Source organism: Alcaligenes sp. DN25 (assembly GCF_023674485.1).
Classification (GTDB): domain Bacteria; phylum Pseudomonadota; class Gammaproteobacteria; order Burkholderiales; family Burkholderiaceae_B; genus Alcaligenes; species Alcaligenes phenolicus.
Genome location: NZ_CP098408.1, coordinates 1,082,194 through 1,138,916 on the forward strand (window position 1 = coordinate 1,082,194; position 56,723 = coordinate 1,138,916).

48 protein-coding genes and 4 tRNA genes (1 of these 52 running past the window's edge) are annotated in these 56,723 nt (G+C 56.3%); 30 read left to right on the top strand and 22 right to left on the bottom strand.

What is annotated here, in order from left to right; all coding sequences use genetic code 11:
- Positions 1 to 124 precede the first annotated feature (124 nt).
- Both NBV64_RS04975 and greA read left to right on the top strand, forming a co-directional pair.
- On the top strand, positions 125 to 1,450 hold the full coding sequence (locus NBV64_RS04975; protein ID WP_250756796.1) for a solute carrier family 23 protein: 1,326 nt from the start codon (positions 125 to 127) through the stop codon (positions 1,448 to 1,450).
- Between the two features lie 407 nt (positions 1,451 to 1,857).
- The gene (gene greA, locus NBV64_RS04980; protein ID WP_022983494.1) at positions 1,858 to 2,334 is read left to right on the top strand and encodes a transcription elongation factor GreA; all 477 of its coding nucleotides are present in this window, start codon (positions 1,858 to 1,860) and stop codon (positions 2,332 to 2,334) included.
- A 96-nt stretch (positions 2,335 to 2,430) separates the two neighbouring features.
- Here the strand turns inward: greA and NBV64_RS04985 are convergent, their stop codons facing one another.
- Entirely contained in the window at positions 2,431 to 3,027 is a 597-nt protein-coding gene (locus NBV64_RS04985; RefSeq protein WP_026485246.1) for a YhbY family RNA-binding protein, read from the bottom strand.
- A 17-nt stretch (positions 3,028 to 3,044) separates the two neighbouring features.
- Between NBV64_RS04985 and NBV64_RS04990 the strand changes: the two genes are divergently transcribed.
- From NBV64_RS04990 to NBV64_RS05010, 5 genes are all read left to right on the top strand, one after another.
- The gene (locus tag NBV64_RS04990; protein ID WP_009463090.1) at positions 3,045 to 3,683 is read left to right on the top strand and encodes an RlmE family RNA methyltransferase; all 639 of its coding nucleotides are present in this window, start codon (positions 3,045 to 3,047) and stop codon (positions 3,681 to 3,683) included.
- A 107-nt stretch (positions 3,684 to 3,790) separates the two neighbouring features.
- Positions 3,791 to 5,704 carry an ATP-dependent zinc metalloprotease FtsH gene (gene ftsH, locus NBV64_RS04995; protein WP_009463092.1) on the top strand — a complete coding sequence of 638 codons (1,914 nt, stop codon included), beginning with the start codon at positions 3,791 to 3,793 and terminating at the stop codon, positions 5,702 to 5,704.
- A gap of 26 nt (positions 5,705 to 5,730) precedes the next feature.
- The gene (gene folP / locus NBV64_RS05000; RefSeq protein WP_250756797.1) at positions 5,731 to 6,573 is read left to right on the top strand and encodes a dihydropteroate synthase; all 843 of its coding nucleotides are present in this window, start codon (positions 5,731 to 5,733) and stop codon (positions 6,571 to 6,573) included.
- Positions 6,570 to 7,913 (top strand): phosphoglucosamine mutase, encoded by a 1,344-nt coding sequence (glmM, locus tag NBV64_RS05005; protein WP_250756798.1) that lies wholly within the window; start codon positions 6,570 to 6,572, stop codon positions 7,911 to 7,913. Before folP ends, glmM begins: the two co-directional genes overlap by 4 nt.
- Before the next feature lie 68 nt (positions 7,914 to 7,981).
- Positions 7,982 to 8,764, top strand: a complete 783-nt coding sequence (locus NBV64_RS05010; protein WP_009463097.1) for a GNAT family N-acetyltransferase — start codon at positions 7,982 to 7,984, stop codon at positions 8,762 to 8,764.
- Between the two features lie 283 nt (positions 8,765 to 9,047).
- On the opposite strand, the gene NBV64_RS05015 is transcribed toward NBV64_RS05010, so the two are convergent.
- The gene (locus NBV64_RS05015) at positions 9,048 to 10,538 is read right to left on the bottom strand and encodes a Ppx/GppA phosphatase family protein (protein WP_009463099.1); all 1,491 of its coding nucleotides are present in this window, start codon (positions 10,536 to 10,538) and stop codon (positions 9,048 to 9,050) included.
- A 239-nt stretch (positions 10,539 to 10,777) separates the two neighbouring features.
- On the opposite strand from NBV64_RS05015, the gene ppk1 reads away from it, so the two are divergent.
- The 5 genes from ppk1 (at position 10,778) to pstB (ending at position 16,838) form a co-directional block, all read left to right on the top strand.
- On the top strand, positions 10,778 to 12,850 hold the full coding sequence (ppk1, locus tag NBV64_RS05020) for a polyphosphate kinase 1 (RefSeq protein ID WP_009463101.1): 2,073 nt from the start codon (positions 10,778 to 10,780) through the stop codon (positions 12,848 to 12,850).
- A 96-nt stretch (positions 12,851 to 12,946) separates the two neighbouring features.
- Entirely contained in the window at positions 12,947 to 13,990 is a 1,044-nt protein-coding gene (gene pstS, locus NBV64_RS05025) for a phosphate ABC transporter substrate-binding protein PstS (RefSeq protein WP_026485252.1), read from the top strand.
- Positions 13,991 to 14,210: 220 nt separating this feature from the next.
- Complete coding sequence (gene pstC, locus NBV64_RS05030) at positions 14,211 to 15,149, top strand: phosphate ABC transporter permease subunit PstC (RefSeq protein WP_026485253.1); 939 nt, start codon at positions 14,211 to 14,213, stop codon at positions 15,147 to 15,149.
- A 12-nt stretch (positions 15,150 to 15,161) separates the two neighbouring features.
- Complete coding sequence (gene pstA, locus NBV64_RS05035; protein WP_022983498.1) at positions 15,162 to 16,025, top strand: phosphate ABC transporter permease PstA; 864 nt, start codon at positions 15,162 to 15,164, stop codon at positions 16,023 to 16,025.
- A gap of 33 nt (positions 16,026 to 16,058) precedes the next feature.
- The gene (gene pstB, locus NBV64_RS05040) at positions 16,059 to 16,838 is read left to right on the top strand and encodes a phosphate ABC transporter ATP-binding protein PstB (protein ID WP_009463840.1); all 780 of its coding nucleotides are present in this window, start codon (positions 16,059 to 16,061) and stop codon (positions 16,836 to 16,838) included.
- A 222-nt stretch (positions 16,839 to 17,060) separates the two neighbouring features.
- On the opposite strand, the gene NBV64_RS05045 is transcribed toward pstB, so the two are convergent.
- Positions 17,061 to 18,686 carry an acyl-CoA synthetase gene (locus NBV64_RS05045; RefSeq protein WP_250756799.1) on the bottom strand — a complete coding sequence of 542 codons (1,626 nt, stop codon included), beginning with the start codon at positions 18,684 to 18,686 and terminating at the stop codon, positions 17,061 to 17,063.
- A gap of 209 nt (positions 18,687 to 18,895) precedes the next feature.
- A complete protein-coding gene (locus NBV64_RS05050) occupies positions 18,896 to 19,312 on the bottom strand; it encodes a hypothetical protein (RefSeq protein WP_009463842.1) in 417 nt (138 codons plus the stop codon).
- A gap of 222 nt (positions 19,313 to 19,534) precedes the next feature.
- On the opposite strand from NBV64_RS05050, the gene NBV64_RS05055 reads away from it, so the two are divergent.
- From NBV64_RS05055 to NBV64_RS05065, 3 genes are read left to right on the top strand one after another with little or no spacing between them, the layout of a single operon-like run.
- Positions 19,535 to 20,083 (top strand): PepSY domain-containing protein, encoded by a 549-nt coding sequence (locus NBV64_RS05055; protein ID WP_250756800.1) that lies wholly within the window; start codon positions 19,535 to 19,537, stop codon positions 20,081 to 20,083.
- A gap of 1 nt (position 20,084) precedes the next feature.
- Positions 20,085 to 20,750 (top strand): response regulator transcription factor, encoded by a 666-nt coding sequence (locus NBV64_RS05060; RefSeq protein ID WP_009457946.1) that lies wholly within the window; start codon positions 20,085 to 20,087, stop codon positions 20,748 to 20,750.
- Entirely contained in the window at positions 20,747 to 22,108 is a 1,362-nt protein-coding gene (locus NBV64_RS05065; protein ID WP_250756801.1) for a sensor histidine kinase, read from the top strand. The genes NBV64_RS05060 and NBV64_RS05065 overlap by 4 nt, the downstream gene beginning before the upstream one ends.
- Before the next feature lie 209 nt (positions 22,109 to 22,317).
- On the opposite strand, the gene NBV64_RS05070 is transcribed toward NBV64_RS05065, so the two are convergent.
- Entirely contained in the window at positions 22,318 to 22,719 is a 402-nt protein-coding gene (locus tag NBV64_RS05070; protein WP_009457944.1) for a DoxX family protein, read from the bottom strand.
- 82 nt (positions 22,720 to 22,801) lie between these two features.
- Here NBV64_RS05070 and NBV64_RS05075 point away from each other — a divergent pair, with 82 nt between their 5' ends.
- The gene (locus tag NBV64_RS05075) at positions 22,802 to 23,527 is read left to right on the top strand and encodes a transporter substrate-binding domain-containing protein (protein ID WP_009457942.1); all 726 of its coding nucleotides are present in this window, start codon (positions 22,802 to 22,804) and stop codon (positions 23,525 to 23,527) included.
- Here the strand turns inward: NBV64_RS05075 and NBV64_RS05080 are convergent.
- The gene (locus NBV64_RS05080) at positions 23,511 to 24,416 is read right to left on the bottom strand and encodes a LysR family transcriptional regulator (protein ID WP_009457940.1); all 906 of its coding nucleotides are present in this window, start codon (positions 24,414 to 24,416) and stop codon (positions 23,511 to 23,513) included. The two genes, NBV64_RS05075 and NBV64_RS05080, sit on opposite strands and share 17 nt — an antisense overlap.
- 97 nt (positions 24,417 to 24,513) lie before the next feature.
- Here NBV64_RS05080 and NBV64_RS05085 point away from each other — a divergent pair, with 97 nt between their 5' ends.
- Complete coding sequence (locus NBV64_RS05085; protein WP_009457937.1) at positions 24,514 to 24,951, top strand: PACE efflux transporter; 438 nt, start codon at positions 24,514 to 24,516, stop codon at positions 24,949 to 24,951.
- Between the two features lie 70 nt (positions 24,952 to 25,021).
- On the opposite strand, the gene NBV64_RS05090 is transcribed toward NBV64_RS05085, so the two are convergent.
- Positions 25,022 to 25,098, bottom strand: a tRNA-Pro gene (locus tag NBV64_RS05090).
- 286 nt (positions 25,099 to 25,384) lie between these two features.
- On the opposite strand from NBV64_RS05090, the gene NBV64_RS05095 reads away from it, so the two are divergent.
- From NBV64_RS05095 to NBV64_RS05105, 3 genes are read left to right on the top strand one after another with little or no spacing between them, the layout of a single operon-like run.
- Positions 25,385 to 27,007: a flavin monoamine oxidase family protein gene (locus NBV64_RS05095; RefSeq protein ID WP_250756802.1), complete on the top strand. Its 1,623-nt coding sequence runs from the start codon at positions 25,385 to 25,387 to the stop codon at positions 27,005 to 27,007.
- Positions 27,008 to 27,009: 2 nt separating this feature from the next.
- Positions 27,010 to 27,426, top strand: a complete 417-nt coding sequence (locus NBV64_RS05100) for a c-type cytochrome (RefSeq protein WP_026485261.1) — start codon at positions 27,010 to 27,012, stop codon at positions 27,424 to 27,426.
- A 19-nt stretch (positions 27,427 to 27,445) separates the two neighbouring features.
- Entirely contained in the window at positions 27,446 to 27,940 is a 495-nt protein-coding gene (locus NBV64_RS05105; protein WP_009457931.1) for a DUF421 domain-containing protein, read from the top strand.
- Between the two features lie 132 nt (positions 27,941 to 28,072).
- Here NBV64_RS05105 and NBV64_RS05110 read toward each other — a convergent pair.
- The 3 genes from NBV64_RS05110 to NBV64_RS05120 form a co-directional block, all read right to left on the bottom strand.
- A tRNA-Pro gene (locus tag NBV64_RS05110) sits at positions 28,073 to 28,149 on the bottom strand.
- A 59-nt stretch (positions 28,150 to 28,208) separates the two neighbouring features.
- The gene (locus NBV64_RS05115) at positions 28,209 to 30,098 is read right to left on the bottom strand and encodes an LTA synthase family protein (RefSeq protein ID WP_250756803.1); all 1,890 of its coding nucleotides are present in this window, start codon (positions 30,096 to 30,098) and stop codon (positions 28,209 to 28,211) included.
- A 240-nt stretch (positions 30,099 to 30,338) separates the two neighbouring features.
- Complete coding sequence (locus tag NBV64_RS05120) at positions 30,339 to 33,896, bottom strand: indolepyruvate ferredoxin oxidoreductase family protein (RefSeq protein ID WP_060185662.1); 3,558 nt, start codon at positions 33,894 to 33,896, stop codon at positions 30,339 to 30,341.
- Between the two features lie 127 nt (positions 33,897 to 34,023).
- On the opposite strand from NBV64_RS05120, the gene NBV64_RS05125 reads away from it, so the two are divergent.
- Positions 34,024 to 34,977 carry a LysR family transcriptional regulator gene (locus NBV64_RS05125; protein WP_022983505.1) on the top strand — a complete coding sequence of 318 codons (954 nt, stop codon included), beginning with the start codon at positions 34,024 to 34,026 and terminating at the stop codon, positions 34,975 to 34,977.
- 6 nt (positions 34,978 to 34,983) lie between these two features.
- On the opposite strand, the gene NBV64_RS05130 is transcribed toward NBV64_RS05125, so the two are convergent.
- Positions 34,984 to 36,288: a phospholipase A gene (locus NBV64_RS05130; RefSeq protein WP_336972786.1), complete on the bottom strand. Its 1,305-nt coding sequence runs from the start codon at positions 36,286 to 36,288 to the stop codon at positions 34,984 to 34,986.
- Positions 36,289 to 36,557: 269 nt separating this feature from the next.
- Between NBV64_RS05130 and NBV64_RS05135 the strand changes: the two genes are divergently transcribed.
- The 3 genes from NBV64_RS05135 to NBV64_RS05145 all read left to right on the top strand — a co-directional run bounded on the left by NBV64_RS05135 (position 36,558) and on the right by NBV64_RS05145 (position 38,873).
- A tRNA-Arg gene (locus tag NBV64_RS05135) sits at positions 36,558 to 36,634 on the top strand.
- Between the two features lie 215 nt (positions 36,635 to 36,849).
- Positions 36,850 to 37,158, top strand: coding sequence for a DUF485 domain-containing protein (locus NBV64_RS05140; protein ID WP_026485267.1), 309 nt, complete (start codon positions 36,850 to 36,852; stop codon positions 37,156 to 37,158).
- On the top strand, positions 37,155 to 38,873 hold the full coding sequence (locus NBV64_RS05145) for a cation acetate symporter (protein ID WP_250756805.1): 1,719 nt from the start codon (positions 37,155 to 37,157) through the stop codon (positions 38,871 to 38,873). The genes NBV64_RS05140 and NBV64_RS05145 overlap by 4 nt, the downstream gene beginning before the upstream one ends.
- Positions 38,874 to 39,069: 196 nt before the next feature.
- Here NBV64_RS05145 and paaX read toward each other — a convergent pair whose 3' ends face one another.
- The 4 genes from paaX to NBV64_RS05165 all read right to left on the bottom strand — a co-directional run bounded on the left by paaX (position 39,070) and on the right by NBV64_RS05165 (position 42,333).
- Positions 39,070 to 40,023 carry a phenylacetic acid degradation operon negative regulatory protein PaaX gene (gene paaX, locus NBV64_RS05150; protein ID WP_250756806.1) on the bottom strand — a complete coding sequence of 318 codons (954 nt, stop codon included), beginning with the start codon at positions 40,021 to 40,023 and terminating at the stop codon, positions 39,070 to 39,072.
- 159 nt (positions 40,024 to 40,182) lie between these two features.
- On the bottom strand, positions 40,183 to 41,652 hold the full coding sequence (locus tag NBV64_RS05155; RefSeq protein ID WP_250756807.1) for a phospholipase D-like domain-containing protein: 1,470 nt from the start codon (positions 41,650 to 41,652) through the stop codon (positions 40,183 to 40,185).
- A 4-nt stretch (positions 41,653 to 41,656) separates the two neighbouring features.
- Entirely contained in the window at positions 41,657 to 41,893 is a 237-nt protein-coding gene (locus tag NBV64_RS05160) for a hypothetical protein (protein ID WP_035275551.1), read from the bottom strand.
- Between the two features lie 364 nt (positions 41,894 to 42,257).
- Positions 42,258 to 42,333, bottom strand: a tRNA-His gene (locus NBV64_RS05165).
- A gap of 195 nt (positions 42,334 to 42,528) precedes the next feature.
- On the opposite strand from NBV64_RS05165, the gene NBV64_RS05170 reads away from it, so the two are divergent.
- The 6 genes from NBV64_RS05170 (at position 42,529) to NBV64_RS05195 (ending at position 47,219) form a co-directional block, all read left to right on the top strand.
- On the top strand, positions 42,529 to 43,155 hold the full coding sequence (locus NBV64_RS05170; RefSeq protein WP_009457902.1) for an L-threonylcarbamoyladenylate synthase: 627 nt from the start codon (positions 42,529 to 42,531) through the stop codon (positions 43,153 to 43,155).
- Positions 43,156 to 43,314: 159 nt separating this feature from the next.
- On the top strand, positions 43,315 to 43,965 hold the full coding sequence (locus tag NBV64_RS05175; RefSeq protein WP_022983510.1) for a site-2 protease family protein: 651 nt from the start codon (positions 43,315 to 43,317) through the stop codon (positions 43,963 to 43,965).
- A 79-nt stretch (positions 43,966 to 44,044) separates the two neighbouring features.
- Positions 44,045 to 44,950, top strand: a complete 906-nt coding sequence (gene dapA / locus NBV64_RS05180) for a 4-hydroxy-tetrahydrodipicolinate synthase (RefSeq protein WP_009457899.1) — start codon at positions 44,045 to 44,047, stop codon at positions 44,948 to 44,950.
- Positions 44,947 to 46,080, top strand: coding sequence for an NlpB/DapX family lipoprotein (gene bamC, locus NBV64_RS05185; RefSeq protein WP_009457893.1), 1,134 nt, complete (start codon positions 44,947 to 44,949; stop codon positions 46,078 to 46,080). The genes dapA and bamC overlap by 4 nt, the downstream gene beginning before the upstream one ends.
- Positions 46,081 to 46,513: 433 nt before the next feature.
- Positions 46,514 to 46,834 (top strand): sigma factor-like helix-turn-helix DNA-binding protein, encoded by a 321-nt coding sequence (locus NBV64_RS05190; RefSeq protein ID WP_250756808.1) that lies wholly within the window; start codon positions 46,514 to 46,516, stop codon positions 46,832 to 46,834.
- A 10-nt stretch (positions 46,835 to 46,844) separates the two neighbouring features.
- Positions 46,845 to 47,219, top strand: a complete 375-nt coding sequence (locus NBV64_RS05195; protein ID WP_022983511.1) for a FecR/PupR family sigma factor regulator — start codon at positions 46,845 to 46,847, stop codon at positions 47,217 to 47,219.
- Between the two features lie 16 nt (positions 47,220 to 47,235).
- Here NBV64_RS05195 and bioD read toward each other — a convergent pair whose 3' ends face one another.
- The 7 genes from bioD to mutS form a co-directional block, all read right to left on the bottom strand.
- A complete protein-coding gene (gene bioD, locus NBV64_RS05200; RefSeq protein WP_250756809.1) occupies positions 47,236 to 47,928 on the bottom strand; it encodes a dethiobiotin synthase in 693 nt (230 codons plus the stop codon).
- On the bottom strand, positions 47,925 to 49,265 hold the full coding sequence (bioA, locus tag NBV64_RS05205; protein WP_250756810.1) for an adenosylmethionine--8-amino-7-oxononanoate transaminase: 1,341 nt from the start codon (positions 49,263 to 49,265) through the stop codon (positions 47,925 to 47,927). Before bioA ends, bioD begins: the two co-directional genes overlap by 4 nt.
- A 6-nt stretch (positions 49,266 to 49,271) precedes the next feature.
- On the bottom strand, positions 49,272 to 50,438 hold the full coding sequence (locus NBV64_RS05210; RefSeq protein WP_250756811.1) for an aminotransferase class I/II-fold pyridoxal phosphate-dependent enzyme: 1,167 nt from the start codon (positions 50,436 to 50,438) through the stop codon (positions 49,272 to 49,274).
- On the bottom strand, positions 50,435 to 51,631 hold the full coding sequence (locus NBV64_RS05215; protein WP_250756812.1) for a cytochrome P450: 1,197 nt from the start codon (positions 51,629 to 51,631) through the stop codon (positions 50,435 to 50,437). Before NBV64_RS05215 ends, NBV64_RS05210 begins: the two co-directional genes overlap by 4 nt.
- Positions 51,632 to 51,900: 269 nt before the next feature.
- Positions 51,901 to 53,145 (bottom strand): benzoate/H(+) symporter BenE family transporter, encoded by a 1,245-nt coding sequence (locus NBV64_RS05220; protein WP_115634127.1) that lies wholly within the window; start codon positions 53,143 to 53,145, stop codon positions 51,901 to 51,903.
- Between the two features lie 472 nt (positions 53,146 to 53,617).
- Positions 53,618 to 54,808, bottom strand: a complete 1,191-nt coding sequence (locus NBV64_RS05225; RefSeq protein WP_250756813.1) for a JmjC domain-containing protein — start codon at positions 54,806 to 54,808, stop codon at positions 53,618 to 53,620.
- Between the two features lie 238 nt (positions 54,809 to 55,046).
- Positions 55,047 to 56,723, bottom strand: partial view of a DNA mismatch repair protein MutS gene (gene mutS, locus NBV64_RS05230; RefSeq protein WP_250756814.1) — the 3' portion only. Its footprint extends 960 nt past the window's final position; only the last 1,677 of its 2,637 coding nucleotides appear in the window; its start codon lies off the right edge, out of view — the gene reads right to left on this strand; it ends in the stop codon at positions 55,047 to 55,049.

Genomic DNA, 56,723 nt, shown 5'->3' on the forward strand with positions numbered 1-56,723 from the left:
GTGCCTTGTTGAGTCTTTCACGTTTAAAATCATGCCTCAACGAATCAGCCAGTGCCTCAGGGAGCACTGCGCGACCGTCTGACCAATTGCGCTGTATTTCTTTATTCCTTTTCTGGAACCCTTTATGTCTCAGTCTTACTTCCCGCGTTGGCGCCGAGTGTCCGGCAGCGAACCCGGTGCGGTTGTGCAGCCCGACGAATGTCTGGCCACGCCGCAAAACATTGCCATGGGTGCGCAGCACGTGGTGGCCATGTTCGGCTCCACCATTCTGGCTCCCTTGTTGATGGGCTTTGATCCCAATCTGGCCATCTTGATGTCCGGTATTGGTACGCTGATTTTCTTTGTGTTTGTCGGTGGCCGGGTTCCCAGCTACCTGGGTTCCAGTTTTGCATTTATTGGCGGTGTGATTGCGGTTACCGGCTATGCCGGCAGCGGCCCGAATCCCAATATTGGCGTGGCCTTGGGGGCCATTATTATCTGTGGTCTGGTCTATACGCTGATCGGTGTTCTGGTCTGGGTGTTCAATGCCCGTACCCAGGGTGGGGCAGCGCGTTTGATCAACCATTGGATGCCTCCGGTTGTTACCGGCTCGATTGTGGCGGTGATTGGCCTGAACCTGGCTCCTATTGCGGCCAAGGGCGCGATGGGTAGCGGCACCTTCGATTCCATGATGGCCTTGATGACCGTATTGTGCGTGGGTGGTATTGCGGTCTACACCCGTGGGGTGACTCAACGCTTGCTGATTCTGGTGGGTTTGGCTCTGGCTTGCGTGTTGTACTGGGTTTTCACCAATGTGATGGGCTACGGCACCCCAATCAACTTTGCGCCGGTTGCTGAAGCCGCCTGGCTGGGTCTGCCCAGCTTTTCTGCGCCTGTGTTCCAGGCTCATGCCATGACCGTGATTGTGCCGGTGGCCATTATTCTGGTGGCCGAGAATCTGGGTCACATCAAGGCGGTTAGCGCCATGACCGGTCAGGATCTGGACGGTTATCTGGGTCGTGCTTTCGTGGGTGATGGCGTGGCGACCATGCTGTCCGGCTCCGTAGGCGGCACTGGTGTGACGACTTACGCTGAGAATATCGGCGTGATGGCCGCTACCCGTATCTACTCGACGCTGGTGTTTGCCTTTGCTGCCGTGATCGCGATTTTCCTGGGCTTTTCGCCCAAGTTTGGTGCCGTGATTCAGTCGATTCCTGGTCCTGTACTCGGTGGCATGTCTATCGTGGTGTTTGGTTTGATCGCTATTGCGGGCGCCCGTATCTGGGTGGTGAACCAGGTGGATTTCAGCGATAACCGCAATTTGCTGGTGGCAGCCGTCACCCTGATTCTGGGGGCTGGTAACTTCTCCTTGCAGTTTGGCGTGATTCGTCTGGACGGCATTGGCTGCGCCACCTTTGGTGCTATTTTGCTGCACGCTTTGTTGCGAGGCCGTCGCCAGAATATGGTGTAGTCGGCCCAAGGCGAATCAAGACTGGCCTGGCTCTGACTAGTTTGGCCCTCAGCCTGTCGCCAGTCTTGACATAGCCTGCTCTAAACCCGTGGCCCTTGAGCTTCTGTTTTTTTACACAGGGGTTTCAGGGGCTTGCTATTTTCAGGCAGTTTGCCGACAATAGATCTCACACCCCGGTTCTTCGCGGGGTTTTTTTCTGCCGCAGAATTTCTCTGTGTCGGAAAAGCCATATTGGGGCAGCCGGCAGGTTTGGCTTGAGTAGTGTGTTTGAATGTACGCTGTAGGGTCAGCAGGACTTTCAAGTCGGCCGATTCAACCTGTTTGATTGTTTGCCCCATCATCGTTATCCCCCTATCTTCCAGGCGCTCCTGCTACGGAGCGTCTTTTACTTGTTGAGCAGGAATACTATGTCTGCGATCCCATTGACTGCGCAGGGCGCACAACGTTTGCAAGTCGAATTACACCGCCTCAAGACGGTGGAACGCCCGGATGTAATTAACGCCATCGCCGAAGCGCGAGCACAAGGCGATTTGTCCGAGAACGCCGAGTATGATGCCGCGCGCGAGCGCCAAGGCTTTATCGAGGGTCGGATTGCCGAATTGGAAGGCACTTTGTCCAATGCCCAGATTATCGAACCGGCCGCGCTGCAGGCGGATGGCCGCATCGTCTTTGGTGCTACGGTTGAAATCGAGGACTTGGAGTCCGGCAACACCGTGACTTACCAGATTGTGGGTGACGTCGAGGCCGATATCCGTGCCAACAAGATCTCCATCTCCAGCCCTGTGGCTCGTGCCCTGATCGGCAAGAGCGAAGGTGATGTGGTCGAGGTCAAGGCGCCCGCCGGTATTCGTGAATACGAAATCCTGTCGATCAGTTACGTTTGACCTTGCTTCTGACAGCAGGCTTGCCCTGCTGTTGATTCGAGCACGCAAAAGAAAGGCCCCTGCACATTGTGCGGGGGCCTTATAATTTACGGCAGTTTAGCGTTTGCCCGAACCGCCCAGTCCGCGACGAGCACCTGCCCGCAAGGACATGGCACTGCCAGGACGGTTGGTATTGCTACGGGGCGCGGCAGCAGGTTTGACTGCCGAGAACTTTTGAACACTGCGTGGTGCGGCCGAGGCTTTCTTCTCCTGGGTGCTGCTGCGTTCAGCTTGCATTTCAGCACGGCGAGCACGTTCCGTCTTGCGCGTACGCTGAACACCGGAAGCGGCCAGCTTTTTGGGCGTGTAAGGCTCCGAAGGCTTGCGCACCGCACGGGTAGGTTTTTCAACAGGCGCTCCCAAAACAGGGGGGCGTTCGATATTGGGTCTGTAGATAGTCAGGATTTTGCCCAGATGATGAATAGGGGCAGCATCGAGCGCATCGCAGATTTGTTCTAACATGGTCAGACGAGCCTGACGGTCATCACCGGCCACACGGATCTTGATGAGCTGGTGAGCCTGCAGGTGGACGGTGATTTCCTTGATCACGGCGTCGGTCAGGCCATTGTCTCCAATCAGGACAACTGGGCGCAGAGCGTGAGCAGCAGCACGAAGTTCGCTGCGCTCATGAGGTGTAAGGTTGAGTTTTGGCATAAAGAGATTGTACGGGAATGGCCAAGAAAAAATTCTCTAAAGAGTGGGTTCAGCAGCATATAAATGACCCCTACGTCAAATTGGCGCAACAAAAAGGGTATCGCGCGCGTGCGGCCTTCAAGCTCAGTGAAATATTGGATCTGGAGAAGATTCAGGTTCAGGGCAAGGTGGTGGTGGACCTGGGGTCTACGCCGGGCAGCTGGTCGCAATTGATACGGGAACGCATGGTCGGCCCTGGCGGTGTGCTCAATGGTCGCATTATCGCACTGGATATATTGGAAATGGAACCAATTGCCGGGGTAGAGTTCATGCAAGGCGACTTTCGCGAGGACTCTGTACTGGAGCAATTGCAAGATTCCTTAAAAGGTGCGGCGGTAGACCTTGTGATTTCGGATATGGCCCCCAACTTGTCTGGTGTGGCATCGGCCGATTCCGCCCGCATCCAGCATTTATGCGAGCTGGCACAGGAATTTGCCCTGCAGCATCTGACCGATGAAGGGGTACTGATCGTCAAAGCCTTCCACGGCAGCGGGTTTTCCCAGATCGTGGAGTCTTTCAAGCAGAATTTTGTCAGAGTCGTCGAGCGTAAACCCAAGGCTTCGCGTGATAAATCCTCCGAAACCTTTCTCGTTGCCCGTGGCTTGAAGCGCAGGTAATTTATGACTTGCCGGGCTTTGAATCGGGTAGAATGAACTATGTATGGCGCTTGTTCAGGTATGTGTAAGCATATGGAGCAAGTTATCGCAATCGCAGGAGATTGGCTTTGAACAATTCGTTTTCCAAAGTCGCGATCTGGATGGTTATTGCGCTGGTGCTGTTTACTGTTTTCAAGCAGTTTGACGGCCGGCCACCAGCCACTGATGGCGTCACTTACACACAATTCATGAATGATGCCCGCTCCGGCCGCATCAGCAAGGTGGATATTCAGGGCGATACCCTGCATGTCACGCCGGATTCTGGCCGCAGCTACTCGCTGACGTCCCCCGGTGACCTGTGGATGGTGCCTGAACTGGTGAAATCCGGTGTGCAGGTATCGGGTAAAGCCCGTGAAGAGCCTTCCTTCCTGACCAGCCTGTTCATCTCCTGGTTCCCCATGTTGCTCCTGATTGGCGTGTGGGTGTTCTTCATGCGTCAGATGCAAGGTGGCGGCAAGGGCGGGGCATTCAGCTTCGGTAAATCCCGTGCACGTTTGCTGGACGAGAACTCCAACCCTGTTACCTTTGCGGACGTGGCCGGTTGCGACGAAGCCAAGGAAGACGTACAGGAACTGGTGGACTTTCTGCGCGACCCAAGCCGCTTCCAGCGTCTGGGTGGCCGCATTCCACGCGGTATCCTGATGGTTGGCTCGCCGGGTACAGGTAAGACCCTGTTGGCTCGTGCCATTGCTGGCGAAGCCAAAGTGCCTTTCTTCAGCATTTCCGGTTCCGACTTCGTCGAAATGTTTGTGGGTGTGGGTGCTTCCCGCGTTCGCGACATGTTCGAGACCGCCAAGAAGCAATCGCCTTGCATCATCTTTATCGACGAAATCGACGCCGTGGGCCGCCAGCGTGGCGCAGGCCTTGGCGGTGGTAACGACGAACGTGAACAGACACTGAACCAGTTGCTGGTCGAGATGGACGGTTTTGAAACCGGCCAAGGCGTACTGGTCATTGCTGCAACCAACCGTCCTGACGTACTGGACCCCGCTTTGCTGCGTCCTGGCCGTTTTGACCGTCAAGTGGTTGTTGGCCTGCCTGACATCCGTGGTCGTGAGCAGATTCTGAAAGTGCACATGCGCAAAGTGCCTTTGGCTCCCAACGTGGACGCTGTGGTGCTGGCTCGTGGTACTCCCGGTTTCTCCGGTGCTGATCTGGCCAACCTGGTCAACGAAGCCGCTTTGTTCGCTGCGCGCCGTAATGGTCGCACCGTGGATATGCAGGACTTCGAGCGCGCCAAGGACAAGATCATCATGGGTGCAGAACGTCGCACCATGATCATGCCCGAGGAAGAGCGTCGCAACACCGCTTACCACGAAGCCGGTCACGCCTTGGTAGCTTGCATGCTGCCCAAGACGGATCCGGTTCACAAAGTCACCATCATTCCTCGTGGTCGTGCGTTGGGTGTCACCATGCAGTTGCCGGAAGGCGATCGCTACAGCATGGACAAAGAGCGCCTGTTGAACATGATCGCCGTGCTGTTCGGTGGTCGTATCGCTGAAGAAGTGTTCATGAATCAAATGACCACGGGCGCATCGAACGACTTTGAACGTGCCACGCAAATTGCGCGTGACATCGTGACTCGCTACGGCATGACAGACTCTCTGGGGCCTGTTGTGTACGCCGAGAACGAAGGCGAAGTGTTCCTGGGTCGCAGCGTCACCAAAACCACCCATGTGTCCGAAGCCACCATGCAGAAAGTGGACTTCGAAATCCGCAAGATTATCGACGAACAGTACGCGGTTGCCCGCAAGCTGATCGAAGACAATATGGACAAGATGCATGCCATGGCCAAGGCCTTGCTGGAGTGGGAAACCATTGATGCCGACCAGATCGACGACATCATGAAAGGTTTGCCACCACGGGCTCCACACGTGCCCAACAGCAATGACAACACACCCTCCGATGGCTCCACGCCACCAGCCGCTGGTCCTCGCCCAGCTGATGACAAGGGTGCCGCGGCGACAACGCCGGTTGCTTAACTTACAACATAGGCCATGCCTATTTCATGAATTACCCTGAGTGGTCTTGTGGGCGCTTCCAGTTTGGGCTGGAGCGCCCTTTGGTTATGGGGATTGTGAATGTCACCCCAGACTCCTTTTATGACGGCAATGCACACAATGATTTGCCTCGGGCGCTGGACCACGCCCGTCAATTAATCGCCGAAGGCGCAGACATTCTGGATATTGGTGGCGAGTCGACTCGTCCCGGTGCCGAACCCGTTTCCCTGGAACAAGAGCTTGAGCGTGTCATTCCCCTGATCGAGGGCTTGCGCGACAGCGGTGTGGCCTTGTCGGTGGATACGTTCAAGCCTGAGGTCATGCGCACCAGCCTGGCGGCCGGTGCAGACATGATCAATGACATCTATGCCTTGCGCATGCCCGGTGCCCTCGAGGCCGTCAAGGACTCCAATTGCGGACTGTGCATCATGCACATGCAAGGTGAGCCCAGGACCATGCAAGAGCAGGTTCACTACGATGATGTGGTCGTTGATGTACGTCATTTTTTGCAACAACGATGTGACGCCATAGTGAGCGCAGGCATTCAATCCGAGCGTATCATGCTGGATCCCGGCTTTGGCTTCGGTAAAACAGCGGCACATAATTATCAGTTGCTACGGGATTTGCAGCAGGCGGCAGTGCCTGGTTACCCCTGGTTGATCGGCTTGTCGCGCAAATCCATGATTGGCCATGTCACGGGGAAACCCGCCAGTGAGCGTTTGATTGGTAGTCTATCGGCAGCCCTTGCCTGCGTGGCACGGGGCGCAAAAATTGTCCGTGTCCATGATGTAGCCGCCACGCGCGAAGCGCTGGATGTGTGGAACGCGGTTGAATGTGGAGTCTCTGAATGAGCGATCGTAAGTATTTCGGCACCGATGGTGTCCGCGGTGAAGTAGGTGGCCCAACGATTAACCCCGAGTTCGCTTTGCGCCTGGGTTACGCTGCCGGGCAGGTTCTGGCTGCCCAGTATGAAGGTACAGGCCGCCCCACCGTGGTGATTGGCAAGGACACCCGAATTTCTGGCTACATGCTGGAATCGGCGCTGGAAGCCGGTTTGTCGGCCGCCGGGATCGATGTATTGCTGGCTGGCCCTGTGCCTACGCCCGCTGTGGCCTATTTGACGCGTACGCTGCGCCTGACGGCCGGTATCGTGATCTCTGCCTCGCACAACCCGTATTACGACAACGGTATCAAGTTCTTTTCCGCACAGGGCACCAAGCTGCCTGATGAGATCGAGCTGAAAATCGAGCAAGCCATTGACCAGCCCATGCACTGGGTGAAGTCCGAGTCCCTGGGCCGCGCCCGTCGTCTGGCTGACTCGGCTGGCCGTTATATTGAATTTTGCAAGAGTGCCTTCCCGAACGACTTGAACCTGAACGGGCTCAAGATTGTTGTGGATGCCGCTCATGGCGCGGCTTACAACATCGCTCCGCACGTGTTCCGCGAATTGGGTGCCGAAGTGGTTGCCGTGGGTGTTCAACCTGATGGGTTCAACATCAATCAGGAAGTGGGCGCGACTTATCCCGAGAAGCTGGCCGAAGAAGTACGCAAGCACGGCGCAGATTTGGGTATTGCGTTGGATGGTGACGCAGACCGTCTGCAAATGGTCGATTCCCAGGGACGCATCTACAATGGCGACGAACTATTGTATCTAATTGTTGCTGATCATCTGCAGACCCAGCCTGTAAAAGGCGTGGTTGGCACGCTGATGACCAACCTGGGTTTCGAGAAGAAAATGCAGGAATTGGGCGTGGAGTTTGCTCGAGCCAAAGTGGGCGACCGCTACGTGCTGGAATTGATGCAGCAAAACGGCTGGGTGTTCGGTGGCGAAAGCTCCGGTCACCTACTGTGCCTGGACTGGCACACCACAGGCGATGGTATTATTGCCGCCCTGCAAGTGCTGACCGCCCTGTGCCATAGCGGCAAGAGCCTGCCAGAACTGATGGAAGGCCTGAAGATGTACCCGCAAATTATGGTTAACGTGCCATTGCAAGCGGGCCAGGACTGGAAAAACCATGCGGGTTTGCAACAGGCAACCCGTAAAGTGGAGCAAATGTTGGGTGACCGTGGGCGAGTGCTTATTCGTGCATCAGGTACAGAACCCAAGCTGCGCTTGATGGTGGAAGCAGAACAAGCCGATCTGGCTCAAGCAGGCATCGATACCTTGCTTGCAGTGGATTTAATGAAATAGTAATGTGGCTATCAAATACCTGAAACATTGTTTGTGCATGATGCACGAAAGTGTTTGGAGTCATCACGATGCTAAATCTTGAGCGCGAACGTACTGAAGTGGATTGGGCGAATACTTGGGCAGGTCATACCGTTGGAGGCCTGGCCTTGCGCCTGGCTCGTACCCAGGCTGAGCTTGAATGCCTTCAGCGCTTGCGTTTTCAGGTTTTTACCCAGGAAATGAACGCCGTCTTTCCAGACCAGCACAATGGTCTGGATATAGACCGCTTCGACCCCTGGTGCGAGCATTTCATGGTTACCGAACCCGAAGAGAACCGGGTTGTAGGAACCTACCGCTTGCTGACCCCTGAAAATGCCAATAAAGCGGGCGGCTATTACTCAGAGTCCGAATTCGATATCAGCGCCCTGGATGCGCTGCGCCCCAGCCTGGTTGAGGTTGGGCGCTCCTGCATCCATCCCGACTACCGTAATGGCTCGGCCATCATGATGCTGTGGGGTGGTATTGCTGCCCTGACGCGTGTAGGTGGTTACCGTTACCTTCTGGGTTGTGCCAGTGTCAGTTTGCGTGATGATGGCGTCACCGCTGCCGAAGTCTGGCGTGTGGCCCAAAAATCCATGCAGGACAACAAGCACATTCCGCATGTGCAGCCCTTGAATCGCTATCCGGTTGAACGACTGAACAGCGATTTGCCAGCGCGCATTCCACCGCTGATCAAAGGCTACCTGAAGCTGGGTGCCACGATTTGTGGTGAACCTGCCTGGGATCCGGACTTCAATACGGCAGACTTTCCTGTCCTGCTGGATCTGGAAGCCATGGACGAGCGCTATAAACGTCACTTTGGCCTGGTCTGATTGCGTATTGCTCAGGCCTGACCAAGTCGGGCCTGAATAGGGCCTGCGAATAAAAAGAACCCCCGAAAGTTGGATGGCCATCCAACTTTCGGGGGTTTTTTAGGTTCTGATGATCTGCTTGGCTCGGGCTTGGCAGGCTTTGGCGCTGTCAATGAGCGGCTCGGCCAGCTAGCGTCAGCCATACTCCAATCAACGGGCCTGTCAGCAAGGCTATCGGGGCTGTAAGCTGGGTGGAGTGTTTTTCAACAGGCCCACCTGGCCGCTACACGTCCAGCAGGCCTTGTCAGACCAGCTCCAGGCTCAAATCATTGATATCGCTTTGCCAAGCCTGTACTTCAGCCAGCAAGGAGGCCTGGGACAGGGGATGGCTGGCCATCCATTCGTGATCCAGATGAATCATGACGGTTTTGCCACGCGCTTGCAGGCTCAGCGGCAAGGTTTCCCTGTCCTCGCGACGGCGCATCAGCATGACGGCCAGACGCAGGCTCAGCAATGTCAGCCACCAGGCGTTATTGGACTCAAAGCGCTTGAGCTTGCCCAGCTTGCCTTGGTGACCCAGGCTCAGGAAGCTCAACAAGGCTTGGTCGTCGTTGGAAAAGCCGGGCATATCGGCATGCTCCAGCACGTAGGCCGTGTGCTTGTGGTAATCCGCGTGTGCAATGCTCAGGCCCACTTCATGAAGATCGGCGGCCCAGCCCAATTGACGCTGCAGTTCCTGCACTTCAGGGGTGTCGGGCAGCTTCAGTTGTGCGAAGAACTTCATCGCCGCCTCGTGCACACGATGGGCCTGGCGTGTGTCGACCTGATAGCGCTTCATCATTTGCTGAACGGTCTGGTCACGCTGATCGTGTTCCGATTCGCGCCCCAGCATGTCGTAGAGCACACCCACACGCAGTGCGCCTTCACCAGGCAGCATCTGGCGAATCTTCAGCTCCTGGAAGGCGGCCATCATAATGGCCAGACCTGCCGCCAGCACGGGCGCACGGTGTGGCTTGATGCCGCTCAGATTGCGTGTGTCCACCTTGCCATCGTGTACCAGGCGTTTGCGCAGCAATTCCATGCCTTCCAGGGTAATCCCCTTTTTGGACATGCCGTTCTCTTGCAGGATGGCGATCAGGCCCTTGGCGGTTCCGGAGGAGCCATACGCTTCCTGCCAGCCCGTTTTGCGGTATTGGCGCGTAATTCCTTCCAGTTCGCGACGAGCCGTCAGGATCGCATTGCTCATGCGCTCTTCGGTGATCACGCCATCGGAGAAGAATTTGTCGGTATAGCTGACACAGCCCATGTAGAGCGAAGACAGGAGCAGAGGTTTGAGGCCCTTGCCAATAATGACTTCGGTTGAACCGCCGCCGATGTCGATCATCAGACGGCGATTGGGGGAGGGGGGCAGCTCGTTGCTGATTCCGGAGAAAATCAGGCGGGCTTCCTCGTGGCCGGAGATGACCTCGATAGGAAAGCCAAAGGCCGCCTCGGCAGCCGGCAGAACCTCGCTTAAATTGCGTGCCACCCGAAAGGTATTGGTGGCCACAGCGCGAACGCGATTAGGGTGAAAACCGGCCAGGCGTTCGTTGAAGCGTTTCAGAATGACTACGGCGCGTTCAATGGCATCGGGACTGATGTATTTGTCGGGACCCATGCCAGCGGCGAGTCGGACGGATTCATTCAGGCGGTCAATGGTGTAGATCTGGGCATGACCGTTGTGCTGAACCACTCGTCCAATGGATAAACGAAAGCTGTTGGAGCCCAGGTCCACAGCGGCAAGAAGTTGTTCCATGAGGCATCGCTCGGGATGATTACTGTGCGATTATAAGGACATTAATCATGGGTTTTGTTACATAAACCGGAAAATTAAGAAAAGTTAGATGAAAGCATCTTGGGAAAGGCGATGTGATATTTGCGCTCCTGCCAGGCAGAGCTGTTTTAGACTTGAATTGCTACGGGTCATAGAGCTGTAACATTCATGTAGTAAAAGTCTCACGATCCCATTTTCTTTGGCTTTTTAACGACCTCACCATGCTGCCTTCTCCAGATTCAACCTTGCTAAACCGTGAGTTGTCCTTGCTCAAGTTCAATGAGCGAGTGCTGGCCATGGCCGAAAATTCGACCACGCCTTTGCTGGAGCGCTTGCGCTACATCTGTATCGTGAGTTCTAACCTGGATGAATTCTTTGAAATTCGTATTTCCAGTCTGAAAGAACAGATCTTGCAAAATCCTCATCAAGTGGGGGATGACGGGTTTTTGCCTCAACAAGCGTTTGACAAGGTGCAGGCTGCGGCTCACCAATTGGTCGAGAAGCAAAACGACTTGCTGATGGACGAGGTCTTGCCGACCTTGATGGATGAAGGCATAGGGCTGCTGCTGACCGCGCTATGGACACCTGCTCAGCGTGAGTGGGCGTATCAAACCTTTTTGCGTGACGTTATGCCTTTGCTCACGCCTATTGGTCTGGACCCGGCGCATCCCTTTCCGCGCGTCTACAACAAAAGCCTGAACTACATTGTTGAGCTGAGCGGTGAAGACGCCTTTGCCCGCACCGGCACGATTGCCATTGTGCAGGCACCCCGTGCCTTGCCACGTGTGATTCGTGTGCCAGACGATATCGCCGGCATTCCCCAGGGCTATATGCTGCTGACTTCCCTGATCAGCGTTTTTGTGGGCGAGCTTTTTCCCGGCATGGACGTAAAGGGCTGCTATCAGTGGCGCGTTACCCGTAACAGCGATCTGTTTGTGGACGAGGAAGAAGTTACCAACTTGCGCGCCGCCTTGCAGGGTGAGCTGTCGCAACGTAACTTTGGTGCGGCCGTACGTCTGGAAATTGACCGTTCCATGCCCGAGCGCCTGGAGCGCTTTTTGCAAAGCGAGTTTTCGCTGGATGTGCCAGATACTTATCGCGTCAGCGGCCCGGTCAATCTGACGCGCCTGATGCAGCTGTGTAATGTGCCAGACCGTCCGGATCTTCTGTTCCCGGATTACCGTGCGCCTATTCCGGCGCCGTTTGATTCTTCATTTGAATCCCCCGCACAGTTTTTTGAGGCGATTTCCCGCAAAGACCAACTGCTGCACCATCCGTATCAGTCCTTCCAGCCCGTCTTGAGCTTCTTGCGTGCCGCAGCGGCGGACCCGGCCGTCGTCGGTATCAAGCAGACGATTTACCGTACTGGTGAAGATTCGGAGTTGATGAATATCCTCCTGTCGGCGGCGCGTGCTGGCAAAGAGGTAACGGTGGTGGTGGAGCTGATGGCTCGTTTTGACGAACAGACCAATATCAATTGGGCCGCCAAGCTGGAAGAGGTGGGAGCACACGTCAGTTACGGGGTGGTGGGTCACAAGACCCACGCCAAGATGGCTCTGGTGTTGCGTCGTGAAGGTGGCTCAATTCGTCGTTATGGCCATTTGGGTACGGGTAACTATCACCCTCGCACTGCTCGCCTGTACACGGACTTTGGCCTGATTACCGCCAATCAGGAAATTTGCGAGGACATGGACAAGGTGTTTTCCATGCTGACCGGGCTGGGTGCCTGGCGGCCCCTGAAGCGCTTGCTGCAGTCGCCGTTCACCTTGCATGACAGCATGATGGATCGCATCCAGGCGGAAACCGAGCGCGCACTGGCAGGCAAGAAAGCCCGCATCATGGCCAAGATGAACTCCCTGCTGGAGCCCAAGATCATTCAGGCGCTTTACGATGCCAGCCAGGCCGGAGTCAGGGTAGACCTGATCGTGCGTGGTGCTTGCGCCTTGCGTCCGGGGGTCAAGGGTTTGTCGGAGAACATCCAGGTGCGTTCAATCATCGGACGCTTTCTGGAGCACTCGCGTGTTTTCTATTTCTACAATGGCGGCCAGGAAGAGGTCTTTATTTCCTCGGCCGACTGGATGGACCGCAACTTCTTCCGTCGTGTGGAGCTGGGTGTGCCGGTGCTGGACCGCAGCCTGAAAAAGCGGGTTATTGCCGAAGCCTTCACCTATGCCTTGCGTGACAACCAGTTGTCCTGGAAGGCCAATCCGGATGGCACTTATAACCGCATCCGCAGTCGCGGTGCCCCGTTCAATCTGCATCTGAGCATGATGCAGCGCTTGGGCGGTGTGTGAAATACAGACTGTCATGAACGTGTCATATAGTCTGTTTACTATGACGACACATACAGGGTGGGCCTGTGATCTGACTATCATCAAGAGGATTTCTCGATGTTAAAACGTGTATTCAACAAGGTAAGTATTGCTCTGGCGTTCAGCGCTTTTGCGGCTACTGCCACAGCTGCAGACGTAACCGGTGCTGGTGCGTCGTTCCCTTACCCAATCTATGCCAAATGGGCGGCTGAATACGCCAAACAAACGAATAACCGCGTCAACTACCAGTCGATTGGTTCGGGTGGTGGTCAGCAGCAGATTATTGCCAAGACCGTGGATTTCGGTGCTTCGGACGACCCAATGAAGGTCGAAACACTGGAAAAAGAAAACCTGTTGCAGTTCCCCGCCGTGATCGGTGGTGTGGTGCCTGTGATCAACGTCGAAGGCATTGAGCCTGGCAAGCTGAAACTGTCCGGTAAAGTACTGGGCGATATCTACCTGGCCAAGATCACCAAGTGGGACGATGCAGCCATCAAGGAGCTGAACCCCGATTTGACCTTGCCTAACAAGGACATCGTGGTGGTTCACCGCTCCGACGGTTCGGGCACCACTTTCGGTTGGACCAACTACCTGTCCAAAGTGTCCCCGGACTGGAAGTCCCAGGTTGGTGAAGGCAAGGCTGTGAAGTGGCCTACCGGTCAAGGCGGCAAGGGTAACGAAGGCGTGGCTGCTTACGTACGCCAGCTGCAGAACTCGATCGGCTACGTTGAATACGCTTACGCCAAGCAAAACAAACTGTCCTGGACCCAGTTGCAGAACAAGGACGGCCAATTCGTCCAGCCTGGTCAGGAAAGCTTTGCTGCCGCCGCTGCCAACGCAGACTGGGCCGGTACGCCTGGCATGGGTGTAATTCTGACCGAAGAGCCTGGCGCAAAGTCCTGGCCTATCACTTCGGCTACCTTCATCCTGATGCACAAGGTGCAGGACAAGCCCGAGAACGGTAAAGAAGTGCTGAACTTCTTTAACTGGGCCTTCGAGAACGGTGCCAAATCTGCTGAAGAGCTGGATTACGTTGCGTTGCCTAAGGACGTAACCGACCAGATCAAGGCGGCCTGGGCATCGGAGATCAAGTCCAAAGACGGCGCTGCGGTCTGGAAGTAAGATTCGTGTTCAAATACAGGTCAGTTGTAAATTGATCCTGCGAGACGGCCCACCTCTAGGTGGTGCCGTCTTTATTATGTAAAAATTACGGTTTTGTCTTGAACGCACAGCGCGTAGCGTTATCCGGTTTGTTGGGCTGGAGCAGCCTTGGCTGTTACAGAATCTGTGAATCGGTTGCAGTGCGTTCGTCCTATTCCGGCCTGTCCCTTCATCTGTCTACATGAAATCAAATCAGAACGCCTTTATGGACGGCATTTTCAAGAACATGACACGCTCGTTTGCGTTTCTCGTGTTCATATTGCTGGCTGCCATCTCTATTTCCCTGATCTATGGAAGCCGGGAATCCATTGCCGAATACGGTTTCTCTTTTCTCTGGACGAATAACTGGGATCCGGTCAATAACGAATATGGTGCATTGGTGCCCATTGCCGGTACCTTGCTGACTTCTTTCATCGCACTCTGTATTGCCGTGCCGGTCTCGTTTGGCATTGCGATGTTCCTGACAGAGCTCTCGCCAGCCTGGTTGCGTCGCCCTCTGGGTACGGCCATTGAAATGCTGGCTGCGATTCCCTCCATTATTTACGGTATGTGGGGTCTGTTTGTTTTTGTGCCCCTGTTCCAGCGCTATGTACAGCCTGGCCTGATCTCCTTTTTTGACGGGGTGCCAGTGCTGGGTCAGATCTTTGCGGGCCCTCCCTTCGGGATTGGTGTCTTTACCGCCGGTCTGATTCTGTCCATTATGGTGATCCCCTTCATTACCGCCGTGATGCGTGACGTGTTCGAGCTGGTGCCTCCCATGCTCAAGGAGTCCGCATACGGTCTGGGCAGCACGACCTGGGAAGTGATGTGGCGTGTGGTGCTGCCTTTCACCAAGAACGGGGTGATTGGCGGGATCATGTTGGGTCTGGGACGTGCGCTGGGTGAAACCATGGCTGTCACCTTTGTGATTGGTAACTCCTTTAACTTGCCAAGCTCGCTGTTTTCGCCCTCGAACTCGATTGCGTCTGCACTGGCCAACGAGTTTAACGAAGCCGGTGGCATGCAGAAATCCGCCTTGCTGGAGCTGGGTCTGATCCTGTTCCTGATCACCACGGTTGTATTGGCGATCTCCAAGTTGCTCTTGTTGCGTCTGGCCAAGAACGAAGGCACGTCGCGCTAAGGATCACCTACCATGTTTGATAAAAAATCCGCAATTAGTCTGAGCAACCCGATTTACAAACGCAGGCAGGTGTTTAACCGCCTGATGCTGGGTGTGTCTTTTACTGCCTTGATCTTCGGCCTGTTCTGGCTGTTCTGGATCATCTGGACCCTGATTGAAAAGGGCAGCAGTGCCATGGCCTGGTCCCTGTTGTTTGAAAGCACCCCGCCTCCTGGTGGTGAGGGTGGTTTGCTGAACGCCATTGTTGGCAGTGTCATGATGGCTGGCGTCGGTACTCTGATCGGCACACCTATCGGCATTCTGGCTGGCACCTATCTGGCCGAATACGGTCAGCGCGGCTGGCTGGCTCCGGCCACCCGCTTTTTGAACGACGTGCTGTTGTCGGCACCGTCCATCATTATTGGTCTGTTCATCTATGCCGTATACGTGGCACAGGTGGGGCACTATTCGGGTTGGGCCGGTTCCTTGGCTTTGGCCATTCTGGTGATCCCCGTGGTGGTACGTTCCACAGACAATATGTTGATGCTGGTTCCCAACGGTCTGCGCGAAGCCGCGGCGGCTCTGGGCTGCCCCAAGTGGAAGATTGTGATGTCCATCTCCTACCGTGCTGCCTTGCCCGGTATCGTGACGGGCGTTCTGCTGGCTGTGGCTCGTATTGCGGGTGAAACGGCTCCCTTGTTGTTCACCGCCTTGAACAACCAGTTCATGTCCCTGAACATGAACGCACCGCTGGCCAACTTGCCGGTGGTGATTTTCCAATATGCTGCCAGCCCCTTTGAGGACTGGAACCGTCTGGCCTGGGCAGGTGCGGTGCTGATTACCTTGCTGGTCTTGGGTATCAATATCCTGGCTCGCAGCCTTTTCCGCCAAAAATAACGTTTTCACGGAGCGCCCTAGTCGGCCAACGCTATGAGTCAAATTATTACCTCCGACGAATCGACCAAGATTGAAATCCGCAACCTGAATTTCTTCTATGGCAAATTCCATGCCTTGCGCAATGTGAACATGTCTATCAAGGAAAAGAAGGTCACGGCCTTTATCGGACCATCCGGTTGCGGTAAATCCACCTTGCTGCGCACGCTGAACCGCATGTACGAGCTGTACCCCGGCCAGCGCGCTGAAGGTGAAATCCTGCTGGACAATGAAAACCTGCTGACGTCCAAGCAGGACATTTCCCTGATCCGCGCCAAAGTGGGCATGGTGTTCCAGAAGCCGACACCATTTCCCATGAGCATTTACGACAACGTGGCCTTTGGCGTGCGTTTGTTCGAGCGCCTGAGCAAAGGCGAAATGGACGAGCGTGTGGAATGGGCCTTGTCCAAAGCTGCGCTGTGGAACGAAGTGAAAGACAAGCTGCACCAAAGCGGTAACGGCCTGTCCGGTGGTCAGCAACAGCGTCTGTGTATTGCCCGTGGTGTGGCGATCAAACCCGAAGTTCTGCTGCTGGACGAGCCTTGCTCGGCACTGGACCCGATTTCCACGGCCAAGATTGAAGAGCTGATTGCTGAACTGAAAGCGGATTACACCGTGGTTATCGTGACCCACAACATGCAGCAAGCGGCTCGTTGCTCGGATTACACTGCCTATATGTATCTGGGCGAGTTGATGGAATTTGGTGAAACTGACCAGATCTTCGTGAAGCCCGCTCGCAAGGAAACCGAAGACTACATCACGGGTCGTTTCGGTTAATCAGACGGATGCGGGCAGAGCGGCCTTGCGGCGCTTTGCCTGGAGTTTGAATAAAGCCATACCCCCACATCGGGACAGTTGTTCCTGTGTGGCAACCACCCCAATCGCTGGATTTACGTCCAAGGATTGGGGTGTTTTTTTATCCATTGGGGCGGCGTTGGTTCCAGTAAAGGGAGTAGCGACGGCCTTGTGTTGTGCGGGTGCCGCCTGCAGCTTGTGCCTTTACTGGCTCAACTTGCGTAAAGCATGACGTATGACTTTGCCGGTGGTTGTCATGGGCAGGGCATCGACAAACTCAATCAGCCGTGGGTACTCATGTGCAGCCACCCGGCGTTTGATGTGCTCCTGAATCTCCTTGACCAGTTCCTGGGACGGTTCGATATCCTCCTTCAGCACCACAAAAGCTTTCACGACTTCGGTGCGTTCGGGGTCGGGGACACCGATCACTGCCGCCATGGCGACAGCGGGATGCCCCATCAGGCCATCCTCAATCGGGCCGGGCCCAATGCGGTAGCCGGAGCTGGTGATGACATCATCATCGCGGCCTACGAACTGGATATAGCCATCCTCGTCCTGCATGCCTTTGTCGCCGGTCAGCAGCCAGTCACCCACAAATTTCTCGCGAGTTGCTTCAGGCCGTTGCCAGTAACCCAGGAACATAACCGGATCGGGGGACTGCACGGCAATATGGCCTTCGATGCCGGGTTTCTGAATTTGCCCCTGATCATCCACAATCGCGACCTTGTGCCCAGGCACCGCCTTGCCGATCTTGCCTGCCTGACCGGGAAACCAGGCCGAGCAAGAGGACACGATCATATTGCACTCGGTTTGTCCGTAGAACTCGTTGATGGTGATGCCCAGTTTCTGCTTCGCCCAATCCAGCAACTGTGCGCCTAGTGACTCCCCGCCACTGGCAATGGATTGCAGCTTCAAAGGCCATTGCTCGCGTGACCATTGGCTGCGACGCAGCATTTTCAGGGCAGTAGGGGGCAGGAAAGTATGCGTGACACCGTGTTCGGACATCAGTTTCCAGGTAGCCTCGGCATCGAATTTGGGGAAGCGGTAGGCCAGCACGGGTATGCCGTGATGCCAGGCCGGTAGCAGCACATCCAGCAGGCCGCCAATCCAGGCCCAGTCGGCGGGCGTCCACATCAGGCCTTCGCCTGTGGGCAGGAAGTTGTGCGACATCTCTACGCCCGGCAGATGCCCCAGCAGCACGCGGTGGGCATGTAGAGCACCTTTGGCCGAACCTGTGGTGCCGGAGGTATAGATCAGCACGGCAGGGTCGTCTGCGCGGGTATTCAATGTGCGCGGTGCCGGTTCGGGGTGGGCGGCAATGGCTTGCCATAAGGAAAGTGCATCGCCCTGATCCTGCTGGCTGTCACTTTGGTAAAGATGTTTGAGCTGTGGCAGGTGCTCGCGCAAGGGCAACACCGTCTCCAGGCCTTGTTGATCGGTAATCAAGGTGCTGGCGCCGGAATCATTCAGCCTGTAGCGCAGCGCGTCCGTGCCAAACAGGGTGAACAAGGGCATGGCAATGGCGCCAATCTTGTAGGTCGCCAAATGCGCCAGCGCCGTTTCCAGTCCTTGAGCCAGAAAGATGGCGATACGGTCGCCAGCCTGAATACCCTGGGCTTGCCAGGCAGCCGCTAAAGAATCGGACCAGGCTTTGAGCTGATCGAAGGTGTAGCGTTTGATCTGACCATCGGGCAATTGCTGGATCAGGGCCAGACGCCCGGACCCGTCAGCCCATTTGTCGCAGGTGTCGTGAGCGATGTTGTAGTGCTCGGGGATGGACCAGTGAAATTCCGAGTAGCTTTGTGAGTAAACCGAATCAGCAGACAGCATGAGAGACACTTTTCCCAAAGGTGAAACAGACTCCCATCCTAACGCCTTGAGCGGGATGACCCTATCCGGGCTAATCAGTAGAAAAGAAAAACGGCGCTGGGGGGGCGCCGTTTTTCGTCCTGCTACCGACTTCTACTGCTAAAACAACTGCGTGTTGTCACTTCTACTGCTTGCGAACATCAACTGCTTAGGGGAAAGTGATGTGATGATCAGGACTTGGTGGCCTCTTTCGTGGCGCTGTCACGTTGTTGATCGTGACCGGAGCGGTGGCCGCGACGATGCTGACCGTCGTTCTTGCGCTCTACAACCGTGAACTCGCCATTGGCACCTTCGGAACGGACACGTACAACCTTGCCGTCCTTATCGACCACCATGGCCATGATGTTGTCGCCTCGCTGATGCAGGCTGCCCACTTTGGTGTAGCCGGCATCTTTCAGGCGCTGGTAGGCGGGACCGATATCGGTGACTTGATCAGCGGTCAGCGGTTTGTGGTCGCGGGCCTGACGGGCTTGTTGCTGCGTGCTCTGTGTTTGGGCTGCGCTTGTGGCTTCCTGTGCAATGGCAGCGGTGCCACCCAACAGACTTGCGCTCAATACCAGGGCAGAAAAGAGGGAAGTGCGTTTCATGTATAGCTCCTTCATGTAATCAAAAAGTGGTGCTGTCAGATTCCTGGGTAGCTTCCTTTTGAGGTGGGAAGATTTGTTTGTCCTGTCAGCCTGGTGCCCATTATGGACAGGTGGCTCTGAATCTAAACTGAAGCTGCTGTTCATGTTATGTTCATCCGCAGCTTGCTATATAAGGGGGAGTGATCGTTTGATCCCTCTATTTTTCTGCACGTACCGATTCTTATGACGTCCATTAAACAATCCGCCTTGCTGATGAGTTTGGCCGCCGTTTTGACGGCGGTGATGCCATTGGCATTGGCCCATTCTCACGATTACCCTGACTGCGGCAGCAAAAAGCAGAAGGGGGATTCGTCGTGGGACAGGAATCAGCGTTCGGATTGGTCAGGACATGATTACCTCGGGGACGACGACTGTTTTCGTCGTTTGCCCCCTCCCCCGCCTCCACCCCCGCCTCCCCCTCCTAACGAGCGTTTCGGCCCCAGCCCGTACTGGCCTCCGGGCCCGGCCTATCGGGGCCACGATCAGGCCCGCGAAGCCGTGCGCCGTGGGGAAGCCTTGCCGTTGCGGGAAGTCTTGAAGCGGGTGCGCGAGACCTATCCCGGACGAGTGCTGCGTGTGCAGTTTGAATATGACGAGCGCTTTGAGCTTTGGGTGTATGACTTGCGCATGCTGGTTGATGACAACCGCTTGTTGCGTCTGAAAGTGGATGCCTTGACCGCCAAAGTGCTGCTTGTGCGCGGCGTGAAACGCTCGCATTCCCGAGGACATTAAGATGCGGATACTGGTTGTTGAAGACGAACCTACCCTGGCAGCGCAATTGCAGCAGGCGCTGGAACGGGCCGGCTATGCCGTTCAGGTGGCTCATGATGGTGAGCAAGGCCATTATCAGGGCGAGGTAGAGGCCTTTGATGCGGTAGTTCTGGATCTGGGTTTGCCGGGCATGGACGGGGTATCGGTCTTGCGTCGTTGGCGTGCTTCGGACATCAATATGCCGGTGCTGATTCTGACCGCACGCAATGATTGGCACGATAAGGTCGAAGGTATGGATGCGGGTGCAGACGATTACGTGGCCAAACCCTTTCACATGGAAGAGCTGCTGGCTCGTATGCGCGCTTTGCTGCGCCGTGCGGCCGGTCAGGCGAACCCACGTTTGCAGCTGGGCAAATTGGAGCTGGACGCGCGCTCGTCCTCGATCAGTTGTGCGGGCATGGTCTTGTCGCTGACCAGCCATGAATACCGTTTGCTGGCGTTCATGATGCATCACCCTGGCCAAGTGCTGTCGCGTACTCAATTGACCGAGCATATTTACTCTCAGGACTTCGAGCGCGACTCCAATACCATCGAGGTTTTTATCGGCCGTCTGCGCAAGAAATTGCCCGCCGGTTATATCGAAACGGTGCGAGGTATGGGCTACCGTCTGGTGGACCCTGAAGCATGATCGCCTTGCGGGGTCATACCATTCTGGGCTCTCTGCGTGGCCGCCTGCTGCTGGGGACTTTGGCCTGGATTCTGATCAGTATTGTTCTGGCCGGTTTGGGCCTGAACCGCTTGTTTCAAGACCACGTTTACCGTCAGTTCGAGCAGCGTTTGCAAACTCATCTGGACCAGATTATGGCGGACGTGAATCTGGACAATGCGGATGGGGTGACTTTGCAATCGCGCCTGAGCGATCCTTTATTTGAGCAGCCTTATTCGGGGATGTACTGGCAGATTGCACGCCAGGAAGCGGGCAGTGAGCAGTGGACGGTGGTTTTGCGCTCGACGTCCTTGTGGGACGAGGCTCTGGATGTGAATGCTCCCGATTCGCCCAATGGCGTCTTGTCACTGACGGGGCCGGAAAAGCAGCGCCTGGTTGTGTTGCGTCAGGAGCTGGACGAGGTGAATGACAAGGGACAAAGCTTGCAGATCATGGTGGCCGGCAACCGGGAGCTGCTGGCCGAACCATTAGCCCGTTTTGAGCGGATTCTGTTCCTGTCGCTGGGTGGTTTGGCCGTGGGTTTGATCCTGGCGGCAATCTTGCAAGTGGTGCTGGCCTTGTACCCTCTGCATCTTTTGCGACGTCGTTTGCTGGATGTGCAGGAGGGGCGGGAGCCACAAGTCAGTGGCAATTTCCCCAGTGAAATTCAACCCTTGGTGGATGATTTCAATGCTGTACTCAGTGCTAATGCGGGTATGGTGGCTCGCGCACGGGCGCAGGCAGGAAATCTGGCCCATGCGGTCAAAACCCCGCTAACGATTATGGGCAATGCTGCGCAATCCGAAGGTCCGCATTTGGCGGCTTTGGTTAGCGAGCAGGTGGCCTTGGCCCAGCGTCAGGTTGACCACCACTTGTCTCGTGCACGGGCCATGGCGGTACGCGCCATAGGTGTGCGTACGGATGTGTCTAGTTGTCTGCAATCCTTGTGTCGGGTGATGGGGCGTTTGCATAGCGACAAGCAGATTCATCTGGATTTACCCGATCAGGAGTTGATCTTTAAAGGCGAAGAGCAGGACTTGCAGGAGATGGCTGGAAACCTGTTGGATAACGCCTGCAAATGGGCGACGCAGAATGTGTGGTGTCAGGTGTGGCAGCAGGACAATGTGCTGCATCTGGTGGTGGAAGATGATGGTCCTGGCCTGGAGCCGGAGCAGTTGGAGCGTGTGTTTGGTCGTGGTCAGCGTGCGGATGAGCGACATCCAGGCTTTGGATTGGGATTGGATATTGTGCGTGAGCTCGCGCGCAGCTATCAGGGGAAGGTGCAAGCCAGTGCGTCGGAAAAAGGTGGTTTGCGATTGGATTTGACCTTGGCAAGTTAAGGCCGGAAGCTGGGTGCCAACGCCAACGCCAACGCCAACGCCAACTTTAACTCCCGTGCAAGTGCAGTATTGTCGAGTGTAGAGCTACCTGAGGCCAGCGGACTGAGTGGCTAGGGCGAACAAGGGGGGGCAGGTGGGGGTTAAGCTTGATCATCCATGAAAAACGCCCGGCGAAGCGGGCGTTTTTCAGCACATGAATCGGGCCAGCCTTAGTTCCAGGGGCCGCCATCGCCACCCAGGCTGTAGCGTCCGGCGCCAATCAAGCCGACTGTGAGCGCACCAATCAGGAACATGCCTTGCAACTCCAATGCCCAAATACCTTGGGCATTGAAACTGCCGATCTGGTTGCTATGGGCCAGCAGCAAGGCAATGACCATGTTCATGGCTACAATCAAACCGCCGGCACGGGCGTAAAAACCCAGAATCATCAGGACGGGAGCAATCACTTCGCCTATGTACACGCCCCAGGCCAGAAAGCCGGGCATATTATTGGCGATCAGCATTCTTTCGATTCCTCCGATGCCATAACGTATCTTGGCGATGCCGTGCAGCAGGATCAACACACCGACCGTGACACGCAGCAAGAGTTTTCCAAGATCATCACGAGACATACAGGCGCTCCATTATGTAGTGGGACAGGAAGGTGCGTTATTGTAGAAGACCGGGTTCTTAAAAGTATGACGGAGCATTTACATGACACAAAAGCAGGCTGTCGCAGCAGAACTGGCCCCCAGCGGGGTTTTGCGTGTTGCCATGAATTATGGCAATCCCGTCCTGGCCCAACGCGGTGCCAATGAGCAGTCGCCCAAAGGGGTCTCGGCGGACCTGGCGCGCAGCGTGGCGCAAGAGCTGGGCCTGAGCGTGCAATTTCATGGCTACGATGCGGCCCAGGCTGTCGTAGAGGCGGTCTACAGGGACGAGTGGGATCTGGCTTTTTTGGCGATTGATCCCAAGCGTGCGGAGAAGATTCGCTTCAGTGAAGCCTATGTGCATATCGAAGGTACCTATCTGGTGCGTGACAAGTCCGCCTTTCAGAACGTGGATCAGCTGGATCAGCAAGGCGTGTGCATTGCCGTTGGCAAAGGGGCGGCCTACGATTTGTTCCTGAGCCGTCATTTAAAACATGCCGATCTGGTACGAGCAACGACCTCTGCCGATGCGATTGATCTGTTTGTGGAAGAAGAGCTGGATGCCGCTGCGGGCGTACGACAGCCTTTGGAGCGCTATGCCCGCTCCCGCAGCGGCTTGCGTGTGCTGCCCGACAGTTTCACTGTAATTCGTCAGGCCATGGCGGTGCCGTCGGAGCGTACGCTGGCCCATGCCTGGGTTGAGGCTTTTATTGCTCGGCAGAAAAAGGAAGGGATGGTGGCGCAGTTCCTGGCTGATAGCGGCCAGGCGAATGTCACCGTACCGGAATAGGCGCAAGGCGCGTATTCAATTCGTCTTGCAGGGCCTGTCTGAACAGGGCCCGCGCCTTGCCCACATCCTGTCCCTTGGATTGCAGAAGATAAATGGGCAAGTCCAGACCATTGCTGCCGGTAGAGAACTGGATACGGTGCAAACGGCCAGACTCCAGTGAGGGCCGCAGGCAAGACAGGGGCAGATTCGCCCAGCCCAATCCCCGTTCCACCAGTTCCAGTGTCATGGGCAGACTGTCCGTTTTCCATTGACGCAGGCTGAGCATGGAACGGTCCTTGCGTATATCCTTGTCGGGGCTGGTAATCACAATCTGCCGGTAGGCTTTCAAATCTTCCAGGGGCCTGGGGCTTTCCTGTAGCAAGGGATGGCCGGGTGCAGCGACAGCGCTAATGGTTTCGGTCCACAGCGATTGCACAATCCCCACGCTTTCCAGTTCCCGCCCGCCATAGGCAATGCACAGATCCAGCTCGCGCTTTTGCAACGCTTCGACCAGTGCGTCTTGGGGCGCGGTTCGCAGTTCTATGTCCAGACCGGGATAGCGTTGCTCCAGAGCCTGCAAGGCAATCAACGCCGGTTCGGGATCGACGTCGCACACGATACCCAGCCGTAAATGGCTTTCCAATCCCCCCGATAACTCCTGCAAATGCAGCCGCAAACTCTGCAAGCGGCTGGCGATCAGCTTGGCGTCGGGCAGCATGGCCAGTAGTTCGGCCGTGGGTACGGGTTCACGTCGGCTGCGGTCAAAAAGCGACAGATCCAGCTCGGCCTCCAGATTGGCCACGGCCATGCTGACGGCCGATTGTGTGCGGCGCAACGCCCGCGCGGCGGCGGAGAAGGAGCCGTGTTCAACCACGGCAAGCAAGAGCTCAAGATGATCACTGGTAAGCATGGCTAAAACATAAGTAAAACTGATGGAATCTGACTTTTTCTAGAAGCTGTACTGCGGATAATCATGCTTTCTGAGCTTTTGATCAAGGATATTTATCGTGCAGGGATGGAAAAGAAGAGTTGTCTACATAGGGATGTTCGAGTTGCTGGGCATGATGGTAGCGGCAACCGTATTGGGGCACTTGAGTGGGGCAGGGGCCATGGAAAGCGGGATGCTGTCTTTCATGATCAGCACCTGCGCGGTATCGGTAAACCTGTTCTACAACATGCTGTTTGAAGCCTGGGAGCGTCGTCGTCAGATTCAGGCGCGTACGTTCTGGCACCGGGTGCTGCACGTGGCCGGTTTTCAGATTGTGCTGGTGTCTTTGCTAATCCCGCTGATTGCGTGGTGGCTAAATGTCAGCTTGTGGAAAGCTTTTTTGATGGAAGCGGTGTTGCTGGCTTTCTTTCCCATCTTCGCCTTTATCTACAACTGGGCATTTGATTCTATTTTTGGTTTGCCCGACTCGGTGGGTGTGAGCGCCAGCCAAAGTTAAATGACGCAGTGAACCGAACCGGCAAAACTAAAAGGCCTTGCAGATTGCTCTGCAAGGCCTTTGAATTTTTTGGTCGGGGCGGCGGGATTCGAACTCGCGACCCTCTGGTCCCAAACCAGATGCGCTACCAGGCTGCGCTACGCCCCGACTAAGAAAAAAATTATATCCCGTCGTGGTGAACTTGGCAAGCATAGGCCCACATCAAAAAGGGGTTTGCACGCATTTATCGGGAGTCAGCTAATTTTCAGCCCTGTAAAGATGTGTTTCTTATGTTGGGCTTAAACATTTTAGGTGCTTATAGTTAAGTGACAAGCTGATCATAAGGCATTGTGTTCTTTGTTTTTTTCCACACGAGTAGCATTCATGCACCGGGGGCAGGCAAAGAAGTTGGGGGCGAATGCTGCTCATCATTTTTCCAAAAGGAGAAAGGACGATGAGCCAAGTTTCACAGGGTGGAATACTGACACGGCGACATTTCCTGACGATGGTCGGGTATGCCGCAGGTGGCGCGGCCATGTATCAGGCCATGATGCGTCTGGGCCATGCGACGGAGGGCAGTTACGATGGCCCGATTCGTCTGGAAGGCAAGCCTAAGCCAGGGACCTCTGTGGTGATCCTGGGGGCGGGTCTGGCTGGCATGGTGGCCGCTTTGGAGCTGCGCAATGCAGGGTACAAAGTCAAAATCCTGGAGTTTCGGGAAAAAGTGGGGGGGCGCAACTGGTCCTTGCACGGCGGGGACAGCTATACCGAGCTGGGGGGTGCCAAGCAGGATGTCAAGTTCGACAAGGATCAATACATCAACCCCGGCCCGTGGCGGATTCCTTTCCATCACCGGGCCTTGCTGGATTATTGTAAGCGGCTGAAAGTCAGGCTGGAACCGTTTATCCAGTACAACTACAACGCCTATTTGCATAGCAAAGAGCATTTTGGTGGCAAGCCTCAGCGGTTTCGCCATATCCACGCGGATTTTCAGGGGCAGGTCTCCGAGCTCTTGTCCAAAGCCATTAATACTCAGTCGCTGGATGCACCCTTGTCCAAGGAAGATCAGGAAAAGCTGCTGGAAGCCTTGCGCAGTTGGGGGGCCTTGGACAAGAACATGGCTTATGTGAAAGGCCATGCCAGTTCCGAGGTGCGCGGTTTTGAGCGTGATCCGGGAGGCGGTCTGAATGCTCAACCTGAGTTTTCCGAGCCTTTGAAACTGGCCGATATTGTGCGCTCCAGTGTTTGGCACAATATGGGCATTCATGATCTGTACGAGTTCCAGCAGACCATGTTTCAGCCGGTTGGCGGGATGGACCAGATCGGCGCTGCTTTTGGCAAGGAGCTGGAGGGCCTGTTTACCTTTAATGCCAAGGTCACTGCAATCAAGCAGAGTGATGGCAAGGTGACGGTTAGCTACAAGGATCAAAGCAAGGGTAGCGAGCACACTGAAACAGCAGACTGGTGCGTATGCACCATTCCCTTGTCGATTCTGAGCCAGATAGATCTGGATGCCAGCAAGGAAATGCACGCTGCCATTGACGCTGTGCCCTACGCTCCCTCGGTCAAGATCGGGCTGCAGTTCAAACGGCGCTTCTGGGAAGATGATGACGCGATCTATGGCGGCATCAGTTATACCGACCTGCCCATCACACAAATCTCTTACCCCAGTGGCGGCATGATGGCCGGTGGCAAAGGCGTATTGCTGGGGGGGTATATGTTCGGTCCCAGCGCCGTCGAATGGTCGTCGCTCAGTCCTGAGGACCGGGTCAAGAAGGCCCTGGAATATGGTGCGCAAATCCACCCTCAATATAAGGATGAGTTCGAGAGTGGGGTGGCGGTCGCCTGGCACCGCGTTCCCTGGACATTGGGCTGCTATGGCATGTGGACGGACCAGACACGGGCCGCGCACTACGAGAACCTGTGCCAGATTGATGGTCGACTGGTTTTAGCGGGTGAGCACGCTTCTTACGTCAACGCCTGGCAGGAAGGTGCGATCCTGTCGTCCCTGAACGCGATTTCCCGCTTGCATAGCCATATTGTGGGTAATCAACAAGCCGATTCCAAAGGAGCCTAGTCATGATGATGCGATCTCTAGCGGTTTTTCTGGCCTCGGGACTGTTGACCATCAGCCATGCGGATACGGCGGTGGTAGGGGGTGATACGGTGGTCTTTACCCAGAAAACCGGCCAGGAAATTTATGAGCAGGTCTGTGCGTCTTGCCACATGATCGATGGCAAGGGCGCTCAAGGGGCGGGCATGTATCCGTCCCTGTCCAAGAATCCGAAACTGGGGGCGCCTGCTTATGTGGTGTTCATGGTGAACCAGGGCAATAAGGGCATGCCCGGTTTTGGTGGCGTTCTAAATGACGAGCAAATAGCCGAAGTCGTCAACTATGTGCGTTCCCACTTGGGCAATGAGTTCAGTGACAAGATTACGGCCAAGGACGTGGCAGGTCAGCGTCCCAAAGACCACCAGTACTTTGATCTGAACTGATCAAAGGCTGCTTGTCGTCATGCTGACACCTGATTGGAGCACGGTCTTCGCACTGGAAATACCTGTGTTGGAGTCCGTGCTGCGAGGCACAGTGGTGTACTTTGTTCTGTTCGTCCTGCTGCGGCTGGCAGGACGACGTGAACTGGGATCGCTGGGCGTTGCGGACCTGTTGATTCTTTTGCTGATTGCCGATGCCAGTGGTAATGCGATGTCAGGCGGTAGTAATTCCTTGACGGATGGTCTGCTGGTGGCCGCAACCATTGTGGCTTGGGGGTACATAGTCGATTGGCTGATGTACCGATTCCCGGCGCTCAATGCACTGGCCACTCCGCGCAAAGTGTGTGTGGTCAGGGACGGGCAATTGCAGTGGCGCAATATGCGTCGGGAGTTTGTGACTCGCGATGAAATTCTGAGTGAAATGCGTTTGGCCGGAATCCAGTCGCTGGAAGAGGTAGCGGCGGCTTATATCGAGCCTAATGGCAAACTCAGCTTTTTGAAGGACACATCCGTGTAGTTTGAACGGGTCAGGAACAAGCAGGGCTGAAGGCGGTCGTCAGAGCATAACGCAAATAAGGCGATGCCCTGGGAGCAGGCAAAGAAAAAGGCTTAGTTCACTGTGCAATGAACTAAGCCTTTAATTCTTTAATGGTCGGGGCGGCGGGATTCGAACTCGCGACCCTCTGGTCCCAAACCAGATGCGCTACCAGGCTGCGCTACGCCCCGACTAAAGACAAGTATAGTAGAACAAATTCAGGACTTCGTCAAGCCCTGAACCCTCGGTTTTAGCGTTTTTGCAGGTGGGGCAGGGTGTAAGCCTGTTCGTGATACGCCCAGCTAGGCCAGAGCACGTGGGCAAGGGCTTCCTTGGCCAGCCCTTCGTCTATCTGTTCCAGCGGCTCGTACTTGTCCGGCGCGGTATAGCGATACTGACAAGGCGGCAGGTGTGGCATCAGCACGGTCAGGATGTCGCCTTTCAAATAGCCATAGTTCTCGAAGTACTGCATCATGGCCCGGTCGCTGTCCTGCTGGGTCAGGTCGCGCCCGATCATGGGGTGCTCGCTTTCAATGCCCATCAGAGATAGCAGGGTGGGAGCCAGGTCAATCTGGCTCATGATGCGTTCGTCCTGACGGTTGGGAACGCCTGCGCCCAGAATCAGGGCAGGAATATGGAAGTGACGCACAGGCACCAGATTGGCACCGCCCACGCGCGAGTCATGGTCGGCCACGATCAAGAATACTGTGTTGTCCCAATAGTCGGATTCACGCGCTTTCTTGAAGAAGTCCCCAATGGCCCAGTCGGCGTAACGTACCGTGTTCTCTACCGTGGCGGGATCGCCTTCCACCTGAATACGGCCAGCCGGGTATTCCCAAGGCGAGTGGTTGCTGACGGAGAAGGCCAGCGTCAGGGTGGGTTGCTCCTTGTCCTGGCTTAGCAACTGGTGCAGCTTGTTGAACATGTCCTCGTCGCTGGCGCCCCAGGTGCCGACGAACTCGGGGGACTCAAAGCTGGATTGCTCATGCAGCTCATCAAAGCCATTGCCCAGGAAAAAGCTCTTCATATTGTCAAAGTGGGCTTCGCCGCCATAGATAAAGCGTGAGCGGTAGCCTTGTTCCTTGAGCAATTGGGCCAGGGTGAAAAAGCGGGTTTGCGAGCCGGGCAGGCGCAGTACAGCGTCTGCCACGGTTGGGGGGAAACCGGCAGAAACCGCTTCCAGACCCCGTACCGAACGCGTGCCGGTAGCGTAGGCGCGGCGAAAGTTCCAGCCCGTTTGGGCCAGTTTGTCCAGTTCGGGGGTTAGATTGGCCCCGCCCAGATTGCTGACATATTGCGCCCCCAGGCTCTCCTCCACGATCAGGACCAGATTGGGTTTGCGCTCACGTTTTTGCACGGGCGTCTGACGATGCAGGGTGGGTAGTGTGTCAGGGCCAGCCGGCAAGGCAGCCGCATCGCGCACGATCTGGTTCATTTCTGCGACGTCCAGGCCACCGTAAATATCCTCGGCCGAGCGCTCGTTTTTCATGCTGTAGATGGCGTAGGCCACGTTATACAGCGAGTTCAAGGGCAGCGTGTTGAGCATGCTGTCGCTGCTCCAGGCGACCGAAGAAGGATTGATGGGGCGGTGGGCCAAGGTGCCCCGAATTGCCAGGACGCACAGGGCCGCAGCAATCAGCATCCAGATAGGACGCAGCCACCAGCTCATCACGGGGTCGGCAGACACATGACCAAAAATAGACCAGCCCGAGTACACAATCAGCCCCAGACCAATCAGGGCGAGGCCTATCATCAGCTTGTAGCCTTTCCAGAGCATGCCCACTACTTCTTGAGGGTGCTTCAGATAATCCACATACAGCCGATTGGGGCGGGTGTCGTATTCAATGATGAATTGGGGCGTGGAAACTTCCAGCAAGGTCAGCAGGAACCAGGCGAAGGTAAACCAGATGGCGGCTATCGTCGTCATGACGGGATAGTGTCCTAGCCAGGGGGCCAGCAAGACCACGGGGGCGCTGAGCGCGGCGATCATCAGGGCGTCGATACGCAAGCCGCCAATCAGGATGGGCAGCAGACCTCCGGCCTGACGTACACGCGGCCATTGCCACAAGGCAAAAGCCAGCCTGAAAGCGGTCAGCAAAATCAGGGCTGAAGGAACAAAAACGTAAACAAGATGGCGCATAAAATGTGGTCCTGGTCGACCTAATTGCCACGGACGGTGGCACTGGCATCGAATTGCACGATTGTATGTCAGTTTAATGAGCAAACTATCTTGCTGAACGCTTGGGCTTGTCGGGGAAGTGTGGCCGCATGCCGGTTCAAGGTTTAAAGACGAAAAAAAGCAGGCCGCTTTGAAAGACAGCCTGCCGCTAAGGAGGAGTTAAGGGGAGCCAGCCCTGTGTTCCCAGGGCTGGCGATAGGTTCAGGCAACGCGTTGGCTGGGCTCGGTACGAGAACGGAACTGGCTGCGTTGTTGTTCACGCTGGGCGTAGGCTTTGACGTGGCCCGCATCTTTGACATGGCCGTAGCCACGGATCAGATCCGGGTAGTTCAACCAGCGCTGGGCCACTTCCATATTGTCCGCATCCAGGTGGGCACTGACTTCATTCAGGTCGGCCAGATAGTCTTCAATGTTCTGACGTTCCTGACGGCGTTCCTGGGTGTAGCCAAAGATATCCAGCGCACCACCGCGCAAACCACGCAGACGGGCCAGAATCTTGAACAAGCTGCGGGTCGAAGGGCCAAACTTGCTCTTGACTGGCTGACCCTGGCTGTTCTTGCGACCGAGCAAGGGCGGGGCCAGATGGTATTCAATCTGGTAGTCCTTGCCAGGCTCACCCGCAAACTGGGCACGCAGCTTGTCCAGGAAGGCCGGGTCGGTGTAAAGGCGGGCCACTTCGTACTCGTCCTTGTAGCTCATCAGCTTGGCCAGTTGCGTGGCGGCGATGCGAGTCAGGGGTAGAGCCTTGTCCTGATTCAGGCGCGATTCGCGTTCCATGACCTTGTTGATGGCGTCGCGGTAGCGCTTGGCCCAGGCCGGATTCTGATAGGCAGTCAGGTGTTCTTCCATGCGCTTGATCAGGGACTGCACGCTTTCAGGGAAAGTGACTTCACGGGCTTTGGGTGTCGCACCTTCCATCAAGGCTTCGATACCCTTTTCAGCCGCCAGACGCCCCCACTGGAAGGCTTCACGGTTGGCTTTGACAGCGACGCCGTTCAGTTCGATAGCGCGCAGCAAGCTGTCCATATGCAGCGGAATCCAGCCGCGCTGGAAGGCATAGCCCAGCAAGATGGGGTTGGCATAGAGCGCATCGCCCATAACGTGTACGGCCAGGGCATTGGCGTCCAGATAGCGGATTTCCTTGCCTACGGCATTTTCAATATCCGTGCAGGCGGTTTGCAACGGGAATTTCCAGTGCGCATTGCCGATCAGGTCCGAAGTCGGGCTGGCTGCGGTGTTGATAATGGTGTGTGTGCGATCGCGGCTGACACGGCTCAGGACATCCGTGGAGGCGCTGACCAGAGCATCACTGCCAATGAGCAAGGAGGCCTCGCCCGTTGGAACGCGGGTGGCATGGAGCAGATCGGGCTGGCGTGCGATTTGCACGTGGCTTAGCACCGCACCCCCTTTCTGGGCCAAACCGGCCATATCCAGGACGCTGACCCCTTTTTGCTCGATATGAGCAGCCATACCCAGCAGGCCGCCTACCGTCACGACACCTGTGCCGCCAATACCGGCGATCAAAATACCGTAGGTCTTGTCCAGATCCGGCAGTTTGGGCAAAGGCAGATCGGCCAGATTGAAGGACTCCAGCGAACGGCCCTGAGCTTCCGGCTTGCGTACCTGCGCCCCTTTCAGCGTGACAAAGCTGGGGCAGAAACCGTTAACGCAGGAGAAGTCCTTATTACAGGAGGACTGGTTGATGCGGCGCTTGGAGCCCATAGGGGTGTCCAGAGGCTCAACGGATAAGCAGTTGGATTTGACCGAGCAGTCACCGCAGCCTTCACAGACCGTGTCGTTGATGAAGGCGCGCAGGGCAGGGTCCGGGTAAGTCCCTTTCTTGCGGCGACGGCGTTTTTCCGTGGCGCAGGTCTGGTCGTAGACCAGGATGGTGGTGCCGGGCACTTCGCGCAGCTCGCGCTGTACGCGGTCCAGCTCATCACGGTGATACACAGGCGGGTTGCCAGCCAGGGTCACGCCCTTGAATTTCTCGGGCTCGTCGGTGACCACCACAATCTTGCGAGCGCCCTCGGCATGGACCTGGGCAATGACGTCGGTGACTTTCAAGATCCCGTCTACGGGCTGGCCGCCTGTCATGGCAACGGCATCGTTATACAGAATCTTGTAGGTGATATTGGAGTTGGCTGCGATCGAGGCTCGGATCGCCAAAATTCCCGAATGGAAATACGTGCCATCGCCCAGGTTGGCGAAGACGTGTTTTTCATCGGTAAAGGGTTGTTGGCCAATCCAGGCGACGCCTTCGCCGCCCATATGACTGAAAGTGGAGGTGCTGCGATCCATCCAGACCGTCATGTAGTGGCAGCCAATCCCGGCCATGGCGCGCGAGCCTTCGGGCACGCGAGTGGAGGTATTGTGCGGACAGCCCGAACAGAACCAGGGCTTGCGCTCTACGCTGACGCGCGGCATACGGGCTTCGCGGTCCTTGGCATCCAGAATGGCCAGACGGGCCTGGATGCGGGCTTGCAGCTCCTCGGAAATGTCCATGGTGCACAGGCGGCGGGCAATGGCGCGCGCAATAATCGCAGGAGACAGTTCACCTTGAGGAGGGAGTAGCCAGGGCGAGCGCAAGCTGGACCATTCGCCGCCACCGTGTTCGGTCTCGTCAAACTTGCCGTAGACCTTGGGACGTACGTCATCGCGCCAGTTGTACAACTCTTCTTTAAGTGCGTATTCCAGAATCTGGCGTTTTTCTTCCACCACCAGAATTTCGGACAGGCCGGTTGCGAACTGGCGGGCGTCTTGCCCGTCCAGGGGCCAAATACAGCCCACTTTAAATAGTCGGATACCTAGCTCGGCGCATAGCTCGTCGGACAGGCCCAGATCGGCCAGTGCCTGACGGGTATCCAGATAGGCTTTACCCGCCGTCATGATGCCAAAGCGGGCTTCGGGCGAATCAATCTCGACGCGGTTCAATTTGTTGGCGCGCACATAAGCCAGAGCGGCGTACCACTTGTGGTTCATCATGCGGGCTTCTTGCGCCAGTGGCGGGTCTGGCCAGCGGATGTTCAGACCATCGGCGGGCATGTCCTCGATCTCGGGCAGGACAATGTTCAGGCTGTCCGGGTCCAGATCAACTGAGGCGTTTGACTCCACTACTTCGGTGACGCATTTCAAGGCTACCCACAGGCCGGAGAAACGGCTCATGGCCCAGCCGTGCTGGCCAAAGTCCAGGTATTCCTGCACGTTGGCCGGGTAGAGCACGGGAATACCGGCGGCGGCGAAAACGTGATCGGACTGGTGGGCAACAGTGGAGGATTTGGCTCCGTGGTCATCGCCTGCCAGTACCAGTACACCGCCGTGTCGGGCGCTACCAGCCGAGTTGGCATGCTTGAACACGTCCATGGAACGGTCCACGCCAGGGCCCTTGCCGTACCACATGGCAAAGGTGCCGTCGAAACGTGCACTGGGGTACAGATTGGTTTGCTGGCTACCCCAGACGGCGGTAGCGGCCAGATCTTCGTTCAGACCGGGCTTGAACACGATGTCGTGTTCTTTCAGATGTTTACTGGCTTGCCACAGAGCCTGGTCTACGCTCCCTAATGGGGAGCCCCGGTAGCCAGAGATGAAGCCTGCTGTATTCAGACCGGCGCGCCGGTCCCGTTCTTTCTGCAGCATGGGCAAGCGCACCAGGGCCTGGGTGCCGCTCATATAGGCGCGGCCCTTGGTGACAGTGTATTTGTCATCCAGGGACACGGACTCCAACATGGCCTTGTAAGGTTTGTTGAGTGGGGCATTCATGAGTTTGTCTCCTGCAAGAAGGATGGTTTTCGTGCAAGTTGTTGTCGTTTGTTCTTTAGTCTAGGGCAGCTTTTTGTTATCGTAAAATCAAATTTACGTGTACCTGATATCTGAAAAACGGATGGCTATGAAGCACGAAGTGACTCTGAGGCAGTTTCGATATTTCATCGCTGCGGCGGTCAGCGGGCAGTTCTCGGCGGCGGCCCAGGCGGAGAATGTCTCCCAGTCGGCTATCAGTAATGCAGTGCAAAGTCTGGAGCGCCAGCTGAATGTGGCCTTGTTTGAGCGTTTGCCCCATGGTGTGGAGTTAACGCCACAGGGACAGGCGTTCTTTCACCACGCCCATCACGTGATTGATGCAGTCAGCGATGCGCTGAACCATGCAGATTTGCGGCGACAAAATATCGAAGGGCAGATTCGGGTAGCCGCGGGCTATACGGTTCTAGGCTACTTCTTGCCTGATCTGATCAGTCGTTTCAAGCACAGCTATCCGAATATCGACATCGAGCTGGTGGATATGGAGCGCCCCGAAATGGAGGCCGCCCTGGAGGGCGAGCGTATCGATCTGGGTGTTGCTATTTTGTCGAATATCACCGATTTGGCCATGTTCGGGCACCATCGCCTGAGCAGTTCCCGCCGGCGCTTATGGGTGTCGGATCAACATGCTCTGGCCAATGAGTCCAGTGTGTCCCTGGAGCAGGTCAACAACTATCCTTACATCTTTCTGACGGTGGACGATGCCGATACGGCGGCCATGCGACATTGGGGCAGCCCCGGCTTTCCGGAGCGTGTGGCTATGCGGACGCGCTCCCTGGAGGCGGTGCGCGGTTTGGTAGCTTATGGCTTTGGGGTGACGATCTTGTCAGATATGGTTTACCGGCCCTGGTCTCTGGAAGGCAAGCGTATCCATGCCATCGGGATTCATGACCCGGTGGAGTCGGTAGAGGTGGGCTTGTTGTGGCCTAAAGGACGTGAGCCGGAAGGATTGGTGGCCTTGTTTCAGCGCTTTCTGATTCAGGCCTGTGACCATGATATGGCCCGCGCCGGCATGGGAAGCCGACGCGGTGGGGGACTGTTGTAGCAGCGCTTACGGCACCAGCGCCAGACCGATACGGAACTGCGAAGAGCTGCGCTCGCGGTAGCTCAACATGGTTTCCGCGTAACCCGAGAAGTACTGGGCGTAGAGGTAGCCGTTCATGTTCAAAGGCGTGCGGTTCAGCGGCCAGGCAATAGACAGTTCATGTGTATTGCGGCTGCCGGCGCCCTTGTTGTACATGCCGGACAGTACCAGCCCGTTGTCCTGGGCGTAGCGCAGCTTCCAGTCCACTCGACCACGGTAATGTGCCCAATCGTCGTTTTCGCCCATAAATACATAGTGTTTTATGCGTGGGGCGAACGTCAGTGTGGCGCCGTGATCAAAGCGGTAATTGAACTCGGGCTGGATGAAGACCTCGTTCATGGAGCGGGAGTCATCTCCTGCTTTGCCGTTGGAAGCGTGTTCGTAGCCGGTGGCCAGGCCCATGAACAGACGTTTCTGCTCGGATTCCCAGATGGAGTCCTTACGCCAGAAGAAGCTGGGGCGGTAGGTGGTGTCTACAAAAGGCTTGGATTCGGCATGCAGATCCCACAGGGCTGTTTGCGTATAGCCAATGTAGAAGTGATCGTAGAACTTCGGATTGCTAGGATCATCCGGCGAATGCAGGCGGTACTTGAAGCTCAGCTGGAAGCGGGCATTGGTGCCGCCTTTATTGCCGACAATAAAGTAGGTCGGGTCGTGAGCCGAAATCGCGTTGCTGAAGTTCTCGAAACTGGAGTTCGCGGGTTTCAGGCCTTGTCCGTTATTGATGGCTGGCCCTTCGCGTTGTGCGCCGGCCGCGACGGCCTGGGCATAGGGCAGGGCAGGGTCAATGACACGTGGGTCATGGCCAGCACCTGCGTTCACCACGGCGGCGTTTGCCGGTTGCGAGGTAATCGGGCTTTGACCTTCCGGATTGGTGTCCAGCGCCAACATCACACGCTCGCCTTCAATATTGACGGCTTGCAAGCCGGTCAAACCATTGGGGACCACAGCTCGCCAACTGTAGGCGGTGAAGTTGTTGATGGGGATGGATGCTCGGGGCCGCGGGCTGACTAGCTCGGCCAGGCTGCGGATGACGTTGCCGTTATTGTCGCGCCACTGCAAAACCAGGTTTTGCGGGGCGGTCCAGCTCATCAAGCTGCCTGTGTCGTTGTAGACGATGGCGTCAATATCGACGGTTTCACCAGAACTGGCCTGTACTTGGCGCAATTGATAGCTGATACCTGCCTGTGCGGTATTCAGGATTGCGCTCAAGATAAGAAAGGGGGCCGATAGTATTAAAGAGTGCTTGCTTAGTTTCTTTTTGGTCGGCATGGAGAAAAGTCCAGGAAAACGGGTTAATCCGTACACGACTGTACCATTTGCGACTAAAAATACTACCTATAATTATTTTTCTTACAGTATTGACACTCTGACCAGAGTGCTGCTTATCTAAAACAGATTTTCAGGCTAGAATATTCGATTGTCCTTTTCAGGTCTGTTTTTTTACAAAAAATGGGCCTTGAATTCGGTCCTTATTCCTTACGGACCGTTATCTCGGACCTTGCATCGCCTGACAGTTTTGACGATGCCACCATCACCTGGCGGGTGTAGCTCAGTTGGATAGAGCACAGGCCTTCTAAGCCTGGGGCCGGGGGTTCGAACCCCTCCACCCGCGCCAACCTTACTCCCCTTTTTCTTGCGTGCTTTTCTGCTCCTAGGCATTACCCTGAGCCGATGCATTTAGTAAGTATGGTGTAAGTGTCGGGCTCTAATGTTCACCGCATAGACGTCGGCAGGCGTCTTCATAGCGCCGTTTTCAGCCTTTTCGGGCTGGGCCGGTTCAATAAGATACGCCAGCAAAATAAGGCGTTCAGAACAATGCGGAGACAAACTATGCAAGACCCCCTTGTAGGTCGGATTACGGCCAATCCTCGCTATCAGAATCTGGTCAAGACCCGGTTGCGGCTGGGCTGGATACTCACCATCGTCATGCTGGTGGCTTACTACAGTTACATCGGCATTATTGCTTTCGACAAGGAATTGTTTGCAGAGCGCTTGGGTGATGGCGTCATGACCCTGGGTATTCCTATTGGTTTTGGAGTCATTGTGTTGGCTGTTGTCATTACGGGCATTTATGTCTGGCGCGCCAATACCAAGTTTGACCAGATGGCCAAGGAAGTCCTTGAGGAGGTGCGTAAATGAAGCATTCCTATCTTCGTTCCGGCCTGGCTCTGGGCCTGATGCTGGCCAGCCCCGCCTTGCTGGCGGCTGGCGGCGACCTGGGCGAGCTGCAAAAGCAGCCGACCAACTGGACCGCCATCGGCATGTTTGCGGTCTTTGTGGTGGCGACCTTGTGGATTACCAAATGGGCGGCTGCCCGCACCAAGTCGGTCTCTGACTTTTACACGGCAGGTGGCGGTATTACGGGCTTTCAAAACGGCCTGGCCATTGCCGGTGACTATATGTCTGCGGCTTCCTTTTTGGGTATTTCGGCGGCGGTGATGATCAACGGCTACGATGGCCTGATCTACTCCATTGGCTTTCTGGTCGGCTGGCCCATCATTACATTCCTGCTGGCAGAAAAGCTGCGTAACCTGGGCAAATTCACCTTTGCTGACGTAGCCGCTTACCGCTTCCGCCAAGGTCCTATCCGCGCCTTCGCCGCCTCGGGCACGCTGGTTGTGGTTCTGTTCTATCTGATCGCACAGATGGTAGGCGCCGGTCAGTTGATCAAGCTGCTGTTTGGTCTGGAGTACTGGGTGGCTGTGGTGCTGGTGGGCGTGTTGATGATGGTCTACGTGCTGTTTGGCGGCATGACAGCCACCACCTGGGTGCAGATCATCAAGGCTGGTCTGCTGCTGTTCGGTGCTTCCTTCATGGCCATCATGGTGCTGGCACAGTATGGTTTTTCGCCAGAAAAACTGTTCGCTGCGGCAGTGCAGGTCAAGACAGATGCCGCTATTGCAGCCGGTAAAGATGCTGTCCAGGCCTCCACAATTGGTCAAGCCATCATGGGCCCCGGCAACTTCATCAAGGACCCTATCAGCGCGATTTCCTTCGGTATGGCTCTGATGTTTGGTACTGCTGGTCTGCCACACATCCTGATGCGTTTCTTTACCGTGCCTGATGCAAAAGAAGCACGTAAATCCGTGTTCTGGGCAACCACCTGGATCGGTTACTTCTACATCCTGACCTTCATTATCGGTTTCGGCGCTATCGTGCTGGTGTCCACCAATCCCCGCTTCCTGGACGTTGGCGGCGATCTGATTGGCGGTTCCAATATGGCCGCTGTGCACTTGGCTGATGCTGTTGGTGGCGACGTGTTCCTGGGCTTCATGTCGGCAGTGGCGTTTGCCACGATTCTGGCTGTGGTAGCTGGTTTGACGCTCTCCGGTACATCCGCCGTGTCGCACGACCTGTACTCCACGCTGATCAAGAAGGGCGAAGCCACGAACGAGGAAGTCATGCGTGTATCGCGCACTACCACCTTGATCCTGGGTGTGGTTGCCGTGTTGCTGGGTATTATTTTCGAGAAGCAGAACATCGCCTTCATGGTGTCTCTGGCCTTCGCGATTGCTGCCTCGGCTAACTTCCCGGTCCTGTTCCTGTCCATTCTGTGGAAAGGCTGCACGACACGTGGTGCCACGATTGGTGGTTTCCTGGGCTTGATCGTTGCTTTGCTGCTGACTTTGCTCTCGCCTTCGGTGTGGGAAGCTACGCTGGGCAATCCAGCCGGTTCTTCGCCATTCCCTTACGCGTCGGCAGCCTTGTTCTCCATGCCTTTGGCTTTCGTGGCGATCTGGTTCTTCTCGATCACTGACCGTAGCCCACGTGCCGAGATCGACCGTGCTGGTTTCGAGGCTCAGTCTGTACGCTCCGAGACAGGTGTGGGTGCAGAGGCAGCGTCTGCGCACTAATCTGCTCTGACAGGCCGGGCTTGTTTGCCCGTGCCTGAGCCTGATTGTTAAGGGTGCAAAAAAAACCGGTGTGATTCAGATCACACCGGGTTTTTTATTTGCCCATGCCGCTATTGCTGTCAGTACTGCTGGTCGTGTGTTGCGGATATCAAGCACACAGCAGTCAGTCTCTCTATTCAGGGATTCAGCTTCAGGCCTAAGTCTCGGACGGGACGGGCAGGCCGTCAAAACGCTCATAGAAGTAGGCGGCGGCCTCTGGTGCCTGTTCATCCTCGGCCCGCAAGGTGGACAGAATATAGCGCTCGGCCTTGCCGCAGACCTGACGATACACATCCCGGCACAGCTCATAAGCCTGTTTCCCTGCCCAGCCTGCTGGCAGTAGCTCAATGGGCAGTTGCGGGTCATGCAGCTGAATACGGCGGAATTCGTGAATCAGCAGGGTGCGAATCACAAAGGCCAGCTCGTCGTTATAGTCGTGGCCTGCATCCAGCATGGCCAGAGCGGGCGCAAAGCGCTGGATGAACTGACCGTAGCCGCTGGCCACCTGAGCCAGATCCCAACTGTCCTGAATCAGTTGGGACAGAGGGCGGGTTTGCGGCAGTTGGGAAGGTTCCAGCTTGCCCACATACACCTGCGACTGCGCCTGTGTCGCCTGCAGGATGTAATCCAGAATCGTGTGATCCGGGTTGGGGTGCAGGAAAGCCGTGGGTGACAAGGCGCAAAAGCCCTCCCACAGCAGTTCCTTGCGCAGGTCTGCCCGTTGCTTGGAGTTCATCATCAAGCTGGGCATGCTGAAGATCAGCGTCCATTGCCCGTCCCAGGCCAGATAGGTTGGGGTGTAGATGCGTTGATACGCGTGTTCGAAGCGCTGGCTGGCTTCGGGACGCAAGGTGTACTGGCTACGTCGCCCTTCGCGCTGCGCGCTCAGCCAGCCCTCCTCGGCCAGCCTGTACACGCTGGTGCGCACCAGTCGGTCGCTGATCCCGAAGGGGGCCAGCAACTGAATCAAACTGCCTAGCCAAAGTTTGCCGCCATGTGGGCGAATCACGTCGCCAAACAAGGTCATGACCAGGGACTTGGCTCGGGGAGGGCGGTTTTCCAGATGGTGGGCGGCCCATTGGGCCAGGTCGGAATAAGGAAGCTCGGACATTGTTTTTTTAATGGCGCTCAAGTCTGTTTTGGAACGGCACGCCTGTCTGTGTAGACCGTTTAAGCGCTTGATTATAAAGGGTGGGTGCGCAAGCGGATTGAAAGATTGTGCAAGCCAGGGGCTTTCTTGAAGCTTGCAGCAGTTTCAGGTGTGCACATATTACAGATAGGGGCTGGCCAGCCAGATCAGGCGGTTGCGCAAGCGCTTGCCAAAGCCGATTGAACTTAAGGACTCCAGGCTGACGGCTTGGGCGTCCTCAATTTCCAGATCAATCAGGTTCTGGATTTGGCGGGCCGTGTCGCGGCTGTAGATTTCTACGTCCAGCTCGAAGTTCAACCGCAAGCTGCGCGGGTCCAGATTGGACGAACCAATATAAGACCAGACTCCGTCAATCGTCATGAGCTTGGAGTGGTTGAAGGGGCCGCTGGCGCGCCAGACCCGGCAGCCTGCGCGCAGCACCTGATCCAGTTGGGCTGTCATGGCGTAATTGACCAGGCGCAGATTGTTTTGCCCGGGGATGACGATATCCACTTGAATGCCGCGTCGGGCGGCGGTGTTCAAGGCACCCAACAGGATCTGATCGGGTAGAAAGTAGGGAGACTGAATACGGATATGGCGCTGGGCAATGGCAAACGCCCCTTGCAGCATATGGTGGGTACTGGCCATGAAACGATCCGGGCCCGAAGCAATGCAGCGAGCCGGAACGTGAGGTCTGGGGGCGGGCGAGGAACTGGCATGCCAGTAAGCGGGCGATAGATCTTCGCGAGTCGTGAACTGCCAGTCGTGGCGGAAAGAAGCCAGCAATTGCATGACTGCCGGGCCTTCCAGGCGGAAATGGGTGTCTTGAGAGGGCTTGCCGTCGCTGTACTGCGCCATAAAGGACTCACGCAGATTCATGCCGCCGGTAAAACCTACCGTGCCATCCACAATCAGCAATTTGCGGTGACTGCGCAGATTGGCGTAGGGCATGCGCAGAAAGCCCAGGGGGTTGGTCATGAACAGGGCGCAGCGTATGCCTTCGCGGCGCAGCAATCGCACAATGGGCGTACGCGAATATTTAGCGCCAATAGCGTCGACCAGTACGCGAATCTGCACGCCACGTTGATGGGCGCGCGACAGGGCGCTGACAAATTCGCGCCCCAGGCGGTCGCTATCGAAGATGTAGCTTTGCAAGGCAATGGTGCTGTGGGCCTGATCAATGGCTTCCAGCATGGCGGGATAAGCCTGATCGCCGCCGACCAGAACGCGCACATTATTGCCATTGCGTAGTTGGCTGCGGCTGACGCGGTCCCCCAGAATTTGCAAAGAGCGAAATGGGGCGCCGACCAGGGCACCAATGTCCGAGACGGGAGGGTGCAGATAGGTGACCTGTTCATAGAACACGTCTGCACTTTGCTCCAGAAGGCTTTGTCTGCGTACGCGGTTGATCCCCGCGATCAAATACAGAAACGGTCCCAATAGGGGCGACATGATGATGACGCCCACCCAGCTGATGGCGGCGCGGACATCATTTTTTGTCATGGCGGCATGAATGGCCGCTGAAGCGCCCAGTATCACGCTGAGCGCCAAGGCTAGATGCGGCCAGTAATCGTGCAGCAGGGAGCGCAGGTGTATCAGATGCTCTTGCATGGGTTCAGGTGCTACGTTTCTTGTCAGGCAGGTCCGGGCGTTGGTAGAGGCTGTGCATCCAGGACGGGTTCGGTGCGCCGCGGGCGGCAAACTGCTGCAGGCGGGAGGGAGAGCGCCATACGCCACCACCTATGCCAGGCGAGGGCTGGACGCCATACCAGAACCATTGGCCGTCTTCATCCTGTGCAAGCCAGTCCCAATTGGCGGGTGCCTGATCCCAGCAGGGGAAACCGAGTGTCATCAGCAAACTTCCAGAAAATGGGACAGATTAGAGTATAAGAAAGCGTGGTTTTGTGCCAGTTTCTATTACAGAGGAGGCGGGCTGAAATGTCGGGTGTTTGATGGGGAGGGGCTTTTGCTGTGCGGGCCTGCCAACTCGAAGGGCTGGGTCGCAGGCGAAAGCCAGGACTGGCCTGGGGTTCACAATCAAACACAGTTTATTGTCCAGCCTGAACTTGCGTGGGGTGTGCGAAGGCGGCAAACTTGTTACGATGAACAAACGCAAAAAAGCCCGCTGCGTGGCGGGCTTTCAAGTATGTTTTTTCCAGTTCCTGGTCTTGCCACCATTTAAGGAGATCTACAAAACTTTGGAAGCGGTAAATTTCTGGGGTGACCGATGGGGCTCGAACCCACGACAACCGGAATCACAATCCGGGACTCTACCAACTGAGCTACGGTCACCACTGTTTACTGCTTTTTTGCTTCTGGCCTACATCAAGGTGGGCTGTGAAGTAAAAAATGTATTCTAGCATGCTTTTTTTAAAGAATGCAACACTCGTGCAAGAATACTTCGACCCTGAGTCTTGCTCCGGTCTTGCCGGTTGGAGCGTGACTCAGGTTTAATGATTTCCCCTCGTAATAGCAAGGAAGCGCGAAATGTCTCAATTATTCGTCGTTCATCCCGAAAATCCTCAACCCCGCGCATTGGCTCAAGCAGCCGAACTATTGGCTAAAGGAGGGCTGCTCGCCATTCCTACCGATTCCAGTTATGCCGTTGTCGCTCGCCTGGATGACAAGTCCGCCGCTGACAACCTGCGTCGTTTGCGTGGCTTGGATGATCGTCATCATCTGACCTTGCTGTGTCGTGATCTGGCCGAGATCAGCCACTTTGCCAAAGTGGATAACCCGCAGTATCGCTTGTTGAAGATGGCCACCCCTGGCCCGTGGACGTTCATTTTGGAAGCTACCAAGGAAGTGCCGCGCCGCGTGTCGCACCCTTCGCGCAAAACCATTGGTATTCGGGTGCCCGACCAGAAAGTGGCCCTGGCCCTGATGGAAGAAGTCGGCAGCCCCTTGATTTCCACCACGCTGATTCCTGAAGGCGAAGACGAACCCTTGAACGACGCCCAGGAAATTCTGGACCGTTATGCCCATCAGTTGGCGGCGGTTGTCGATGGTGGACCTTGCCCCTTGCAGGCCACTACCGTGATCGATCTGACCGGTCCTACGCCGGAGGTGTTGCGTCGTGGCTCGGGTGATCCTGCCACTTTGGGCCTGTCCTGATCTGCGGGCTTGCACAAAACTCGCGTCCAGGTGCCTATCCGTGTTTCAATTCTGAACCTTGGGGCAGCACTCGCTGTCCCAATCAGACAGGCTGATGACAGGCGACTTATCGTCTTGAGAAAGTAGGGGATAAGTCCCCGGCCTGGACCAAGGATCACCATGGACTCTTTTATACAGACCTTGACGGTCTATGCTTTGCCAGTCATTTTCGGTATTACGCTGCATGAAGCTGCCCACGGCTACGTCGCCCGCATGTTTGGCGACCCGACGGCCATGCTGGCCGGTCGTATCAGCCTGAACCCACTGCGTCATATCGACCCTATCGGCACGATTGTGGTGCCGGCGGTGCTGTTGCTGTCCAGCGCCATGATGGGCATGGGCGGCATTCTGTTTGGCTGGGCCAAACCCGTCCCTGTGGATTGGGGCCGCCTGCGCAATCCCAAGCGCGACATGCTCTGGGTTGCTCTGGCCGGACCGGCCTCCAATATGCTGATGGCTATCTTGTGGGTTCTGTATGCCCATTTGATGGTCAAGATCGGGCAGGGTGACAGCCGCTTCTGGATGGGCATGGCGGTGGCCGGTGTGCAGGTCAACCTGGTTCTGATGGCACTGAATCTGCTGCCTTTGCCGCCTTTGGATGGCGGGCGCATTGTATTTAGTCTATTGCCTAATCGTTTGGCCTATCATTATTCTCGTATCGAGCCTTATGGCATGGTCATTTTGATCCTGCTGATGTTTACCGGCGTACTGTGGACCCTGATGAGTCCCTTGATTGCGCTGGGCGAAGGCATATTGAAATGGTTCTTATGATTTAACGGCTTATCCGTTAAACTTGTGAGTCATATTTTTTTTCGGCTATAGGGCCTTAAACCCGGAGATTCATCTCATCATGGCAAGTTCGGACTCTGCTATTTCCAATTTTCAGGGCAGCATGGTTGCCCTTGTTACACCCATGGATCCCAATGGGGGTCTGGATTTTGCCGCTTACCGAAAGCTGATCGACTGGCACATTCAGGAAGGAACGCGTGTGCTGGTGGTCGTTGGAACCTCGGGCGAATCGCCCACGGTGTCGGTTGATGAGCACGCTGAACTGATCAAGGTAGCCGTTGAACACGCGGCTGGCCGTGTGCCCGTGATTGCCGGTGTGGGTGGCAACTCCACTCGCGAGGCCATCGAACTGTCGCGTCACGCCCAGGAAGTGGGTGCAGACGCCGGTTTGTCGGTGGTGCCTTACTACAACCGTCCTACTCAGGAAGGCATGTACCAGCACTTCCGCGCCATTGCAGAAGCGGTGGATCTGCCGCAGTTCCTGTACAACGTGCCGGGTCGTACCGTGGCTGATCTGCAGAACGACACCGTGCTGCGTCTGGCTCAAATCCCCAACATCATCGGTATCAAGGACGCAACGGGCGATCTGGCTCGTGGCGGCTTGCTGCTGCGTGATGCCCCCGAAGATTTCATAGTGGTCAGCGGCGATGATCCTACCGCTGCTTCGTATATCTTGCTGGGCGCCAAAGGCAATATCTCCGTGACAGCCAACGTGGCCCCACGTCTGATGAGCCAGTTGTGCCAGGCCGCTTTGGATATGGACGTACCGACGGTACGCCGTTTGAATGCCTATCTGGCAGGTCTGAACAAGAACCTGTTTGTTGAGGCTAACCCCATCCCCGTGAAATGGGCAGTTGCAGAAATGGGCCTTACTCAGCTGGGATATCGTTTACCATTGACGCCGTTAAATGCACAGCATCACGAGTTGCTGCGTCAATCTTTGAAACTTGCGGATCTTCTTCCATGATTGCAAAGCCAGTTAATAAAAGCCTGATCGGGCTGTCTTTGAGCCTGTTGGTGCTGTCGGGCTGCTCGACGATGGACCAGATTATGGGCCAGGGCGAGTCGGTTAATTACAAGAGTACGGTAGCAGGCGATCCCTTGAGCATTCCGCCGGATCTGACCCAGGCCAACCGTGACGCACATTACCGTGCGCCAGAAGGTGCCACGTCTTACTCGGTCTACTCGCAAGGTCAAACCGCGCAGCAGGCCAAGGGCGGTGCCGATACGATCCTGCCCCAGTCTGATGCCATCAAGGTGATGCGCGATGGCGATCTGCGCTGGCTGGTCGTAGACCGCCCCGTGGAAGACCTGTTTCCCCGCATCGTCGATTTCTGGGGTGAGCATGGTTTTACCATTCAGTCCCAGGATCCCCGTGCCGGCTTGATTCAGACCGACTGGGCTGAAAACCGTGCCAAGATTCCAGAAAGCTGGATACGCAGTGCCTTGGGTTCCATCATTGACCAGGTCTTTGATAGCGGCGAACGTGACCGCTTTCGTACCCGCTTTGAGCGCGTCGGCAACAAGACCGAAATCTATGTGTCCCACCAGCACATGGAAGAAACACCAACGGCAGACGGTTCCGCCTTTAAATGGGTGTTCGCCAAAGAAGATCCAGGTCTGAATGCGGCCATGCTGGCTCGCATGATGGTCTTCCTGGGCTCGGATATTGAAACAGCACGTGAACAAGTAGCCAACGCTTCCAAGGATCCTTCCAGCGTTCAGGTCCAGGCGTCGGACAAGGGCGATCAGGCTGAGTTGATGCTGAACGAGTCCTTTGATCGTGCATGGCGTCGTGTTGGCGTAGCCATCGACTCCGCCGGTTTCTCGGTTGAGGATCGTGACCGTTCCGCTGGCGAGTTCTTCATCCGCTATCTGGATTCGGATACCGGCGAGAAGATCGAGCAGCAAAACATCATTGGCCGCATCTTCGGCAGCCGCAACACCGCCGAAGCCACACCCTTCCGCATCAAGTTGAGCGCCCAAGGTGCTGGCACTCGCGTAACGGTGCTGGATCAGCAAGGTCAGGAGCAGACCACGCCGACAGCCAAGCGCATCATCAATGTGCTGTCTACCAATCTGCGCCCCGGCAACTGATTGTTTTGAGTCGGCCTGCGGGCCGTCTGGAAAAAGCCCTGGTTTCATGCCAGGGCTTTTTTTATGCACTAGCTCCGTTCTGAGTTACTTTGGCTCTCTTTCTCTTGTCGAAGAGGAGCCAATAGGGGCCCGGAATCTGGCGAGGTCAGCGCGATTAGCGCTGGCTTTCCCTCTACAGAAGAAGAGGTCGTTGAGAGCATTTCCTGAAAGGATACAGTCTCTTTTCCAGGCTGCGCTGCGCTCTGTTTGTAGCGCCTGGATTGCGGTGCTCCCTGAAATGGTGCAAAGCCTTTCTTTGGCAAAGACTTGAGGGGGGGGGGCCATCTTTTATTTTGTGAGCAGAGTTAATCTTTCTTGAGCAGGGCTGGACTTTCTCTAAAACTATAAAGATAATAGGAACCATTATCATTTAATGTGTTTTAGGGAGTGGCCCATGCTGAAATCGTTTTGCCGTAACGGTTTAAGTTTTTGCCTGCGTATGCTGCGTGGCACACAAGCCTCTGCTCACGCTCCTTCAGAACCGGGTGCTCGTATGCTGGCCATGATCGAGGCCTTGCCCCGCCGTCGTCGTGAGGCCTTTGTGCTGCATCGCTTCGAGGGCCTGAACTACAGAGAAATCGCGACTCGTATGGGCACCAGCCCCCGAGTCGTTGAGCACTATATCCGCATGGCCATGTTGGCGTGCCGCCATAATCCGGCACCGCTCAATCGGGTGGACGGGGCAGTGCCGCGTCCGGCTGGTTCGTATGTCTAAGGATGAACACATGCAGCACATTGACGAGCAAGCCTTGAGCTGGCTGCTCAAACAGCACGACCCCAAACATCAGAACGATGCCCGCAGCCAGTCTGCGTTCCGGGCCTGGTTGTCCATTGATCCCGAGCATCAGGCCGCCTTCTTGCGCTGGAAGCTGGAGTGGGAAGCCATGGATGGAATCAGCGAGGAGCATCTGAGTCGTTTGCGTGCAAACTCCCGGCAAGCCGCAGGCGCGGCAGGGTCTGGGACATGGCGTCAACGTTTGCTAAATAGCTGTTTGGACGCCTGGTCCACTAACCCGGCCTTGCGCTTTGCCTTGGGTGGCGCAGTGTGTCTGCTGTTGGGAGTGGCATTTTTGGGTAGCGTAGGTAGCTACTTTCTATAAGCCTTGTGCAAAGCGCCTAGTTCTTATCCCCCCATGGCGAGCGTAGATATTGCGCTGCTTGCTGGATACGATCATCCAGTGTGGTGGCATTCAGTCTTGGAATGACCCCTAGGCAAGGGCTCGGCAGATAGTCATGCAGCGTTTGCAGGTTCTCCTGGGCATAACTCATCTCCGGCGCTATGTGGTTGGCGACCCAGCCCAGCAAGTTCAAGCCGCTGGCGCGTATGGCTTGAGCCGTCAGCAAAGCGTGATTCAAGGCACCCAAACGTAGACCGATAACCAGCACCACAGGTAGTTGCAAGACTTGCGCTAAATCTATGCCTGTCCGCCCTTGCCCCAAGGGCAGCATGAAGCCTCCTGCTCCTTCAACGATTGCATAATCGGCTTGCTCCGCCACCGTTTGAACCGTTGTTTTGATCAGAGCCGGGTCTATTTCGATTCCTGCTTGTTCAGCCAGAATATGGGGTGCCGCAGCGGGCTTAAACAAGTACGGTGTCAGGGTTTCGGGAGCGAGCTTCAGGCTGGAATGCCGCGCCAGTGCATCCACATCTTCGTTCTGTAAACGTCCTTCTACCTCTACGGCCCCCGAAGCAATGGGTTTGATGCCGAGCGTGCGTGCGCCGCTTTGGCTTAGTAAATGAAGTAAAGCCGAGCTGACCAGCGTTTTGCCAATTTCCGTATCGGTGCCCGTCACAAAGCAGGCCCTCATGCGTATTCCTTCAGCAGACGACCCAGCCCATGCAGGCAATGCTCCACCTCTTTTGTGCCCCAGAGATAGCCGGGCATCAGGTACACCGTATTGCCGATAGGGCGTAGCATCAGTTCCTGTTGCAAGGCAGAGCGGTAAAAGCGCCGGGCAAAGCCCTGGTGATCGTAGCGAGCTGGGCCCGTGTCCAGATCAAAGGCCCAGATTACCCCGCAGCGGCGCAGATGCTGCATCTTGGGATAGTGCCGGTTCAGTCTATGCAAACCTTCATCAAGTGCTTGTCCCAGCGTTTTTTGCAGCTCGTAGACGGGGTATTGCTGGAACAAGTCCAGCGTGGCCAGCGCGGCTCGGCAGGCCAGGGGATTGCCAGTATAAGAATGGGAATGCAGAAAGCCCCTGCGCAAGTCCTGGTCATAAAACCCTTGATAAATCGAGGGGCTGGATAGCACTACGGACAAGGGCAGCGTGCCGCCGGTAATTCCCTTGGACAAGCACAGCAGGTCAGGCCAGATACCGGCCTGCTCGCAGGCAAAGAACGTGCCGGTACGGCCGCAACCCACGGCAATCTCGTCCAGAATCAAATGCACCTGATAGCGGTCACACAGCTCGCGCACGCCGCGTAGATAGTCGGGGGAGTGCATGTGCATGCCAGCCGCACATTGCACTAGCGGCTCCAGAATGACGGCGGCAATGTCCTGATGACCATCCAGAATCTGCTCCAGCGAGTGCAGTGCGTTTTCGGTGACCTGCGTGTGTTCGTCCGGGCTAGTGGCTTGACGCAGATCGGGGCTGGCTGCGGTGTATTGCTGGCCCAGCTGTGTGCCGTAGTTTTCCCGAAACAAGGGCACATCGGTCACGGCCAGAGCACCCAGTGTTTCGCCGTGGTATCCCTGCGCGATGCCTACAAAGCGGTGCTTGTGTTCCTGGCCTTGGTTGCGCCAGTAGTGCACGCTCAGCTTCAGGGCAATCTCTACCGCGGAAGCACCGTCGCTGGCATAAAAAGCATGGCCTAAACGATGGCTGCTCAAGGCGGCCAATCGTTCGGAAAGCTGCACAACCGGCTCATGGGTCAGGCCGCAGAGCATGATGTGATCCAGTTGCTGAACCTGATCGCTAATGGCTTGCACCAGATGCGGGTGGCTATGGCCAAACAGATTCACCCACCAGGAGCTGATGGCGTCCAGATAGGCGTTGCCGTCGGCATCATGAAGCCAGGCGCCTTGGGCGCGTTTGATTGCCAGTAGCGGCACGCCTTGATCGTGATGCTGCATCTGAGTGCAAGGATGCCAGACCGCTTGCAGGCTGCGTTGGGCCAAAGGGGGAAAGGAGTTTGAGTTCATGGCAAATCACCGTAAAGATTGGGCGGCTTCATGTAGTGCCTGGACCAGTTTTTCAATGTCCTGTTGCCGGTGGGCGGCAGACAGGGATATGCGTAATCGGGCTTGATGGCGAGGAACGGTAGGTGGGCGTATGGCCGGTGCCCAAATACCTTTTTGCAGGAGGGTTTCGGCCAGTTGCAAAGCAGGTTCTACCTCGCCAATCAACAGGCTTTGCACGGGCGTATCGGAGGGAGCTAGACGCCAGGGCAGATACTGGCTCAAGGTTTGCAGCGTCTGAATATGCTCTTTCAACAGGGTCCGCTGGGGCTGGGCTTGTTTGATCAGCTGCAGACAAGCCAGCAAGGACGCACAATGCGCCGGGGCCAAGCCGGTGCTGTACACATAGCTGTGGGCGGATTGCGTGAACCAGTCGGCCAGCTTGTGGGAGCAGGCAATAAATGCACCGCCTTGACCAGCCGCCTTGCCAAAAGTCCCCAGGTAAATAAGACGCCGACGCTGTGTGGTCGTGAGCTGGAATAGCTCAGGCGCTCCGCGTCCGTTCTCACCCAAAATTCCCAGGCCATGTGCATCGTCCAGATACAGCAAAGCATCGTGGCGTTCGCATAAGGCGATCAGCTCATCGACCGGGGCAATCGTGCCGTCCATGCTGAACAGGCTGTCCGAGATTACCAGCTTGAAGCCCGGCGCTGGCCTGCCGAGCAAATCATCCAGCCGTGCCATATCCCTATGGGGATACACACGTAAACGAGCGCCGGATAGGCGGCTGGCATCAATCAGGCTGGCGTGGTTCAGCCTGTCACAAAAGATCGTGTCGCCCGTTCCGACCAGCGCGGGAATCACGCCCAGGCTGGCTTGATAACCGCTGACAAAAAGACGGCTGGCCTCGAAGCCACTCCATTCTGCCACCTCCTGCTCCAGTGCTTGAGCCAGCGCATGATGCCCACAAATCAGCGGGGATGCCGTCGCTCCGGCGACGTCTTGTGCTTCTAGCCGTTTGAGTTGTGGATGCTGACTAAGGCCCAGATAGTCATTGCTGGCGAAATTCAGCAAGACCTGGCCATTGCGTTCGATATGGGCGTTTGGCAAGGGGCGGCTGATTGCTCTTTGGCGCCACAGTTTCCTGGTCTTCAAAGTCTCCAGTTGTTGATCCAGATGAACGAGAAAAGCACTCATGACTGTGCCGCCCGGTATTGAACCGGCAAGCGGTTCCAGCCCCGATAGGCGGGGAGCCGAATACGCTCACCTTGCGTCCATTGCAGGCGAGGGAGCAAAGGCAGGAATTGCTCAAGTACGAGCTTGGCTTCCAGCTGCACCAAACCGGCTCCCAGGCAATGATGAATTCCGTGTCCCATGGATAGCTCGGCCTGATTGTTGCGGCTGAAGTCCAGATCGTCGGGATTGGCAAACACCGCCGGATCGCGGTTGGCAGCGCCCAAGAGCAAAAGCAGCAACTGCCCCTTGCGCAAATGCTGACCATGCCAGTGCTGGTCATGCATCAAACGTCTGGCTGTGTACTGAATCGGGCTGTCGTGACGCAGCACCTCTTTGATCGCGGCAGGAATTTTCTGCGGATTCGATAGCAAGTCCTGCAGCGTTGTGGAGTCGGCCAGCAGTGTTTGAAACAGGGAGCTAAGCAGATGCCGGGAGGTTTCATAGCCTGCAAAGAGCAACATACAGGACTGTGCCAAGCGCTCGCGCCTGCCTTGAAGGGAAAGCTGCTCATCATGCAAAAGCCGCCAGGCCAACCCGCCTTCTTGCAGATTGGCACTGTTGCCTAGAAAGTCAGCCATATCCAGCAAGGCGTCCTGGGTGCTTCTCAGCAAAGGCAGATCCGGCGTGGCTTGTCCGATAAAGCCTGCCAGTTGCTCTGACCAGGCCTGAAAAACAGACAAAGGCAGCTGCTCCAAGCCGAGCACGTCCATCATGACCAAGGCGGGGAGTGGGCGACAGACCTCATCAACCAGATCCGCTGAACTGTGCCGCAGCTTGTCTTTTAACTCCAGGTGGATGTGCGTAACGCGCTTTTCAATCGTGCTGTGCAGGGTTTCCAAAGCCTTCGCACTAAAAGCCGCATTCACTACTCGTCTGACGCGTGTGTGACGGGGGCGGTCCAGAAAGACCAGTGTCCTGGCCATCAAGCCCTTGAAGGCTTGCAAACGAGGGGAAGGATCAGCGCCAGCCTGGGCCACCCACCCGCCAACACGCCGCACGCTTAAATCGGGATTGCGCAGGGCAGCTTGTACATCGCTGTGCCTATGAACTAACCACGCCCCACCACAGAAATCCGCATCCCAAACCAGAGGCGGCCCCTGACGAAGACGGGCATAAGCCGCATAGGGTGACGCAAGATCGAAATCGCCAAACATGACACCGTTTCCTGAAGATCAAAGCCAGCGCAGGCTAGCACTTGAGCTTGGAAGAGGCAGTCAATAGATTGTGTCTATTAATTCTTACAGGGTTTTTTGCCTGAAGTAGGGCTAAGTTGCAGGTTTATAGTGCTTATTGATGGGTTTTTTGTGACTAGTTTTTACAATAAAATCAGTGGTATTCAAGGCAGTAAGCCTGCATGGGCAAGGGGAATGTTCTTGCCATTCAGGCCAGAAACTCTGTTCTGGCCTGAATAGGTTTTTATGAGTTACCGAGCATCAGACGCCGCCGGAAGCCCCTCAGTACCCAGCTTTTCCGTTTTACGCTGCGGCAACTTTCCATTCAAAATAAAGTACGCCAGCAGACCGATCACCAGGCCCCAGAAAGCCCCGCCAATCCCGAACAGGGTGATATTGGCGGCTGATGCCAAAAAGGTAATCAAGGCTGCTTCACGCGATTTGACGTCTGCCATGGCTCCCGCCAGGCTGCCGCCAATGGTGCCCAGCAAAGCCAATCCCGCTAGCGTGGTAATAAAGCTTGCAGGGAAGGCCATGAACACAGCGGCCAGGGTTACTCCAAAAACGCCAACCAGAATGTAGAACACACCGGCGGCAATCCCGGCAACCCAGCGTTTGGAAGGATCCTGGTGCGCCTCCGGCCCGGTGCAGATAGCGGCGGTAATGGCGGCTACGTTCATGGCATGGGAGCCAAAGGGAGCCATGATCAGCGAGCCCAGTCCTGTCACCCAGACAATCGGGTTGGCACTGGTACGAAAACCGTCGTTACGCAGGACCAGCATGCCGGGCATGTATTGGCCGGTCAGCGTGATCAGGAATAGAGGCAAGGCGACGCTTAGCAAGGCATTCAGGGTGAATACTGGCATGGTGAATACCGGCGCGGCCAGTTCCAGTTTCAGACCACTCAGGTCTACGCGATGCTCCAGCAGCAGAAAGCTCAGGCCCAGGATCAGAATGCCTACCACTGCGTAGCGTGCGGAAAAGCGTTTGATGATCAGGTAGGCCAGAATCAGCAGACCTGCCAGTTTCGGGTCCAGTGTCATGCTGCCAAATGCGCCAATGCCAAATTGCAGCAGAATGCCGGCCAGCAGACCGGCAGCGATGCCGTTGGGGATCAGACGGATCAGGCGCTCGAAGTAGGAGGACAGGCCCAGGACCACAAAGGCCGCTGCCGAGATCAGGTAGGCGCCGACGGCTTCTTCATATGGCGTGGTGGCCAGAGCCGTAACCAGAAATGCAGCGGCGGGCGTGGACCAGGCGGTGATGATGGGTTCGCGCGAAACCCAGCTCAAGAGCAAACCGGTAACACCCACACCAATGGAAATTGACCAGACCCAGGAGGCGGTCAGCTCAGGGCTGAGGCCGGCTACTTTGGCGGCCTGGAAAACCAGAATAAAGGTGCCGCCGTAGTTGACGATGACCGAGATCAGACCGGCCACGATAGGCGGGATCAGGTCGCTGACTAGAGAGGATGAGGTCGATCGGGAGGTAGACATAGTGCTCTGCGCTTTCCAAAAGGAGAGATGACAAACGAGCACTATTTATAGCGATTAAATGGACTGGCCAGATAGGACGCTTTGTGGATGTAGGGCAGACCACTTTTAAGTTGGGTAGGTGCCTGACTAGATTGAGTGGGGTGGCTACGTGATTTAGAGTGTGGCCCGAGCTGAATTAAAGCTGGGTTGCAAAGCCACTAGTGGTGGTTTTATGACGAGTTGCTCGTCTTGTGAATCGCGTCGTTCATGATAGTACTTTTTTTTTGCTGGATGGCGGGAATAATACTGTGGCAACCGCAACCGCAACCGCAACCGCAACCGCAACCGCAACCGCAACCGCAACCGCAACCGCAACCGCAACCAGAAAATGTATCGGTTTTTCGATTCCTGAGGTGTTAGCAATAAAAAAGCGAAGCAGTCTGCAAGCTGCCCCGCTTTTTTTCTGAACTCGCCAGAGTTAGTGGCTCAGTGCTCAGTTTTCCTTGAACTGCAGCCAGCCGTCATCCAGCCAGGCATTCAGCATTTCGCGCTCTTCTTCATCCAGGGCTTCGAAACTGTCGCCGGGGATCAAGAGTTCACGTTGGTCAGCCAGTTGTTTCAGGGCCGGGCTGGCGGGGCAGGAGGCGACCTCACCGTTGATATACAGCTCATCGCCGCGATACATCATGCGCGAGCAGCGATCCAAAGCCAAGCGGCCTGCAGGCAGCTCGGGGTCATGCAGATCAATCGGGTCTTCGGCAATGTCGAACCAGCTATTACTGGGCAATTCGGTCAGCCAGACGCCCAGGAACCGTGAGGCCAATGCTTCGTCAAAACGAATGGCGTTCAAGGCATCCAGCGACTTCTGAACAAGATTCTCCGGCAAGGCGGCAGGTGTAGTGCTGGCCTGGGCATCCGGGTCGGTGTAGCGCTGCTGCAGGCTCTCGGGCATGGGCATCGGTGGGTCGGCATACAAGCCAAAGCCTTCGCCACTGGCGGCGGCCAACTGATCCGAGGCGGCATCCATCAAACCACGGGCCAGCGTTGCCTGGGTGGGCGAGCGAAAGCCGATGGAAATCGTCATGCAGTCGCCAATCGCAATCCCGTCATGTGCCACGTGCGGGGGCAGATACAGCATGTCGCCGGGTTCCAGCGTGAACTCTTCTTCTACCTGGAAGTTGCGCAGAATCTTCAAGGGCAGGTCGGGCACCAGGCTCAGGTCTTTTTGCTGGCTGATACGCCAGTGACGCTTGCCGTGAGCTTGCAGCAGGAACACATCGTAGCTGTCGAAGTGTGGGCCTACGCCACCGCCGTCAGAAGCAATGCTGATCATGGCGTCGTCCAGACGGGCATCGCCAATGAAGCGGAACTGACGCATCAGGGCGGCGGTGTTGTCGTCGTGCAGATCCACGCTTTGTGCCAGGGCGGTCCAGTTGGGCTGCGAGGCGGGTGGCAGCTCGTCAAAAGGCCCGGTTTCCATTTCCCAGTCTTCGCCGTCATGGATGATCAGGCGCGACTCGACTTCTTCACGCGTTACCAGCTCGCGGATATTGTCTATGCTCAGCGAGTGTTTGAAATTAGGGATGGCGCCGCGTATCAATAAAGGTTTGCGTTGCCAGTAGGTTTGCATGAACTCATGCGCGCTGATGCCGCCCAAAAGGGTCAATGGCTGGTCGATAGTCATGGACTGCCCGAACAAGAATTAAATTAGCCCGTAGCTTAACTGATCCGGCCTGTGCCGGTGTATGGCTAGCCTGCGTATCAGGCGTATCCAGCGCAAAGAATCCAGAGAAATACTTGCGATATAGAGTGATTGACTCACGGTGGGGAGGCTAAGAATGATTGATTGTCGATCTGCTCGCCAGCGGCCCTTGGAAAACCACATAAAAAAAGGGAGCCTCTTGGGCTCCCTTCTGGACTGTTTAACCCGCCGCCTTCATTTCTTTTTTCCAGCGGTACAGCAAATCCAGGGCGTCGCGTGCGCTCAGGTCATCCACATCCAGTTGCTTGAACTGATCCAGCAGGTCCAGTGCTTTTTCTGTGGTCGGGTCAGGCTCGGCGACCGTGGCTTCCGGAGCGCTGCCTGCATTGAACAAATCCAGCTGTGCGCTAGGATCATTTTGTGCTTCCAGACGGCTTAGCTCGCGACTGGCCTGACGGATGACCGCAGAGGGAATGCCGGCACGTTGTGCAACTTGAATCCCGTAGCTGCGGCTGGCGGGGCCTTCCTGAACTTCGTGCAGGAACACAATGCCGGAGGCCGATTCTGCGGCGGCCAAGTGCACATTGGCAGCGGCAGGTAGCTCGTTGGGCAGACGCGTGATTTCGAAATAGTGCGTGGCAAACAGGGTCAGTGCCTGATTGTGGCTGAGCAGGCGATGCGCGATGGACCAGGCCAGGGCCAGACCATCATAGGTGGAGGTGCCGCGACCAATTTCATCCATCAGCACCAGGCTGTAGGGGGTAGCACCGGCCAGAATGGCTGCTGCTTCGGTCATTTCCATCATGAAGGTGGAGCGGCCACCGGCCAGATCATCCGCCGCACCGATACGGGTAAAGATGCGGTCGATCTGACCAATACGGGCTGTGCTTGCCGGTACAAAGCTACCGATGCGGGCCAGCAAGGCAATCAGGGCAACCTGACGCATATAGGTGGATTTACCCCCCATATTCGGGCCGGTAATCAGCAACATGCGACGTTGCGCGTGCATTTCGCAATGGTTGGGCGTGAAGCGCTCGATGCTGTGCTCCACCACGGGGTGACGGCCTGCTTCAATCCAGATGCCAGCCTGCTCGGTCAGCTCGGGAGCGACCCAATTATTGTCCAGTGCGTGCAGGGCCAGGGAGGACAGGGTATCCAGTTCGGCCAGGGCGCTGGAGCACAAGGCCAAGGGGCCTGCGTAGCTTTGCAGCTTGTCCAGCAATTCATCGAACAGGAACTTCTCGCGGCTCAGGCTGCGGTCCTTGGCGGACAGGACTTTGTCCTCCCACTCTTTCAATTCAGGCGTGATGAAGCGCTCGGCATTTTTCAGTGTCTGGCGGCGGCGGTAGTCGTCGGGTACCTTGTCGGCCTGACCGCGACTGACTTCAATAAAGAAGCCATGCACACGGTTATATTCGACGCGCAAGGTAGCAATGCCGGTGCGTTCGCGTTCGCGAGCTTCGATCTTCACCAGCACATCGCCGCTATCGCTGGCCAGGCTGCGTAGCTCGTCCAGATCCGCGTCGTAACCATCGGCAATGACACCACCATCGCGTATCAGCAAGGCGGGCTCGGAGGCGATGGCAGACTGCAGCAAGGAAGCCAGCTCCGGGTCCAGAGCCAGACTTAACAAATGCCCATGCAAGTGTTCAGACTGAGCAAAGTTCTGTTCCAGCTCCCGACGTAGTTCAGGCAGTGTCACCAGCGCATCGCGCAAGCTGGCCAGCTCCCGAGGACGCACGCTGCGTAGCGAGATACGAGTGGCAATACGCTCCAGGTCCGGGAAGCGGCGCAGAGCATGGCGCAGCACACCCAAAGGATCGCCTGCATTCAAGCTGGCGCTTTGCTGGGTTTGGAAGAACAGGGACACCACATCCTGACGCTGCTGAACGGCGTG

What these genes read in the sequence shown, in the direction of transcription:
- NBV64_RS05065 (WP_250756801.1), top strand. Translation starts at nt 20,747, where the DNA reads ATGATCGCCTTGCGGGGTCATACCATTCTGGGCTCTCTGCGTGGCCGC.
- ppk1 (WP_009463101.1), top strand. Translation starts at nt 10,778, where the DNA reads ATGCTGCCTTCTCCAGATTCAACCTTGCTAAACCGTGAGTTGTCCTTG.
- pstC (WP_026485253.1), top strand. Translation starts at nt 14,211, where the DNA reads ATGAAATCAAATCAGAACGCCTTTATGGACGGCATTTTCAAGAACATG.
- pstB (WP_009463840.1), top strand. Translation starts at nt 16,059, where the DNA reads ATGAGTCAAATTATTACCTCCGACGAATCGACCAAGATTGAAATCCGC.
- NBV64_RS05055 (WP_250756800.1), top strand. Translation starts at nt 19,535, where the DNA reads ATGACGTCCATTAAACAATCCGCCTTGCTGATGAGTTTGGCCGCCGTT.
- NBV64_RS05050 (WP_009463842.1), bottom strand. Translation starts at nt 19,312, where the DNA reads ATGAAACGCACTTCCCTCTTTTCTGCCCTGGTATTGAGCGCAAGTCTG.
- NBV64_RS05010 (WP_009463097.1), top strand. Translation starts at nt 7,982, where the DNA reads ATGCTAAATCTTGAGCGCGAACGTACTGAAGTGGATTGGGCGAATACT.
- folP (WP_250756797.1), top strand. Translation starts at nt 5,731, where the DNA reads ATGAATTACCCTGAGTGGTCTTGTGGGCGCTTCCAGTTTGGGCTGGAG.
- NBV64_RS05155 (WP_250756807.1), bottom strand. Translation starts at nt 41,652, where the DNA reads ATGCAAGAGCATCTGATACACCTGCGCTCCCTGCTGCACGATTACTGG.
- NBV64_RS05210 (WP_250756811.1), bottom strand. Translation starts at nt 50,438, where the DNA reads ATGAGTGCTTTTCTCGTTCATCTGGATCAACAACTGGAGACTTTGAAG.
- NBV64_RS05170 (WP_009457902.1), top strand. Translation starts at nt 42,529, where the DNA reads ATGTCTCAATTATTCGTCGTTCATCCCGAAAATCCTCAACCCCGCGCA.
- NBV64_RS05080 (WP_009457940.1), bottom strand. Translation starts at nt 24,416, where the DNA reads ATGCTTACCAGTGATCATCTTGAGCTCTTGCTTGCCGTGGTTGAACAC.
- NBV64_RS05015 (WP_009463099.1), bottom strand. Translation starts at nt 10,538, where the DNA reads ATGGAACAACTTCTTGCCGCTGTGGACCTGGGCTCCAACAGCTTTCGT.
- NBV64_RS05120 (WP_060185662.1), bottom strand. Translation starts at nt 33,896, where the DNA reads ATGAATGCCCCACTCAACAAACCTTACAAGGCCATGTTGGAGTCCGTG.
- pstS (WP_026485252.1), top strand. Translation starts at nt 12,947, where the DNA reads ATGTTAAAACGTGTATTCAACAAGGTAAGTATTGCTCTGGCGTTCAGC.
- pstA (WP_022983498.1), top strand. Translation starts at nt 15,162, where the DNA reads ATGTTTGATAAAAAATCCGCAATTAGTCTGAGCAACCCGATTTACAAA.
- NBV64_RS05070 (WP_009457944.1), bottom strand. Translation starts at nt 22,719, where the DNA reads ATGTCTCGTGATGATCTTGGAAAACTCTTGCTGCGTGTCACGGTCGGT.
- NBV64_RS05190 (WP_250756808.1), top strand. Translation starts at nt 46,514, where the DNA reads ATGCTGAAATCGTTTTGCCGTAACGGTTTAAGTTTTTGCCTGCGTATG.
- glmM (WP_250756798.1), top strand. Translation starts at nt 6,570, where the DNA reads ATGAGCGATCGTAAGTATTTCGGCACCGATGGTGTCCGCGGTGAAGTA.
- NBV64_RS05175 (WP_022983510.1), top strand. Translation starts at nt 43,315, where the DNA reads ATGGACTCTTTTATACAGACCTTGACGGTCTATGCTTTGCCAGTCATT.
- NBV64_RS04985 (WP_026485246.1), bottom strand. Translation starts at nt 3,027, where the DNA reads ATGCCAAAACTCAACCTTACACCTCATGAGCGCAGCGAACTTCGTGCT.
- NBV64_RS04990 (WP_009463090.1), top strand. Translation starts at nt 3,045, where the DNA reads ATGGCCAAGAAAAAATTCTCTAAAGAGTGGGTTCAGCAGCATATAAAT.
- NBV64_RS05145 (WP_250756805.1), top strand. Translation starts at nt 37,155, where the DNA reads ATGAAGCATTCCTATCTTCGTTCCGGCCTGGCTCTGGGCCTGATGCTG.
- bioD (WP_250756809.1), bottom strand. Translation starts at nt 47,928, where the DNA reads ATGAGGGCCTGCTTTGTGACGGGCACCGATACGGAAATTGGCAAAACG.
- NBV64_RS05045 (WP_250756799.1), bottom strand. Translation starts at nt 18,686, where the DNA reads ATGCTGTCTGCTGATTCGGTTTACTCACAAAGCTACTCGGAATTTCAC.
- NBV64_RS05195 (WP_022983511.1), top strand. Translation starts at nt 46,845, where the DNA reads ATGCAGCACATTGACGAGCAAGCCTTGAGCTGGCTGCTCAAACAGCAC.
- bioA (WP_250756810.1), bottom strand. Translation starts at nt 49,265, where the DNA reads ATGAACTCAAACTCCTTTCCCCCTTTGGCCCAACGCAGCCTGCAAGCG.
- NBV64_RS05105 (WP_009457931.1), top strand. Translation starts at nt 27,446, where the DNA reads ATGCTGACACCTGATTGGAGCACGGTCTTCGCACTGGAAATACCTGTG.
- NBV64_RS05095 (WP_250756802.1), top strand. Translation starts at nt 25,385, where the DNA reads ATGAGCCAAGTTTCACAGGGTGGAATACTGACACGGCGACATTTCCTG.
- NBV64_RS05100 (WP_026485261.1), top strand. Translation starts at nt 27,010, where the DNA reads ATGATGATGCGATCTCTAGCGGTTTTTCTGGCCTCGGGACTGTTGACC.
- NBV64_RS05225 (WP_250756813.1), bottom strand. Translation starts at nt 54,808, where the DNA reads ATGACTATCGACCAGCCATTGACCCTTTTGGGCGGCATCAGCGCGCAT.
- paaX (WP_250756806.1), bottom strand. Translation starts at nt 40,023, where the DNA reads ATGTCCGAGCTTCCTTATTCCGACCTGGCCCAATGGGCCGCCCACCAT.
- NBV64_RS04975 (WP_250756796.1), top strand. Translation starts at nt 125, where the DNA reads ATGTCTCAGTCTTACTTCCCGCGTTGGCGCCGAGTGTCCGGCAGCGAA.
- NBV64_RS05125 (WP_022983505.1), top strand. Translation starts at nt 34,024, where the DNA reads ATGAAGCACGAAGTGACTCTGAGGCAGTTTCGATATTTCATCGCTGCG.
- NBV64_RS05075 (WP_009457942.1), top strand. Translation starts at nt 22,802, where the DNA reads ATGACACAAAAGCAGGCTGTCGCAGCAGAACTGGCCCCCAGCGGGGTT.
- NBV64_RS05220 (WP_115634127.1), bottom strand. Translation starts at nt 53,145, where the DNA reads ATGTCTACCTCCCGATCGACCTCATCCTCTCTAGTCAGCGACCTGATC.
- NBV64_RS05160 (WP_035275551.1), bottom strand. Translation starts at nt 41,893, where the DNA reads ATGACACTCGGTTTCCCCTGCTGGGATCAGGCACCCGCCAATTGGGAC.
- NBV64_RS05060 (WP_009457946.1), top strand. Translation starts at nt 20,085, where the DNA reads ATGCGGATACTGGTTGTTGAAGACGAACCTACCCTGGCAGCGCAATTG.
- NBV64_RS05140 (WP_026485267.1), top strand. Translation starts at nt 36,850, where the DNA reads ATGCAAGACCCCCTTGTAGGTCGGATTACGGCCAATCCTCGCTATCAG.
- NBV64_RS05215 (WP_250756812.1), bottom strand. Translation starts at nt 51,631, where the DNA reads ATGTTTGGCGATTTCGATCTTGCGTCACCCTATGCGGCTTATGCCCGT.
- dapA (WP_009457899.1), top strand. Translation starts at nt 44,045, where the DNA reads ATGGCAAGTTCGGACTCTGCTATTTCCAATTTTCAGGGCAGCATGGTT.
- greA (WP_022983494.1), top strand. Translation starts at nt 1,858, where the DNA reads ATGTCTGCGATCCCATTGACTGCGCAGGGCGCACAACGTTTGCAAGTC.
- NBV64_RS05115 (WP_250756803.1), bottom strand. Translation starts at nt 30,098, where the DNA reads ATGCGCCATCTTGTTTACGTTTTTGTTCCTTCAGCCCTGATTTTGCTG.
- bamC (WP_009457893.1), top strand. Translation starts at nt 44,947, where the DNA reads ATGATTGCAAAGCCAGTTAATAAAAGCCTGATCGGGCTGTCTTTGAGC.
- NBV64_RS05130 (WP_336972786.1), bottom strand. Translation starts at nt 36,288, where the DNA reads ATGCCGACCAAAAAGAAACTAAGCAAGCACTCTTTAATACTATCGGCC.